General features: G+C 71.0%; 57 protein-coding genes and 1 tRNA gene (2 of these 58 cut by a window edge). 38 read left to right on the top strand and 20 right to left on the bottom strand.

The window, feature by feature from the left end:
* On the bottom strand, window positions 1-838 hold the beginning of the coding sequence (gene glyS, locus ACZ432_RS07410) for a glycine--tRNA ligase (protein WP_426964023.1). The gene continues 950 nt to the left of window position 1, outside the view; 838 of the gene's 1,788 nt are visible here — the first part of the coding sequence; its start codon is at window positions 836-838; the stop codon falls past the left edge of the window.
* 2 nt (window positions 839-840) lie between these two features.
* Window positions 841-1,689: a CBS domain-containing protein gene (locus tag ACZ432_RS07405; protein WP_426964024.1), complete on the bottom strand. Its 849-nt coding sequence runs from the start codon at window positions 1,687-1,689 to the stop codon at window positions 841-843.
* Window positions 1,690-2,005: 316 nt separating this feature from the next.
* Between ACZ432_RS07405 and ACZ432_RS07400 the strand changes: the two genes are divergently transcribed.
* Window positions 2,006-2,230 carry a DUF7556 family protein gene (locus tag ACZ432_RS07400; RefSeq protein ID WP_426964025.1) on the top strand — a complete coding sequence of 75 codons (225 nt, stop codon included), beginning with the start codon at window positions 2,006-2,008 and terminating at the stop codon, window positions 2,228-2,230.
* Window positions 2,231-2,282: 52 nt separating this feature from the next.
* Here ACZ432_RS07400 and ACZ432_RS07395 read toward each other — a convergent pair whose 3' ends face one another.
* Entirely contained in the window at window positions 2,283-3,194 is a 912-nt protein-coding gene (locus ACZ432_RS07395) for a ketopantoate reductase family protein (protein ID WP_426964026.1), read from the bottom strand.
* 416 nt (window positions 3,195-3,610) lie between these two features.
* Here ACZ432_RS07395 and ACZ432_RS07390 point away from each other — a divergent pair, with 416 nt between their 5' ends.
* From ACZ432_RS07390 to serB, 11 genes are all read left to right on the top strand, one after another.
* Window positions 3,611-4,882: an argininosuccinate synthase gene (locus ACZ432_RS07390; RefSeq protein ID WP_426964027.1), complete on the top strand. Its 1,272-nt coding sequence runs from the start codon at window positions 3,611-3,613 to the stop codon at window positions 4,880-4,882.
* Window positions 4,883-4,885: 3 nt separating this feature from the next.
* Window positions 4,886-6,361, top strand: a complete 1,476-nt coding sequence (gene argH / locus ACZ432_RS07385) for an argininosuccinate lyase (protein ID WP_426964028.1) — start codon at window positions 4,886-4,888, stop codon at window positions 6,359-6,361.
* Window positions 6,362-6,590: 229 nt separating this feature from the next.
* Window positions 6,591-6,761 carry a lysine biosynthesis protein LysW gene (gene lysW, locus ACZ432_RS07380; protein WP_058367552.1) on the top strand — a complete coding sequence of 57 codons (171 nt, stop codon included), beginning with the start codon at window positions 6,591-6,593 and terminating at the stop codon, window positions 6,759-6,761.
* A 1-nt stretch (window position 6,762) separates the two neighbouring features.
* Entirely contained in the window at window positions 6,763-7,665 is a 903-nt protein-coding gene (lysX, locus tag ACZ432_RS07375) for a lysine biosynthesis protein LysX (protein WP_426964029.1), read from the top strand.
* The gene (gene argC / locus ACZ432_RS07370) at window positions 7,662-8,717 is read left to right on the top strand and encodes an N-acetyl-gamma-glutamyl-phosphate reductase (RefSeq protein WP_426964030.1); all 1,056 of its coding nucleotides are present in this window, start codon (window positions 7,662-7,664) and stop codon (window positions 8,715-8,717) included. Before lysX ends, argC begins: the two co-directional genes overlap by 4 nt.
* Window positions 8,714-9,766, top strand: coding sequence for an acetylglutamate/acetylaminoadipate kinase (locus ACZ432_RS07365; RefSeq protein ID WP_426964031.1), 1,053 nt, complete (start codon window positions 8,714-8,716; stop codon window positions 9,764-9,766). Before argC ends, ACZ432_RS07365 begins: the two co-directional genes overlap by 4 nt.
* On the top strand, window positions 9,766-10,902 hold the full coding sequence (locus tag ACZ432_RS07360) for an aspartate aminotransferase family protein (RefSeq protein WP_426964032.1): 1,137 nt from the start codon (window positions 9,766-9,768) through the stop codon (window positions 10,900-10,902). Before ACZ432_RS07365 ends, ACZ432_RS07360 begins: the two co-directional genes overlap by 1 nt.
* Window positions 10,902-12,104 (top strand): [LysW]-lysine hydrolase, encoded by a 1,203-nt coding sequence (locus ACZ432_RS07355; protein WP_426964033.1) that lies wholly within the window; start codon window positions 10,902-10,904, stop codon window positions 12,102-12,104. The genes ACZ432_RS07360 and ACZ432_RS07355 overlap by 1 nt, the downstream gene beginning before the upstream one ends.
* Before the next feature lie 81 nt (window positions 12,105-12,185).
* Window positions 12,186-13,085 carry an ornithine carbamoyltransferase gene (gene argF, locus ACZ432_RS07350; RefSeq protein WP_426964034.1) on the top strand — a complete coding sequence of 300 codons (900 nt, stop codon included), beginning with the start codon at window positions 12,186-12,188 and terminating at the stop codon, window positions 13,083-13,085.
* Window positions 13,086-13,635: 550 nt separating this feature from the next.
* Complete coding sequence (locus ACZ432_RS07345) at window positions 13,636-15,825, top strand: ATP-dependent DNA helicase (RefSeq protein WP_426964036.1); 2,190 nt, start codon at window positions 13,636-13,638, stop codon at window positions 15,823-15,825.
* 110 nt (window positions 15,826-15,935) lie between these two features.
* Complete coding sequence (gene serB, locus ACZ432_RS07340; RefSeq protein ID WP_426964037.1) at window positions 15,936-16,586, top strand: phosphoserine phosphatase SerB; 651 nt, start codon at window positions 15,936-15,938, stop codon at window positions 16,584-16,586.
* 840 nt (window positions 16,587-17,426) lie between these two features.
* Here the strand turns inward: serB and uvrA are convergent.
* A complete protein-coding gene (gene uvrA, locus ACZ432_RS07335) occupies window positions 17,427-20,429 on the bottom strand; it encodes an excinuclease ABC subunit UvrA (RefSeq protein ID WP_426964038.1) in 3,003 nt (1,000 codons plus the stop codon).
* A 473-nt stretch (window positions 20,430-20,902) separates the two neighbouring features.
* On the opposite strand from uvrA, the gene dpsA (ACZ432_RS07330) reads away from it, so the two are divergent.
* From dpsA (ACZ432_RS07330) to dpsA (ACZ432_RS07320), 3 genes are read left to right on the top strand one after another with little or no spacing between them, the layout of a single operon-like run.
* Window positions 20,903-21,448 carry a DNA starvation/stationary phase protection protein DpsA gene (gene dpsA, locus ACZ432_RS07330; protein WP_426964040.1) on the top strand — a complete coding sequence of 182 codons (546 nt, stop codon included), beginning with the start codon at window positions 20,903-20,905 and terminating at the stop codon, window positions 21,446-21,448.
* Between the two features lie 10 nt (window positions 21,449-21,458).
* Window positions 21,459-22,034: a DNA starvation/stationary phase protection protein DpsA gene (gene dpsA / locus ACZ432_RS07325; RefSeq protein WP_426964041.1), complete on the top strand. Its 576-nt coding sequence runs from the start codon at window positions 21,459-21,461 to the stop codon at window positions 22,032-22,034.
* Window positions 22,035-22,036: 2 nt separating this feature from the next.
* On the top strand, window positions 22,037-22,606 hold the full coding sequence (gene dpsA, locus ACZ432_RS07320; protein ID WP_426964042.1) for a DNA starvation/stationary phase protection protein DpsA: 570 nt from the start codon (window positions 22,037-22,039) through the stop codon (window positions 22,604-22,606).
* Between the two features lie 3 nt (window positions 22,607-22,609).
* Here dpsA (ACZ432_RS07320) and ACZ432_RS07315 read toward each other — a convergent pair whose 3' ends face one another.
* On the bottom strand, window positions 22,610-22,795 hold the full coding sequence (locus ACZ432_RS07315; RefSeq protein WP_426964043.1) for a hypothetical protein: 186 nt from the start codon (window positions 22,793-22,795) through the stop codon (window positions 22,610-22,612).
* A 341-nt stretch (window positions 22,796-23,136) separates the two neighbouring features.
* Here ACZ432_RS07315 and ACZ432_RS07310 point away from each other — a divergent pair, with 341 nt between their 5' ends.
* The gene (locus ACZ432_RS07310; RefSeq protein ID WP_426964044.1) at window positions 23,137-24,447 is read left to right on the top strand and encodes a DUF7093 family protein; all 1,311 of its coding nucleotides are present in this window, start codon (window positions 23,137-23,139) and stop codon (window positions 24,445-24,447) included.
* 82 nt (window positions 24,448-24,529) lie between these two features.
* Window positions 24,530-24,913, top strand: coding sequence for a DUF5611 family protein (locus ACZ432_RS07305; RefSeq protein WP_058367562.1), 384 nt, complete (start codon window positions 24,530-24,532; stop codon window positions 24,911-24,913).
* A gap of 372 nt (window positions 24,914-25,285) precedes the next feature.
* Here the strand turns inward: ACZ432_RS07305 and ACZ432_RS07300 are convergent, their stop codons facing one another.
* On the bottom strand, window positions 25,286-26,722 hold the full coding sequence (locus ACZ432_RS07300) for a ribonuclease FAU-1 family protein (RefSeq protein WP_426964107.1): 1,437 nt from the start codon (window positions 26,720-26,722) through the stop codon (window positions 25,286-25,288).
* Between the two features lie 94 nt (window positions 26,723-26,816).
* Window positions 26,817-27,191 carry a DUF7532 family protein gene (locus ACZ432_RS07295; RefSeq protein ID WP_426964046.1) on the bottom strand — a complete coding sequence of 125 codons (375 nt, stop codon included), beginning with the start codon at window positions 27,189-27,191 and terminating at the stop codon, window positions 26,817-26,819.
* A gap of 132 nt (window positions 27,192-27,323) precedes the next feature.
* Between ACZ432_RS07295 and ACZ432_RS07290 the strand changes: the two genes are divergently transcribed.
* A complete protein-coding gene (locus ACZ432_RS07290; protein WP_426964047.1) occupies window positions 27,324-28,331 on the top strand; it encodes a PrsW family intramembrane metalloprotease in 1,008 nt (335 codons plus the stop codon).
* Between the two features lie 146 nt (window positions 28,332-28,477).
* On the opposite strand, the gene thsA is transcribed toward ACZ432_RS07290, so the two are convergent.
* Together thsA and ACZ432_RS07280 are read right to left on the bottom strand one after the other, a co-directional pair.
* Window positions 28,478-30,127, bottom strand: coding sequence for a thermosome subunit alpha (gene thsA / locus ACZ432_RS07285; RefSeq protein ID WP_426964108.1), 1,650 nt, complete (start codon window positions 30,125-30,127; stop codon window positions 28,478-28,480).
* A gap of 258 nt (window positions 30,128-30,385) precedes the next feature.
* Entirely contained in the window at window positions 30,386-30,925 is a 540-nt protein-coding gene (locus tag ACZ432_RS07280) for a KH domain-containing protein (protein ID WP_426964048.1), read from the bottom strand.
* A 253-nt stretch (window positions 30,926-31,178) separates the two neighbouring features.
* On the opposite strand from ACZ432_RS07280, the gene ACZ432_RS07275 reads away from it, so the two are divergent.
* Together ACZ432_RS07275 and ACZ432_RS07270 are read left to right on the top strand one after the other, a co-directional pair.
* Complete coding sequence (locus ACZ432_RS07275) at window positions 31,179-32,201, top strand: hypothetical protein (protein ID WP_426964049.1); 1,023 nt, start codon at window positions 31,179-31,181, stop codon at window positions 32,199-32,201.
* A gap of 364 nt (window positions 32,202-32,565) precedes the next feature.
* Window positions 32,566-33,852, top strand: a complete 1,287-nt coding sequence (locus ACZ432_RS07270) for an adenosylhomocysteinase (RefSeq protein WP_426964050.1) — start codon at window positions 32,566-32,568, stop codon at window positions 33,850-33,852.
* A gap of 76 nt (window positions 33,853-33,928) precedes the next feature.
* Here the strand turns inward: ACZ432_RS07270 and ACZ432_RS07265 are convergent, their stop codons facing one another.
* A complete protein-coding gene (locus tag ACZ432_RS07265) occupies window positions 33,929-35,176 on the bottom strand; it encodes an RNA-guided endonuclease InsQ/TnpB family protein (protein WP_426964051.1) in 1,248 nt (415 codons plus the stop codon).
* Between the two features lie 312 nt (window positions 35,177-35,488).
* Here ACZ432_RS07265 and ACZ432_RS07260 point away from each other — a divergent pair, with 312 nt between their 5' ends.
* Window positions 35,489-35,677: a hypothetical protein gene (locus ACZ432_RS07260; RefSeq protein ID WP_426964053.1), complete on the top strand. Its 189-nt coding sequence runs from the start codon at window positions 35,489-35,491 to the stop codon at window positions 35,675-35,677.
* Between the two features lie 103 nt (window positions 35,678-35,780).
* Window positions 35,781-36,203 (top strand): Holliday junction resolvase Hjc, encoded by a 423-nt coding sequence (gene hjc, locus ACZ432_RS07255; RefSeq protein ID WP_426964054.1) that lies wholly within the window; start codon window positions 35,781-35,783, stop codon window positions 36,201-36,203.
* Between the two features lie 7 nt (window positions 36,204-36,210).
* On the opposite strand, the gene ACZ432_RS07250 is transcribed toward hjc, so the two are convergent.
* On the bottom strand, window positions 36,211-36,741 hold the full coding sequence (locus ACZ432_RS07250) for an SWIM zinc finger family protein (RefSeq protein ID WP_426964055.1): 531 nt from the start codon (window positions 36,739-36,741) through the stop codon (window positions 36,211-36,213).
* Window positions 36,742-37,046: 305 nt separating this feature from the next.
* On the opposite strand from ACZ432_RS07250, the gene ACZ432_RS07245 reads away from it, so the two are divergent.
* Together ACZ432_RS07245 and ACZ432_RS07240 are read left to right on the top strand one after the other, a co-directional pair.
* On the top strand, window positions 37,047-37,268 hold the full coding sequence (locus ACZ432_RS07245; RefSeq protein ID WP_426964056.1) for a DUF7472 family protein: 222 nt from the start codon (window positions 37,047-37,049) through the stop codon (window positions 37,266-37,268).
* Between the two features lie 192 nt (window positions 37,269-37,460).
* On the top strand, window positions 37,461-38,255 hold the full coding sequence (locus ACZ432_RS07240) for an endonuclease/exonuclease/phosphatase family protein (RefSeq protein ID WP_426964057.1): 795 nt from the start codon (window positions 37,461-37,463) through the stop codon (window positions 38,253-38,255).
* 603 nt (window positions 38,256-38,858) lie between these two features.
* On the opposite strand, the gene ACZ432_RS07235 is transcribed toward ACZ432_RS07240, so the two are convergent.
* Window positions 38,859-39,611 (bottom strand): DUF1028 domain-containing protein, encoded by a 753-nt coding sequence (locus ACZ432_RS07235; protein ID WP_426964058.1) that lies wholly within the window; start codon window positions 39,609-39,611, stop codon window positions 38,859-38,861.
* A gap of 175 nt (window positions 39,612-39,786) precedes the next feature.
* Here ACZ432_RS07235 and ACZ432_RS07230 point away from each other — a divergent pair, with 175 nt between their 5' ends.
* Genes ACZ432_RS07230 through ACZ432_RS07220 form a run of 3 tightly spaced genes read left to right on the top strand, consistent with a single transcriptional unit; the run spans window position 39,787 to window position 40,826 of the window.
* Complete coding sequence (locus tag ACZ432_RS07230; RefSeq protein ID WP_058367576.1) at window positions 39,787-40,140, top strand: cell division protein SepF; 354 nt, start codon at window positions 39,787-39,789, stop codon at window positions 40,138-40,140.
* Between the two features lie 35 nt (window positions 40,141-40,175).
* Window positions 40,176-40,421 (top strand): hypothetical protein, encoded by a 246-nt coding sequence (locus tag ACZ432_RS07225; protein WP_426964060.1) that lies wholly within the window; start codon window positions 40,176-40,178, stop codon window positions 40,419-40,421.
* Window positions 40,422-40,451: 30 nt separating this feature from the next.
* Window positions 40,452-40,826: a helix-turn-helix domain-containing protein gene (locus ACZ432_RS07220; RefSeq protein WP_426964061.1), complete on the top strand. Its 375-nt coding sequence runs from the start codon at window positions 40,452-40,454 to the stop codon at window positions 40,824-40,826.
* A 16-nt stretch (window positions 40,827-40,842) separates the two neighbouring features.
* Here ACZ432_RS07220 and ACZ432_RS07215 read toward each other — a convergent pair whose 3' ends face one another.
* Window positions 40,843-42,048 (bottom strand): outer membrane protein assembly factor BamB family protein, encoded by a 1,206-nt coding sequence (locus ACZ432_RS07215; RefSeq protein WP_426964062.1) that lies wholly within the window; start codon window positions 42,046-42,048, stop codon window positions 40,843-40,845.
* A 146-nt stretch (window positions 42,049-42,194) separates the two neighbouring features.
* On the opposite strand from ACZ432_RS07215, the gene thrC reads away from it, so the two are divergent.
* From thrC to ACZ432_RS07200, 3 genes are all read left to right on the top strand, one after another.
* Window positions 42,195-43,481 carry a threonine synthase gene (gene thrC / locus ACZ432_RS07210; RefSeq protein WP_426964063.1) on the top strand — a complete coding sequence of 429 codons (1,287 nt, stop codon included), beginning with the start codon at window positions 42,195-42,197 and terminating at the stop codon, window positions 43,479-43,481.
* 90 nt (window positions 43,482-43,571) lie between these two features.
* Window positions 43,572-44,255, top strand: coding sequence for a M48 family metalloprotease (locus ACZ432_RS07205; protein ID WP_426964064.1), 684 nt, complete (start codon window positions 43,572-43,574; stop codon window positions 44,253-44,255).
* A gap of 80 nt (window positions 44,256-44,335) precedes the next feature.
* Window positions 44,336-45,634, top strand: a complete 1,299-nt coding sequence (locus tag ACZ432_RS07200; RefSeq protein ID WP_426964065.1) for an amidohydrolase — start codon at window positions 44,336-44,338, stop codon at window positions 45,632-45,634.
* Between the two features lie 84 nt (window positions 45,635-45,718).
* Here ACZ432_RS07200 and ACZ432_RS07195 read toward each other — a convergent pair whose 3' ends face one another.
* From ACZ432_RS07195 to ACZ432_RS07185, 3 genes are all read right to left on the bottom strand, one after another.
* A complete protein-coding gene (locus ACZ432_RS07195; protein WP_426964066.1) occupies window positions 45,719-45,934 on the bottom strand; it encodes a DUF7569 family protein in 216 nt (71 codons plus the stop codon).
* Window positions 45,935-46,001: 67 nt separating this feature from the next.
* Window positions 46,002-46,679 carry a uracil phosphoribosyltransferase gene (gene upp / locus ACZ432_RS07190; RefSeq protein ID WP_426964067.1) on the bottom strand — a complete coding sequence of 226 codons (678 nt, stop codon included), beginning with the start codon at window positions 46,677-46,679 and terminating at the stop codon, window positions 46,002-46,004.
* Window positions 46,680-46,785: 106 nt separating this feature from the next.
* A complete protein-coding gene (locus ACZ432_RS07185) occupies window positions 46,786-47,061 on the bottom strand; it encodes a hypothetical protein (protein WP_426964068.1) in 276 nt (91 codons plus the stop codon).
* Between the two features lie 98 nt (window positions 47,062-47,159).
* On the opposite strand from ACZ432_RS07185, the gene ACZ432_RS07180 reads away from it, so the two are divergent.
* The 6 genes from ACZ432_RS07180 to ACZ432_RS07155 all read left to right on the top strand — a co-directional run bounded on the left by ACZ432_RS07180 (window position 47,160) and on the right by ACZ432_RS07155 (window position 51,951).
* Window positions 47,160-47,483, top strand: a complete 324-nt coding sequence (locus tag ACZ432_RS07180; RefSeq protein WP_426964069.1) for a hypothetical protein — start codon at window positions 47,160-47,162, stop codon at window positions 47,481-47,483.
* A gap of 64 nt (window positions 47,484-47,547) precedes the next feature.
* Window positions 47,548-47,787, top strand: coding sequence for a hypothetical protein (locus ACZ432_RS07175; protein ID WP_426964070.1), 240 nt, complete (start codon window positions 47,548-47,550; stop codon window positions 47,785-47,787).
* Between the two features lie 117 nt (window positions 47,788-47,904).
* A tRNA-Arg gene (locus ACZ432_RS07170) sits at window positions 47,905-47,977 on the top strand.
* Between the two features lie 147 nt (window positions 47,978-48,124).
* Entirely contained in the window at window positions 48,125-50,308 is a 2,184-nt protein-coding gene (locus ACZ432_RS07165) for a hypothetical protein (protein ID WP_426964072.1), read from the top strand.
* Complete coding sequence (locus ACZ432_RS07160) at window positions 50,305-51,129, top strand: NUDIX hydrolase (RefSeq protein WP_426964073.1); 825 nt, start codon at window positions 50,305-50,307, stop codon at window positions 51,127-51,129. The genes ACZ432_RS07165 and ACZ432_RS07160 overlap by 4 nt, the downstream gene beginning before the upstream one ends.
* Window positions 51,130-51,252: 123 nt before the next feature.
* The gene (locus tag ACZ432_RS07155; protein WP_426964074.1) at window positions 51,253-51,951 is read left to right on the top strand and encodes a DUF309 domain-containing protein; all 699 of its coding nucleotides are present in this window, start codon (window positions 51,253-51,255) and stop codon (window positions 51,949-51,951) included.
* Window positions 51,952-51,969: 18 nt separating this feature from the next.
* On the opposite strand, the gene ACZ432_RS07150 is transcribed toward ACZ432_RS07155, so the two are convergent.
* The 3 genes from ACZ432_RS07150 to ACZ432_RS07140 all read right to left on the bottom strand — a co-directional run bounded on the left by ACZ432_RS07150 (window position 51,970) and on the right by ACZ432_RS07140 (window position 53,094).
* The gene (locus ACZ432_RS07150; RefSeq protein WP_426964075.1) at window positions 51,970-52,476 is read right to left on the bottom strand and encodes a hypothetical protein; all 507 of its coding nucleotides are present in this window, start codon (window positions 52,474-52,476) and stop codon (window positions 51,970-51,972) included.
* Complete coding sequence (locus ACZ432_RS07145; protein ID WP_426964076.1) at window positions 52,473-52,760, bottom strand: UPF0175 family protein; 288 nt, start codon at window positions 52,758-52,760, stop codon at window positions 52,473-52,475. The genes ACZ432_RS07150 and ACZ432_RS07145 overlap by 4 nt, the downstream gene beginning before the upstream one ends.
* An 85-nt stretch (window positions 52,761-52,845) precedes the next feature.
* Complete coding sequence (locus ACZ432_RS07140) at window positions 52,846-53,094, bottom strand: hypothetical protein (RefSeq protein ID WP_426964077.1); 249 nt, start codon at window positions 53,092-53,094, stop codon at window positions 52,846-52,848.
* 187 nt (window positions 53,095-53,281) lie between these two features.
* Here ACZ432_RS07140 and ACZ432_RS07135 point away from each other — a divergent pair, with 187 nt between their 5' ends.
* Entirely contained in the window at window positions 53,282-53,662 is a 381-nt protein-coding gene (locus ACZ432_RS07135; protein ID WP_426964079.1) for a cupin domain-containing protein, read from the top strand.
* A 4-nt stretch (window positions 53,663-53,666) separates the two neighbouring features.
* A complete protein-coding gene (locus ACZ432_RS07130; protein WP_426964080.1) occupies window positions 53,667-54,344 on the top strand; it encodes a hypothetical protein in 678 nt (225 codons plus the stop codon).
* A 79-nt stretch (window positions 54,345-54,423) separates the two neighbouring features.
* On the opposite strand, the gene ACZ432_RS07125 is transcribed toward ACZ432_RS07130, so the two are convergent.
* Window positions 54,424-54,464, bottom strand: the 3' end of a protein-coding gene (locus ACZ432_RS07125; RefSeq protein ID WP_426964082.1) for a carbon starvation CstA family protein. Its footprint extends 1,834 nt past the window's final position; only the last 41 of its 1,875 coding nucleotides appear in the window; its start codon lies off the right edge, out of view; the stop codon is at window positions 54,424-54,426.

Genomic DNA, 54,464 nt, shown 5'->3' with positions numbered 1-54,464 from the left:
CCTGGGCGACGCCGAGGTAGTAGCCGACCCACGCGGAGCCGACGATCCCCTCCTCGACCGCCTCGCCGACCGTCGTCTCGACGTAGTCGCCGTCCTCGGCCTCCTGCTCGTCGGCGGGGTACAGCAGGACCTCCACGTCAGCGACCTTCCACAGCGGCGGCTCGTCGTCCTCGGGGTGGATGAACTGCTCCAGTTCGGCCTGCGTGAACTCGCGCAGTCGCAGGAGGCCGCCGCGCGGGGAGATCTCGTTGCGGTAGGCGGCGCCGATCTGCGTGACGCCGAAGGGGAGCCGACCGCGGGCGTACTCCTTGAGCCGCGGGAACTCCACGAAGATGCCCTGCGCGGTCTCCGGGCGGAGGTAGCCGGGCTGGGAGTCGCCGGGGCCGATGTCGGTGGCGAACATGAGGTTGAAGTCCTCCACGTCCTGGCCCGCGAGCGGCGTGCCACAGGAGGGGCAGGCGATGTCGTGGTCGCGGATCAGAAGCTCCACCTCGGAGCCGGGCAGCGCCTCCGCGTCCTCGATGGAGGTCGCGTCCTCGACGAGGTGGTCCGCGCGGTGGGACTCGCCGCACTCGGCGCACTCGACCAGCATGTCGTCGAAGCCGTCGAGGTGGCCCGACGCCTCGAAGACGGGCTCGGGCATGACGGTCGGGGCCTCGATCTCCTGGTTGCCCTCGGCGACGGTGAAGCGGTCGCGCCACGCCTCCTCGACGTTGCGCTTGAGCGCCGCGCCCTGCGGGCCGAACGTGTAGAAGCCCGCGGTGCCGCCGTAGGCGCCGTTGGAGCCGAAGAAGAACCCCCGGCGCTTGGCCAGTTCCACGATCTCCGTGCCGGCCATGCTCAGATGCCCTCCAGCAGGTTCACGTCGCGGACGACGCCGACGAGCTCGCCGCCGCTGACCAGCGGGATCTGCTCGATGTCGGTGGAGATCATCTCCTGAGCGGTCTCCTTCGCCGTCCGGCGCTTCGAGACGGTGACCACGTCGGCGGTCATGAACTCGCCGACGGGACCGGCCGGGATCTCCACGTTGCGGGTCGGGAGGTAGCGGTTGCCGGTCGCCTTGATCCCCTCCCAGGCCCAGTCGTCGTCCTGGTTGGCGACGCTCTCGCCGGTGCCCTCCTCGCCCTCCACGACGCGGGCCACCTCGAGCACGTCGACCTCGGTGAGGATGCCCGCCATGTCCGCGTCGTCGTCGAGCGCGACCGCGTAGGGGACCGCCGAGAGGGAGATCTCCCGCTCCGCGACCGGCAGCGGCGCGTCGACGTAGGTGGCGTTGACGGCCGTCGTCGCCAGGTCGCCGACCGGGGTCTCGCCGTCGACCTCGCCGCGGGCGATGGCCCGGACCACGTCGGTGACGGTGAGGATGCCGACCAGTTCGTCGCCGTCGACCACGGGGACGCGGCGGGCGTCCTCCGTCACCATCAGGTCGGCCGCCTCGCGGATGTCGGCGTCGGCGCCGACCGTGGGCACGTCCCGCATGAGGATCGCGAGCTGGTCCTCGTTCGGCTGCTCGATGAGGTCGTCCCGCGAGACGAGCCCGCGGTACACCTCGCCCTCGCCGGTTCCCTTCACGACGGGAACCGAGGAGAAGCCGTACTCCTGGATGTACTCGAGCACGTCGTCGCGCGTCCCGGGAAGCTCGACGACCACGAGGTCGTCTCGGGGGGTCATCGCGTCGGCTACCTTCATGACCCGTCCTTCACCGGCGGTCCTCTTGTATACTGCGAAGGTGTGCGGGCGCGTTCGCGGTCGCTCGTCCCGTCTCGCGCCGGGCTGTGGCGCGTCTCGCGGCTCCGAGCGCGGCCGCCGACGCCCGCGGCACCGCGCGTGGCGCCACGCCGCGTCGACGGTCGCCTGACAGTTCGCGAAAACGTCGTTCGCGGCCGACGGATCCGCGGCGATCCCCGCGCCGTGCCGCCGATTTATAAGCACGTTCGTGTACAGGTCGAGGATCCATCGGTGTCTCTCCGACATGTTTATATTCGTCTGGTAGGTTCTAACAACCATGTCACGGAGTTCCACTCCCTGGGACGAGCCGGACACGAACCCCAACCCCCCGGCGCTGCCGGACGCGAGCGACGCGCTCGCGTTTCCGGAGTCCCCGGACGTGATGGCGTCCGTCGACGCCACACACGAGCGACCGGAGTTCGTCATCGCGGACGTGTCCCGGGAGGACGCGTGGGTGTCGGTCGAGGAGGTCGACGCCGCGGTCCTCGAGGAGTGGTGCTGAGCGGTCGCGTCGCGCCGTTTCTGTCGACCGCGCCGTTTATGCCGGCTGCGAGTTAGTTCTCGTCGCCCGGTCGGAGCCCGCGGTCCGCCTCCCACGCCCGGATCAGCGCCGCCAGCGTGCGACAGGTCGGTACCGGGAGGGCGGCGGCGTCGGCGCGCTCCTCGACCGCGCCGTAGATGGCGTCGACCTCGGTGCGTCGCTCGGCGGTCAGGTCCTGCCGCATCGAGGAGTGGTTGGCGGCGGTGGCGTCGGCGACGTCGCTCAGCGCCGCGACCGCGTCCGCCTCGGAGAGAGCGACGCCCTCGGCGCGGGCGACGCGGGCGACCTCGCGTGCGGCCTCCGCGGCGACGCTCCGCCCGGGCCCGTCGACGAGCGCGCCGTTGTCGAGGTCCGCCAGCGCGGTCGGTGCGTTGATCCCCGCGTTGACCGCCAGCTTCTCGAAGCGGCGGCGCGGCATGTCCCCGACCGCGCGGGCGTCGATCGCCGCGTCGGCGAACGCCTCCGCGGTCCGGCGTGCCGTCCGGTCCGCCCCGTCCGAAAGCGACCCGATCAGCACCTCGCCGACGCCGGTGCACTCCACGCGGCCCGGTTCGCGGAGGCGCGCGCCGTAGGTGGCGGTGCCCGCGAGGACGAACGCGTCGAGGCCGGCGACGAGTCGCTCCTCGGTCAGGCCGTTCTGGAGCGAGAGCACCGCGTCGTACTCGCCGGTCGCGAGCGCCCGCGCGGCCGCGTCCGTGTCGTACGCCTTCGTCGTGACCACGGCGAGGTCCGCCGCCCGGTCCGTCCCGTCGGTGAGCGCCCGGGGATGGGTGTGGGCCTCGACCGCGCCCTCGACCCGGAGGCCGTCCTCCCGGACGCGGCGCATGTGCGGGTCCCGCCCGACGAGCGTCACGTCGTGAGCGCGCGCGAGCAGCCCGCCGACGAGGCTGCCGAGCGAGCCGGCGCCGAAGACGAGGATCTCCATGGGCACCGTTGCGCGGCCGATTCAAAAAGGCGTAGCGGTCGATCAGGCGTCGTGATCGGTCGTGGGTCCGGTCGTGGGAACCAGTGACACCGGTTATCTGCCGGCGCGGAAGGCTTTAGTAGGGTGGGGTCGCTACGGACTGTCAATGAGCGCGGACGCTCGTCACGACTCCGGTCTCGCCCGAGTCCGACGAGCGCCGCGACCGCGACGAGCGCCGCGTCCGGCGGGCCGACGACCGGCCCCGGACGCGACGCGACCGGCCCTCCGTGGCCAGTAATTCCTCACTCCCCTCGTCGCGTCGCACCGTTTCACCCCGTAGTTACCACGCTATTCGTCGTGGCGAGTGACGACGCTGCCCTTTCCTTCCAAAATTAAAACCGCGGAATTTAAGGGGGTGAAGCGGTTCTACTCCGGTAATGACACGCGTGGCACTCGCGTTCAGCGGTGGACTTGACACGACCGTTTGCGTCCCGATCCTGGAAGAGGAGTACGGCTACGACGAGGTCGTCGGCGTCACGGTCGACGTCGGCCAGCCGGAGTCGGAGTTCGAGGAGGCCGAGGAGACCGCCGAGGCGCTCGGCCTCGAACACTACGTCGTCGACGCGAAGGCGGAGTTCGCGGAGCTCTGCTTCACCGGCGTGAAGGCGAACGCGACCTACCAGGGCTACCCGCTCGGCACGGCGCTCGCGCGCCCGGTCATCGCCGAGGCCATTCTGGAGGTCGCCGAGGAGCAGAACTGCGACGCGATCGCGCACGGCTGCACCGGGAAGGGGAACGACCAGCTCCGCTTCGAGACCGTGTGGCGCGGCTCGGACCTGGAGGTCATCGCGCCCGTCCGCGAACTCGGGCTCACCCGCGAGTGGGAGATCGAGTACGCGGCCGAGAAGGACCTGCCCGTCGAGGCGGGCGACGGCGGCGTCTGGTCCATCGACACGAACATCTGGTCGCGCGCGGTCGAGGGCGGCGAGCTGGAGAACCCCGACTACGTCCCCCCGGAGGACATCTACGAGTGGACCGCCGAGCCCGAGGGCGAGACGACCATCGAGGTCGCCTTCGAGGCGGGCGTGCCCGTCGCCGTCGACGGCGAGGAGATGGCGCCCGTCGAGCTGATCCAGTACCTCAACGAGTACGCGGGCCAGTACGGCGTCGGCCGTACCGACGTGATGGAGGACCGCATGCTCGGGCTGAAGGTGCGCGAGAACTACGAGCACCCGGCCGCGACCGTCCTGCTGACCGCCCACGGGGCGCTCGAGGACCTCGTGCTCACGAAGGGCGAGCGCTCCTCGAAGAAGAGCATCGAGCAGGAGTGGTCGGAAAAGGCGTACCAGGGGCTCGTGTTCGCGCCGGTCGTCGACGCGCTGGAGGCGTTCATCGACGAGACGCAGACCGCGGTCACCGGCACCGCGACGGTGAAGGTCTCCGGCGGGAGCTGCCGCGTCGTCGCCCGCGACTCGGAGTACGCGGTCTACTCCGAGGAGATGGCCTCGTTCAACACGGAGGACGTGGCCGGCATCGCGCAGGAGGACGCCACGGGCGTCGCGAAGTACCACGGCCTCCAGGAGCGCCTGGCCAACGAGATCCACGCGGGCGTCGAGAAGCCGGAGCTCGCGGCGGACGGCGGCGCGGACGCGACGGACTCGGACGACACCGTCGCGGAGACCGCCGACGACTACCTGCACGAGAACTGACCGATGACGAACGGCGACGCCCCCGAGACGGCAGTCCGACGCGACCGCTTCAGCGGCGGCCCCGCGCGGGAGTTCCTTTCGAGCCTCGCGGCCGACGAGCGCATCTTCGCGGCCGACCTCGCGGTCGACCGCGCGCACGTGGTCATGCTCGCGGAGCAGGGGATCGTCGAGGACGGCGTCGCCGGCGAGATCCTCGCGGCGCTCGCGGAGGTGGAGGCGGCGGGCCACGGCGCGTTGCCCGACGGCGAGGACGTCCACGAGGCCATCGAGACCGCGGTGATCGACCGCGTCGGCCCGGACGGCGGGAAGATGCACACCGCGCGCTCGCGCAACGACGAGGTGGCGACCTGCATCCGTCACCGCCTGCGCGCGGACCTGCTGGACGCCGCCGCGGCGACTATCACGCTGCGCGAGGCGCTCGTCGAGACCGCCCGCGAGCACGTCGAGACGGTCATGCCCGGCTACACGCACCTCCAGCCCGCCCAGCCGATCACGGTCGCCCACTGGCTCCTCTCGTACGAGTCGGCGGTCGCGCGCGACACCGCGCGTCTGCTGGACGCCTACGACCGCACCAACCGGTCGCCGCTCGGCGCGGCCGCGTTCGCGGGGACGCCCTTCGACGTGGACCGCGACCGCACGGCCGCCCTGCTCGGGTTCGACGGCACCGTCCGCAACTCGATGGACGCCGCCGCCTCGCGGGACTTCCTCGCGGAGGCAGCGAGCGCGCTGGCGACGGGCGCGACGACGCTGTCGGGGCTCGCGGAGGACGTGATCATCTACGCGAACAAGGGGCTCGTCGAGTTGGACGACGACTACTCGTCGACCTCCTCGATCATGCCCCAGAAGAAGAACCCCGACACGCTGGAGCTGGTCCGCGGCGTCGCGGGCGACGCGGTCGGGGAGGCGTCGGGCACGCTGACGGCGCTGAAGGGGCTCCCGCGCGCGTACAACCGCGACCTGCAGCGCGTCCACCCCGGCGTCTTCGAGGCGGCGGACGCCGTGACGGAGGCGACCCGCGTCGCGGCCGGCGCGGTCGCGACCGCCGACTGGAACGACGGGGCGCTCGCGGCCGCCGCGGGCGAGGGGTTCTCGACGGCGACCGGCGTCGCGGACCTGCTGGCGATGGCCGGCCTCCCCTTCCGGACGGCTCACGAGATCGTCGCCGCGGCCGCCGAGGCGATCGAGGACGGGATGGACCCGGCAACCGCCGCCGCAAAAGTTGACGAGGCCGCCGCCGAGGTACTGGAGGAGTCCGTGTTCGCGTACGTGAGCCGCGAGGACGTGGAGCACGCGCTCGACCCCGCCCACAGCGTCGCCAGCCGCGACTCCGCCGGCGGCCCGGCTCCCGCGGCGGTCAGTGAGGAGATCGCGGCCGCCGGCGACGGAGTCGAGGCCGACGCCGCGGCGGTCGAGACGCACCGCGACGCGCTTGCGGACGCGGCCGACGACCTCGACGCGGAGGTGGCCGGCTATGTCTGAGCCGATCCGACCGCTCGCGGTCGGCGGTGCGGACGCGACCCGCCCGCCGCGACCGCGACCGCTCCCGCCGTCCCCGCGAGGGGACAGATAACAACAGAAATCTGATATCGGATTTCACTGGGCGGTTCTGACGCCATTTTCTGTCCAATAGCGGTGCGTGCAGTAACATAATCAATCCGACAGGTTCGATGCCTTTATGTCCCTCAACGCGGTAGGTGAGCGTACGACAATGACCCAAGCCGAATGCGTCGAGTGTGGAGGGGACGTGTCCCTCTACGACGACCTGGAGGTCGGAGAGATCATCGACTGCGGAACCTGCGGCGCAGAGCTCGAAGTGATCGACGTCTCCCCGCCGGTCCTCGACCGAGCCCCGGAGCTCGAAGAGGACTGGGGGGAGTGAGATGAAGGTCGGACTCCTCTACTCCCGGATCCGGAAGGACGAGAAGCTGCTCCTCGCGGAGCTGCGCGACCGCGGCCACGAGGTCGAGAAGATCGACGTGCGCAAGGAGCGGTTCGGACTCGAGTCGACGACCGCGAACGTCGAGGAGCTCGACATCGTCGTCGACCGCTGTCTGTCGACCAGCCGCTCGCTGTACGCGAGCCGGTTCCTCGACAGCTACGGCGTCCCGGTCGTGAACGGGCCGGAGACCGCCGACGTCTGCGCGGACAAGGCGAAGAACTCGCTCGCGCTCGCGGAGGCGGGCGTGCCCACGCCCGCGACCGAGGTGGCGTTCACCACCGACGCGGCGCTGGAGGCCATCGAGGAGTTCGGCTACCCCTGCGTCCTCAAGCCGGTCGTCGGCTCGTGGGGGCGCCTGATGGCGAAGATCGAGTCCCGCAGCGCCGCGGAGGCCATCCTCGAACACAAGGCCACGCTCGGCCACTACGAGCACAAGGTGTTCTACGTCCAGGAGTTCGTGGACAAGCCGGGCCGCGACATCCGCGTGGTCGCCGTCGACGGCGAGCCGGTCGCCGCGATGACGCGCACCTCGGACCACTGGCTCACCAACGCCGCGAAGGGCGGCGAGGTGACCGCCTTCGAGGTGGACGAGACGGTCGCGGACCTGGTCAAGACGGCCTCCGACGCGGTCGGGGGCGGCCTGCTCGGCGTCGACCTGATGGAGGTCGGCGGCGAGGGCTCCGGCGAGTACACCGTCCACGAGGTGAACCACACGGTGGAGTTCAAGGCGCTGAACTCCGCGGTCGAGACGGACGTGCCCGCGGCGGTCGTCGACTGGCTGGAGACGAAGGCGGAGGCGGCCGCGGGAAACGATGACGACGCGGTCGAGGTGACCGCACCGTGACCGCGGGCGGCGAGACGCTCACCGCGGGCGTGATCGGCGGCACCGGCTTCGCGGGCGGCGAACTGCTTCGCCTGCTGGCCGGCCACCCGAACTTCGACATCGAGCAGGCCACCTCGCGGTCGGCGGGCGGCAAGACCGTCGGCTCGGTCCACCCGAACCTGCGCGGGCTCGACCTGCGCTTCTCGGACCCCGAGGACCTCGCGTCGGTCGACGTGCTGTTCACCGCCACGCCCCACGGCGTCTCGATGGGGCAGATCGACCGCTACTTCGAGTCGGCCGACACCGTCGTCGACCTCTCGGCGGACTTCCGGCTACCGGAGGCCGCGCTCTACGACGAGTGGTACGAGGGCCACGACGCGCCCGAGTACCTCGAAAAGGCGGAGTACGCGCTCCCGGAGCTGAACCGCGAGAACCTCCCCGGTGCGGAGCTGATCGCCGGCGGGGGCTGTAACGCCACCGCGACGATGCTCGGGCTGAAGCCGCTCGTGGACGCGGGCGTGCTCGGTCCCGACACCGGCGAGGTCGTCGTCGACGTGAAGGTGGGCTCCTCGGAGGGCGGCGCCGGCGGCGGCGCGGCCTCCTCGCACCCCGAGCGCTCGGGCGTCGTGCGCCCGTACGCGCCGATCAGCCACCGCCACGAGGCGGAGATCGGCGCCTACCTCGGGCTGGACGTCTCCTTCACGGTCCACGCGGTCGAGATGGTCCGCGGGGCGTCCGCGACCTGCCACGTCTTCCCGGACGGTCCCGTCTCGAAGGGCGACCTCTGGGGCGCCTACCGGGGCGCCTACGAGGAGGAGCCGTTCATGCGGATGGTCTCGGGCGGGGGCGGCGTCTACCGCTACCCCGAGCCGAAGGCGGTCGCCGGCACGAACTACGGCGAGGTCGGCTTCGAACTCGACGCGAGCAACGAGCGCGTCGTCGTCTTCTCGGCCATCGACAACATGATGAAGGGGTCGGCCGGGCAGGCGGTCCACGCCGCCAACGTCGCGCTCGGCTTCGAGGAGACCGCCGGCCTGGAGTTCCAGGGGCTTCACCCCGTGGGGTCCCCATGACGCCGGCGCCGACCGGCGCGTCCGGCGCGTCCGACGGGTCCGATACGCCCGACGCAGACGGGCTCCCGGGGACCGACCTCACGGTCGCCGACCTGTCGAGCGGCGACCCCGCCGACGGCGTCGCGTTCCCCGCGGAGACCGACGGGATCGAACTGACCGACGGCGGCGACGTGGTCGCGCTCGACGGCGGCGACGCGGAGCCCCCGGTGGTCGTGAAGGTCGGCGGCGCGAAGGCGGTCGATCCGGCCGGCGCGGTCGGGGACGTGGCCCACCTCGTCGCCAACGGCCGCGACGTGGTCGTGGTCCACGGCGGGTCGACCGCGGTCGACGACCTGCTGGACCGACTCGGCGTCGAACCGGAGTACGTGGAGTCGGCCTCCGGCGTCACCGGCCGCTTCACCGACGCGGAGACGATGGAGGCGTTCACGATGGCGATGGCCGGCAAGGTCAACACCGACCTCGTGGCGACGCTGCGCGAGGCGGGCGTCGACGCGGTCGGCCTCTCGGGCGTCGACGGCGGCGTCCTCTCGGGCCCCCGCAAGTCGGCGGTCCGCGTCGTCGAGGACGGGAAGAAGAAGATCCGCCGCGGCGACCACTCCGGCAAGCCGGAGTCGGTCAACGCGGACCTGCTCTCGACGCTGCTCGGGGACGGCTACGTCCCGGTCGTCTCGCCGCCGATGGCGGGCGAGGAGTCCGACGGCGGCGTCACGCCGGTCAACACGGACGCGGACCGCGCGGCCGCGGCGGTCGCGGGCGCGCTCGGCGCCGAACTCGTCCTGCTGACGGACGTGGCCGGCGTCTACGCCGACCCGGACGACCCCGAGACCCTGATCGACGCCGCCACGACGCCCGCCGACCTCGCGGACGTGGAGGCGGCCGCGGAGGGGTTCATGGGCAAAAAGGTCATGGCGGCCAAGGAGGCGCTCTCCGGGGGATCCCCGGAGGTCGTCGTCGCGGACGCGAACGTGCGCGACCCGGTGGTCAACGCGCTCGGTGACGGCGGGACCCACATCACGGCCGCCGCGCTGGCCGAGGAGGGGGAGGCCTGATGTCGGGGTTCGTCTTCTCGGAGAAGCCGATCACGATCGAGTCCGGCGAGGGCGTCCACCTCACCGGCGCGGACGGCACCGAGTACCTCGACTTCGGCGCGAGCTACGCCTGCACGCCGCTCGGTCACTCGCACCCGGCCGTCACCGAGGCGGTCCAGGAGCAGGCCGCGGCGCTGACCTACGTACAGGCCTCCTACCCCGTCGACGTGCGGACGGAGACCTACGAGAAGCTCGCGACGCTGGCGCCCGGCGACCTCGACAACGTCTGGCTCTGTAACTCCGGCACGGAGGCCAACGAGGCGGCGATGAAGTTCGCGCGCGCCGCGACCGGCGACTCGAAGATTGTCGCGACCAAGCGCGCGTTCCACGGCCGGACGATGGGCGCGCTCGCGCTGACGTGGAAGGGGAAGTACAAGGCGCCGTTCGAGCCGCTGGCGGGCGGCGTGGAGTTCATCGAGTACGGCGACGCCGACGCGCTGGAGGCGGCCGTCGACGACGACACCGCCGCCCTCTTCCTCGAACCCGTCCAGGGCGAGGGGGGGATCCACCCCGCGACCGTCGACTACCTGCAGGCGGCCCGCGAGGCGACCGCCGACGCCGATGCCGCTCTGGTCTTCGACGAGATACAGACCGGCGTCGGTCGGACCGGGACGCTGTGGGCCTGCGAGCAGGCGGGCGTCACGCCCGACATCCTCACGACGGCGAAGGGGATCGCCAACGGCCTGCCGATGGGCGCGACGCTCGTCGCGGACTGGGTCGCGGAGTCGCCCGGCGACCACGGCTCGACCTTCTCGGGCGGGCCGGTGGTCTGTGCGGCCGCGAACGCGACGCTGGACGCGGTCGTCGAGGACGACCTGCCCGCTCACGCGAAGGAGCTCGGCGACTACCTCGTCTCGGAGATCGAGGCGGCCACGGAGGAGCACGACCTGCCGGTGCGGAGCGTCCGCGGGTCGGGCCTGATGGTCGGCATCGAGGTGAAACGAGGGGCGAACCGCGTCCTGCGCGACCTGGCCGTGAACCACGGTGTGCTCGCGCTCCCCGCGGGTCGCAGCGTGGTGCGTCTGCTTCCGCCGCTCGTCGCTGAAGCGGACCACGCCGACGCGTTCGTCGAGGCGTTCACCGAGGTGCTGTCGTGATGGCGAGCGACGGCGAGTCGGAGTCGACCGCGCCCGACGGCGAGGAGCCGACCGCGTCCGACGCGACCGGGACCGGCGAGGCGGGGGCCGCCGCCGACGGCGGCGTCCCCGAGGCGGAGATCGTCGCGGGCGGCGACGGGGACCACCCCGACGCCTGCGACACGCCGGCCCGAAAGCTGCTGTACGACGTGGTGTCGATCCCCTCGCCCTCCGGCGAGGAGGCGGCTGCGGCCGAGCGGCTCCGTGACTTCTTCGCGGCGAACGGCCGCGAGGCGTGGATCGACGAGGTCGGGAACGTCCGCGCGCCCGCCGACGACTCGGTGCTTTTGACCTCCCACGTCGACACCGTGCCGGGCGACATCCCGGTCGCGGTGAAGCCGGCCGAAGCGTACGACGAGACGGGCCCCGCGCTGTGGGGCCGTGGGACGGTCGACGCGACCGGCCCCCTCGTGGCGATGGCGGTCGCGGCGGTCGCAACCGGCGTCTCGTTCGTCGGCGTCGTCGGCGAGGAGACGGACTCCCGCGGCGCGCGCCACCTCGTCGCGGAGCGCGACGCGGCGCCCGGCGCCGTCGTGAACGGCGAGCCCTCGGGCTGGAACGGGATCACGCTCGGCTACCGCGGCTTCCTCGCGGGGACGTACGTGAACACCAGCGAGTCGGGCCACTCCTCGCGGCCGGAGCCGAACGCGATCCAGCACGCCATCGACTGGTGGCACGGCGTCGAGGAGACGTTCACGCCGGAAGACCCCGAGACGCCCGTCTTCGAGCAGGTGACGACCAAGCCGGTCGACGTCGAGGGCGGGCTGACCGACGACGGGCTGGCGGTCGAGGCGACGATGGACGTCCAGCTCAGGGTCCCGCCGAGCCGCACCGTCGACGAGGTGCACGAACTGGCGGAGAGCGAGCTCACGACGGGGTCGGTCCACTGGAAGGAGCCCATCCCCCCGGTGATGGAGAGCCCCCGGAACCCCCTCGCGCGGGCGTTCCGCGTGGCGATCAGGGAGACGGGCGGCGACGTGCGCCTCCTCCGGAAGACCGGAACGAGCGACATGAACCTGTTCGCGGCCGCGTGGGACTGCCCGATGGTCACCTACGGCCCGGGTAACTCGGACCTGGACCACGCGCCGAACGAACACCTCCCGCTCGCGGAGCTGGACCGGTCGGTGACGGTGCTCTCGCGGGCCTGTCGAGACCGACTGTAGGCGCCGCGGCGCGCGCCGCGGCGCCGGTCTCCTCGCGCGACCGTCTCGACTTCCGACCACGACGACACCACACGGAGCACGATGGCACTCGACACCGACGACTTCCTCGACATCGACGACCTGACGCCGGCCGAACTCGACGCGGTGCTGGACCGCGCGAGCGCGCTCAAGGCCGGCGCGGACGACGCACAGCTGCCGGACCAGACCCTCGGCATGATCTTCGAGAAGCCCTCGACGCGCACCCGCGTCTCCTTCGAGACCGGGATGACCGACCTCAGCGGCCACGCCATGTTCCTCGGGCCGGACGACATCCAGTTGGGCCACGGGGAGCCGCTGCGCGACACCGCGCGCGTGCTCGGGCGGTACGTCGACGCCGTGATGGCACGGCTGTTCGACCACGCGGACGTGGAGACGCTAGCGGAGCACGCCGACTGCCCCGTGATCAACGGGCTCACCGACGAGGCGCACCCCTGCCAGACACTTGCGGACCTGCTGACGATCCGCGAGGCGTTCGGCGACGCCGAGGACGTGACGGTGGCGTGGGTCGGCGACGGCAACAACGTCGGTCAGTCGTTCGTCGTCGGCGCGGCGATGGCGGGCGTCGACGTGACGGTCGCGACGCCGGCCGGCTACGCGATGGACGAGGCGGTGTTCGACCGCGCGGCCGACTTCGGCGCCGACCCCGCCGTCACCACCGACCCCGAGGCGGCCGTCGCGGACGCGGACGTCGTCTACACCGACGTGTGGATCTCGATGGGACAGGAGGACGAGCGCGCCGAGAAGCTGGCCGCCTTCGAGGGGTTCCAGGTGAACGAGGCGCTGCTGGCGGGGACCGACGCGCAGGTGATGCACTGCCTGCCCGCCCACCGCGGCGAGGAGATAACGAACGACGTGCTGGAGTCCGACCGCGCGCTCGCGTGGGACCAGGCCGAGAACCGGCTGCACGCACAGAAGGCGCTGCTGGTGGAACTGCTGGCGTAGCAGGTCGACGCGAGCGGAGCGAGCGCTTTTTGGTCCAGCTTTTTCGAGGAGCGGTGCGCGACGCGCGGCGGTCGCGCGAGCGCACCCGACGACGAAAAAGGTGGGGCTGAAAACCGGCTGCACGCACAGAAGGCGCTGCTGGTGGAACTGCTGGCGTAGCAGGTCGACGCGAGCGGAGCGAGCGCTTTTTGGTCCAGCTTTTTCGAGGAGCGGTGCGCGACGCGCGGCGGTCGCGCGAGCGCACCCGACGACGAAAAAGGTGGGGCTGAAAACCGGCTGCACGCACAGAAGGCGCTGCTGGTGGAACTGCTGGCGTAGCAGGTCGACGCGAGCGTCGTCGCCGGCGAGATTCACAATTTCCTGAAACAAAATTTATAACCCACAACCGAAGTGTGCCCATGCGGGCGACGGCATCCACCGCACGCTCCCCACGTTCGCCCGCTTCCCCGCGCGACCGGCCGATGCTGGTCGGCTCGGCCGGTCGCGCGGGGCGTTCCACTTCCGCCGAGCCACCCGACCCCTTTTAGGCGATGGGGGAGTATCCACGCCCGTGTCAGAGTCGGCGCACCTGCGGTTCTTCCCGTACGAGGAGCCCTACCCGAACCAGCGCGAGGCGATGGACAGGGTCGCCAACGCGCTGGACCGGGGACAGGACGTGCTGTTCGAGGGCGCGCCCGGGACGGGGAAGACGCTCTCGGCGCTCGTGCCCGCCTTAGAGCACGCCCGCGAGCACGACCGGACGGTCGTCATCACGACGAACGTCCACCAGCAGATGCGCCAGTTCGTCGAGGACGCCCGCGCGATCACCCGCACGGAGCCGATCCAGGCGGTCGTGTTCAAGGGGAAGTCGTCGATGTGCCACATCGGGGTCGACTATCAGGAGTGTCAGACCCTCCGCGACGCGACGCGGTCGGTCGTGGAGACGGAGGGCGACAGGCGGGAGCTGGAACAGCGCCAGCGCGAACTGCTCGCGGAGAGCCGCGAGGGCGACGCCTCGGCGGCGGAGGCCCGCGAGGCGGTGATGGAGGAACTCGACGAGATCGAGGACGAACTCGACGAGATGGAGGACGCGACCGTCTGTGAACGTTACTACAACAACCTCACGCGGGACACCGACGCGTTCTTCGAGTGGCTCTTCGACGACGTGCGGACGCCCGACGACGTCTACGACTACGCCGAGGAGCGGGACCTCTGCGGCTACGAGCTACTGAAGGAGGGGATGGAGGGCGTGGATCTCGTGGTCTGTAACTACCACCACCTGCTGGACCCGAACATCCGCGAGCAGTTCTTCCGCTGGATCGACCGCGACCCCTCGGAGATAATCACCGTCTTCGACGAGGCGCACAACGTCGAGGACGCCGCGCGCGACCACGCGAGCCGCGAACTCACGGAGCGGACGCTCGACGCCGCGTTAGAGGAGCTCGCGGAGGCGGACGACTCGCGGGCGGACGCCGCCGAGAACGTGATCCGCGCATTCCGGGACGCGCTGGTCGAGACGTACGACGAGAGCCTCGGCTTCGGCGCCCGGGAGGCGGTCGGCGACGACTGGGAGGACGTGACGGTCGCCAACGAGGACCGCCGCGACGACCTCACGCTGGCGTTCCTCGAGCGGTACGAGGGACGCGGTATCGACACCGAGACCGAGCTCGCGGTCCAGCTCGGCGGCGCGCTCGACGAGGAGTACGAGCGGCGGTACCGGGACGGCGAGACAGAGAGCCGCAAGGAGTGTCAGGTGCTGCAGGCGGCGCGCTTCGTCGAGGCGTGGATGGACGAGGGCGCGGAGCTGGGACAGTACCCGATCGTCTCGGTTCGGCGCGACGCCGGCACCGACGAGGTGTACGGCCGCGTGGAGCTGTACACCTGCATCCCGCGGGCGGTCACAAGCGAGCTGTTCGACGAGGTGGCGGCGTCGGTGCTGATGAGCGCGACGCTGCGCCCGTTCGACGTGACCCGAGAGGTGCTCGGCGTCGAGAACGCGGCGGAGCTGGCCTACGAGATGGCCTATCCCGAGGAGAACCGCCGGACGTTCGCGGTGGACACGCCGCCGCTTTTCGCCTCCGAGCGCGACGACGAGGAGACCCAGGCGACGGTCGCGGACACGCTCCGCGACGCGATCCGGTTCACGCCGGGGAACACGCTGGTCTTCTTCCCCTCCTACGCCGAGGCGGAGCGGTACGACGACATCCTCGGCGGCACCGGGAGCCTCGCGGACCCGGACCTCGGAACGCGCTACCTCGACGGGCCGGATGTCGACACGGAGGAGATCCGGCGGACGTTCGTGGACGCCGAGGACGCGACGCTTTTCACCTCGCTGTGGGGCACGCTCGCGGAGGGGGTGAGCTTCGACGGCGACGACGCCCGGACGGTGGTCGTGGTCGGCGTCCCCTACCCACACCTCTCCGACCGCATGGAGGCGGTTCAGGACGCGTACGGCCGCGCGTTCTCGGACACCGGCCGCGCTCGCGACCCGGGGTGGACCTACGCCGTCGAGGTGCCCACGATCCGCAAGACGCGACAGGCCATCGGCCGCGTCATCCGCGGGCCGGACGACTACGGCGTGCGGATCCTCGCCGATCGGCGATACACCTCGGCGGACATGGGGAAATACTCCGTGCGGGGCGCGTTCCCGCCGGAAGAGCGGGAGGAGCTTCTGGACCTCCCGCCCGAGAAACTGAAGTTCGCGATGCTGAACTTCTACACCGACCACGACGCCTACCACGGGCCGCCGCCGGAGCCGTGAGGGGGTGCGTGGGACTCGGCCGGTCCGCCGCGGCCGGTCCACCGACCGGACGACCGGCCCGATTCGCCCGAACCACCGCGGTTTAACCGGCCGACCGCGAACGGTCGCGTATGAAGCTGATCGCCTTCGACTTCGACGGGACCCTCTCGGACTCGGAGATGACGGTCCTGCTCGCGGAGCGGGCCGGCGTGGCCGACGAGGTGGCCGACATCACCGAGCGGGCGATGAACGACGAGTTGAGCTACGCGGAGAGCCTCTACCGGCGCGCGGAACTGCTGCAGGGGCTCTCCGCCGCGGACGTGGAGGCGGCGTTCGACGAGGTGCGGATCCGCCCCGGCGCGGCCGCCCTCATCGAGCGCCTGCAGGCGGAGGGCCACCACGTCGCGGTGCTCACCGGCGGCTTCGAGCGCGGGGTCGCCGCGGCGCTCGAAAAGGAGGGAGTCGAAGTCGACACCATCGTCGCGAACCGGCTCCCGACGGACGCCGCGGGCGCGCTGACCGGCGAGGCGGACGGACCGCTCATCGAGGGGACGAAGGACGACGCGCTCGCGGACCTGTCCGACGAGGTGGGCGTGCCGCTGGCGTCGACGGTCGCGGTCGGCGACGGCGCCAACGACCTCCCGATGCTGGAGGTCGCCGGGCTGTCCGTCGGGTTCGCGCCGAAGCGGGCGGTCCGACCAGTGTGTGACGCGGTCGTCGCCTCCATGTTCCGGCTCGGCAAGGTGTTCGAGGGGTACCGAGTGCTTCCGAAAGAGGACTGATCGTACTCATGCGCCGACTTCTCGGTCGGGGCGTCTCGAACGAGAAACCCTGGAGTCGTGACCTTCCGAACAGCAGCGTTTAGAAATCTTCAGTTGGCTCTCCATGCTACGGATCTGGATCTACTGCTGATCCTGCTGCTCGGGACAGCAATACCCAGAAAGCCCCAGCCGGCTCGGCCGGCCGCGTACCGGCAGACGGTCCGGGCTGCCCGCAGTCGCGGGCTGCCGGGCTGCGACTGCCGTCGTCCCGCTCGGCGAACTCGCGGGACCCTCACTGCGCGCTCGCGCTTCTCCGCAACGCCCAGCGCGAGTGCTTGCGTCGTCCGGGCGGGACCGAGCCGGCTGCCCCTTTCAGACCCACCCACAGCACCGCTCCGCCACCCACCGCACCGCTCCGCCCCCCACCGCACCGCTCCGCCCCGCCCCGCACCGCCCCGCCCCGCACCGCTCCGCCCCGCACCGCTCCGCCCCGCTCCGCCCCCCACCGCACCGCTCCGCCCCGCCCCGCACCGCTCCGCCCCGCACCGCTCCGCCCCGCTCCGCCCCGCCCCGCCCCGCACCGCAACTGCACAGCAGCCTCTCACCTCCCCAGCCTCGGCCGCGGGCCGGCCGCGAAACCGCAACGCAGGCGGCCGCCCCGCGACCTCCCTCGCGCGCGTTTCTCACGCGCGCCGACAGCACCGCACCGCAGTCGTCCGGACGTTTTTCAGCGATCGGGCACGACTCCCGCCGTGAGTGCAGTTCGATTGCGCCGAATCCGCGTGCGTCGCCTCGCCGGCTGTCGAGATGCGGGTTCTGCGGGCTGGCTCGCGTTGGACTGACTCTCGGCGTGGAGCCCGATCAGTCGTCGTCGGTCGCCTTTGCGGGCTTGCGTCGGTCACTTCGCGGCCCCTCCGCGTCGACGTCCGGGAGCATGTCCCGGAGGTAGCGCCCGGTGTGTGACGCCTCGGTGCGCGCGACCGTCTCGGGGGTCCCGTGGGCGACCAGCTCGCCGCCGCCCTCACCGCCCTCCGGGCCGAGGTCGATCACGCGGTCGGCGTTCTTCACGAGGTCTAGCTCGTGCTCGATGACGACGACGGTGTTGCCGTTGTCGGTGAGCCGGTGGAGCACCTCGATGAGCTTGCGCTCGTCCTCCTTGTGGAGCCCGGTGGTCGGCTCGTCGAGGAGGTAGAGCGTGTTTCCGGCGTCCTTCTTGCCCAATTCCTCCGCGAGCTTGACGCGCTGGGCCTCGCCGCCCGAGAGGGTCGTCGAGGGCTGGCCGAGCCGCATGTAGTCGAGGCCAACGTCTTTCAGGAGCTTCAGCCGGCGACGGAGCCCGTCGTGGCTCTCGAAGAAGTCGTACGCCTCCGCGACACTCATGTCGAGCACGTCCGCGATGGTCGCGCCCTTGTAGGTCACGTCGAGCGTCTCGTCGTTGTAGCGCGCGCCGCCGCACTCCTCGCAGGGGACCTGCACGTCCGAGAGGAAGTTCATCTCGATGGTGACGGTGCCCTGCCCGCCGCACTCCTCGCAGCGCCCGCCCTTCACGTTGAACGAGAAGCGGCCCTTCTCGTAGCCGCGCTGCTTGGCGAGCTTCGTCTCCGCGAACAGCTCGCGGATGTGGTCGAAGACGTCGGTGTACGTCGCCGGGTTCGAGCGCGGCGTGCGGCCGATGGGCGACTGGTCGATGAGCCGAACGGTCTCGATCCCCTCCATCCCCTCGACCGCGTCGTGCTCGCCGGGGTCGACGGAGGTGTTGTCGTTCATCTCGCGGACCAGCGCCTTGTAGAGCACGTCGTGCATCAGCGTCGACTTGCCGGAGCCCGAGACGCCCGTGATGGCGGTGAAGACGCCGAGCGGGATCGGCACGTCGAGGTCGTCGAGGTTGTGCTGGCGCGCGCCGCGCACGACGAGCTCGCCCGTCGGCTCGCGACGCTCGTCGGGGACGGGGACCGCCTCGCGACCGGCGAGGTAGTCGCCGGTGACGGAGTCGTCGGCCTCGCAGATGTCCGCGAACTCGCCCTGCGCGACCACCTCGCCGCCGCGCTTGCCTGGCCCGGGCCCCATGTCGACGATGTGGTCGGCGCGGCGCATCGTCTCCTCGTCGTGCTCGACGACGATCAGGGTGTTGCCGAGGTCGCGGAGGCCGGCGAGGGTGTTCAGCAGGCGGTCGTTGTCGCGCTGGTGGAGGCCGATGGAGGGCTCGTCGAGGACGTAGAGCACGCCCACGAGGCCGGACCCGACCTGCGTAGCGAGCCGGATGCGCTGGCTCTCGCCGCCCGAGAGCGTCGCCGCCTCGCGGTCGAGCGTGAGGTACTCCAGCCCGACCTCCTCCATGAAGCCGAGGCGGGCGCGGATCTCCTTGAGGATCTCCTCGGCGATGGTGCGGTCGCGCTCGGAGAGCCGCGCCTCCATCCCCTCGAAGTGCTCGCGGGCGTCGCCGATGGAGAGCCGGTTCACCTCGGTGATCGGCGTGCCGTCGACGAGCACCGACCGCGACTGCGGCTTCAGGCGGGTGCCGTCGCAGGCCGGGCAGGTGGTGACCGCCATGTAGTCCTCGATGTGCTCGCGGGTGGACTGCGACTCCGTCTCGACGTGGCGGCGCTGGAGGTTCGGGATGACCCCCTCGAAGCGCTTCTCCTTGCGCCGGACGCCGTTCTTCGTCTGCCGCTCGAAGACGACCTGCTCGTCGGTGCCGTAGAGGAACTGCTCGCGGACGTCGGGGTCGAGGTCCGCGAAGGGCGTGTCGACGCTCACGCCGAAGTGCTTCGCCACGGAGTCGATCCGGGTGCGGTAGTACGACCGGTTGTACGACCACGCCTCGAACACGTCCTTTATCGGCTTCGAGGGGTCCTGGACCACGAGGTCCTCGTCGACCTCCTTCGTGGAGCCGATCCCCTCGCACTCGGGACAGGCGCCGTGCGGGGAGTTGAACGAGAACGACCGCGTCTCGATCTCGGAGAAGTCGATGCCGCAGTGGGTACAGGCGAGCTCCTCCGAGAACTCCACGACGAGGCGGTCGGCGGAGACGCCGTCCGCGTCGCCGTCGTCGTCTTCCGGCTCCTCGGAAGCGCCGCCCGCGAGGTCGCCGGTCGACCGCGCCGCGGAGCCGCCGAGCTCCTCGGCCGCGCCCTCGGGCGGGTCCGGGACGATCAGCTTGAGGACGCCGTCGGCCTCCGCCAGCGCGGTCTCCACGGAGTCGGTGATCCGCGACCGCTCGTCCTCCGAGATCCGGATCCGGTCGACGATCACGTCGATCGTGTGGTCGTAGTTCTCGTCGAGCTCGGGGTCGTCGAACGAGAGGTCGTACGGCTCGCCGTCGACCTCCACGCGGGCGTACCCCTCGGACTGGAGGTCGTCGAACAGGTCCTCGAAGGCGCCCTTCTGGTCGCGGACGACCGGCGCGGCGACCATCGCCTTCGTCCCCTCCGGCAGCGACATGATCCGGCGGACCATCTGCTGGGCGGACTGCTCGCCCACCTCGCGGCCGCACTCGGGACAGTGTGGCGTCCCGACCCGGGCGTACAGCAGTCGGAGGTAGTCGTGGAGCTCCGTGACGGTGCCGACCGTCGAGCGGGGGTTGTTCGCGGCGTTCTTCTGGTCGATGGAGATGGCCGGCGAGAGCCCCTCGACCGCCTCCACCTGCGGTTTGTCCATCTGGCCGAGGAAGTTGCGGGCGTACGCCGACAGCGACTCGATGTAGCGGCGCTGCCCCTCGGCGTAGATGGTCTCGAACGCGAGCGAGGATTTGCCCGAGCCGGACAGCCCTGTCACCACGGTGAACTCCTCGCGGGGGATGCGGACGTCGAGGTCCTTGAGGTTGTGCTCCTCGGCCCCGCGGACCTCGATGTAGTCCTTGCTCATGTGTCGTGTGCCACCGGCCTCACGGTGTTCGGTGTCGTTGATAGCCGAGTCATTCGATACGAAATTCTGGGTCCGAGGACACTTATCCTCCCGGTTGTGCGGGCAGCCGGTGGAGCGAGCGGGACCGGCAACCGACTCGCGTGCCGCACGGATCCCCGGGTGAGCGACGGGCACGACGACCCGACCGTTCGATCCGCCATTCGTCCGCGGATGGCGGGCTCCCGGAACGGCGGAGTGAGAGGGGGTGCGCTCGATCCAAACACGCGCGGTCATGTCAGGAATGTTCTATTCGTGTTTCCGGTGTGTTTCGACCGGACCGTCGTGTCTCGGCGCTCATGTGACGGGCATGAATGTACTGAGGCGCACGTTCGGGGACGCCGAGAACGTCCCGGACGAACACCCGGATTTTCGGCCACCCTAAAATATCTGAGTGCTGACAACATTTATTGCCCTGCTGGACGAACGTACACGGTATGAGTACCGAGAAACAGGTCCGGCACAGAGCGGGCACCGTCGAGGAGAACTCGCTGAAGATCGACCGGGGGAAGGCCGAACAGATAGTCGAAGCGCTGAACACCGACCTCGCAGCGACGTACGTGCTCTACCACCAGCTACGAAAGCACCACTGGAACGTCGAGGGAGCGGAGTTCGAGCAGCTTCACGACTGGTTCGGCGACGCCGCCGAGGACGCTGAGGACAACGCCGACGACCTCGCCGAGCGCGTCCAGGCGCTCGGCGGCGTCCCGGTCAGCGGCCTTCGCTCGCTCGCGGACCACGCTCCCGTCGAGTCCGAGAGCGACGACGTCTACGACGTCCGGACGTCGATGGCGAACGACCTCCAACTGTACCAGGACGTCATCGAGAGCGTCCGCGAACACGTCGCGCTGGCGGAGGACCTCGGTGATTACGCGACGAGCGAACTGCTTCGAGACGTCCTCGAGGACCTCGAGGACGACGCACACGAGGCCCATCACTTCCTCGAAGACGACACGCTCGTTCTCGAAGACGCCACTCACTGAGGTTGAGAGGATGACGAAGCGACAGATCGGCCTGGTCCGAGAGCCCGAGACCGGCGATCGTCGACAGGACTGGGACACCGTCGAGGCGAACTCGCTCCGGATCGACCGCGACGACGCAGTCGAGATCGTCGACCTCCTACGGGTCGACCACGCGGGCACGTTCAACCTGTTTTACCTCCTCCGGAAGCACTACTGGACGGCCGAAGGAGCCGAGTTCCACGAGGTCGCCGACTTCTTGGCGGACGCGTACAGGCGCGTTCGCGAGATCAACGACGACATCGCGGTCCGAATCGTCGAACTCGGCGGCGTGCCGCCCAACACGCCGCCGACGATCCAGGAACACGCCGAGGTCCACCTCGAGGCGGAGGACCTCTACGACCTGCGAGCGTCGCTCGAGGGCGACCTCGAGGGCTACGCCACCCTCGTCGCGACCATGCGCGACCACGTGAGGGCCGTCGAAGCCCTGGGTGATACGGGTACCGGAGAGCGACTCCGTGACCACCTCGAGGCGCTCGAGGACGACGCCCACGAGATCGAACAGCTGCTCGCGGACGATACGCTCGTGCTGGAGGAGGCGCGCAACTGACCATGGCGAAGACCCCACACCTCCGAAAACCGGCCGACGGCCGCGTTCGGCGGAACTGGGACGAGGTCGTCGAGAACGACCTCCGCCTCCACCGGGAGGCGGCCGAACGGATCGTGGAGGCGCTGAACAGCGAGCTCTCGGGCCTGTACATCCTGTTCAACCAGGTCCGGAAACACTACTGGCTCGTCGAGGGAGCCAACTCGAGGGAGGTCGGTGAGTTCCTCGCGGGCGCGACCGACCGCCTCTCGGAGATGACCGACGACCTCGCGATCCGGGTCCACGCGCTGGGGGGCGTCCCGGTCTGTGGTCCGATGGGCATCCGGCAGCACGCCCCGATACACATCGAAGCGCCACACCACTACGACGTGCGGTCCTCGCTCGGTCGCGACCTCGAGGGCTACGCCGAACTCGCGGTACAGTTCCGCGAACACATCGGACTCGCCGAAGAGCTGAACGACCCGACGACCGGCGAGCTCCTGCGCGAGCACAGCAAGACGATCGAGAAGGACGCCCACACGATCGAGCGATATCTCGCCGACGACACGCTCGTTCGAAGAGACGCGCTTCAGTAACCCCTACTCCGGCGGCGACACGGTCGTATCGGTCGCGATCCAGCCGTCGGTGTTGCCCGGTTCAGTGAGGACCGTTCGCCCCACGTTGAGTTCGTAGGCGTTCAGTTCGGGGGATTCGTCGACTGGGCCGCCTCCGACGGGCTCGCTCCCGGCGCCGGCGTCCGACGGCCGGCTGCGTGACGTGGTCATCGAATGTGTTTAGGTATGCCTAAAAACAAAAGCGTTCGCATCGGAGCCAGGTTGTCCTGAACGCGTCGTCGGTGTGGGACACGAACGGGTCGCACAGGAGTGCTCGAAAGGGGCGTCGGAACCGATACGGCGTCCACCCCACGGGATTTGGGTACCGTCCACGGAACGAGTGGTCGCCGCGGCCTGGAGCTACGTGGACGACGCCGAGGGGATCCCGGGTGGCTCTCCTTCCCGATGAACGCGAGGCGCGGATTCACGGAAGCCTCACGCCTGCTCGCGTCCGCCGAGCGTCAGACGCCGACGGGGACGTTTTTTACGTTCGGACCGCGCACACCCTACAAATGGGACTCAGGTGTCTGCTCGGGCACGACTTCGGTGAACCCGAACTCGAGCGCGAGCGCGAGGAGGAGGGCGACGAGGTCGTCATCACGGTCCGCGAGGTGAAGACCTGCGACCGCTGCGGTGAGCAGCAGGTCGTCAGCGAGAACAAGGAGGTCACCTCGATCGAACAGCTCGCCGACGCCGCCGACACGGCGGCCGACGCGCCCGCGGACGCGACCGACGCCGAACCGGCCGAGCCGGCCGTGTCGAGCGGCGACGCCGAGCCCGCCGAGCCGGAGGCCGCCGTCGCCGAGGCCGAGGAGCCCGTCCAGCCGGACGAGCCGGGCGCCGAGCCCTCGGTGGAGCCGTCCCCCGCGGATGCGGAAGTCGAGGACGAGGACGACGCCGTCTTCATCGACGAGGGGCCCGACGGGGCCGATGAGCCGGAGACCGTGGACGGACCCGCACCGGACCTGAGCGGCATCGAGAACGAGCCCGCGGACGCCGACGCGCCCGCCGCCGGGGCGGACGCCGGCGGAGCAAGCCGCGCGTCCGATCCCGAGACCGACTCGGCGCCCCGGAACGCGGACGAAGAAGACGCGGAGATCCTCGACGATAGTCCCGGTGGGCAGCGACAGGACCCCCACGTCGACGCCGAGCCGGACGCGGCTGGCGCGACCGGCCACGGCGACTGGCCCGATGCCGGCCCGGGCGGGGACGCCGAGAGCGGCGACGAGGTCGACGCCGAGAGCGACGACGGCGTCATCCTCGACGAGGAGCCCGACACCGACCCCGAGCGCGAGTACGGCGAATGGCCGGAGCCGGACGAGGAGGCCGAGGCGGCCGCCGACGAGCCCACCCCGTGGCCCGAACACCGCGGCGACGACGAGGGGTACGACGCGACCGTCGACGAGGGCGAAAGCGAGGAGGCCGGCGTCAGCTTCGGTGGCGGGCTCACCCCCGAGGTGGACGACGACGCGGTCGACAGCGAGGCGGTCGACGACGACGCGGAGTTCATCGAGAACGAGCCGACGGAGCCGACGCCGGAGCCTGCGGCGGACCGAGAGCCGACCGACGGAGCGGGGGCGACCGACGCGGACGCAACGGGCGACGCCGCCGCAACCGGCCCCGCGGACGGCGCGACGCCCTCGACCGGTCGGGACTTCACCGATACGGAAGGCGCCGAACTCACGACGACGATGAACGAGGCGGACACCGAGTACTACTGTCCGGAGTGCGGCATGAGCCGGCCGGCCGACGGGAACTCGATCCGCGCGGGCGACAGCTGTCCGGAGTGCAAGGTCGGCTACATCTCCGAGCGCCAGCTGTGACGCCGCCGATGTGGCCCGGCGCTCCCCTCCGGCCGCCCCGCTGACGAAACAGGTTTACCGTCCCCTGCCGAACGCGTTGCCAATGAAGGAGTACAAGATGCGACGCGGCGAGCATCTGGACGACCGGATGCCCGACCTGAAAGCCTCCATCGAGGAGTACTTCGGCGAAGTGACCGGCACCGAGGAGACGAACGGCCAGGAGCTGTACGTCGTCGAGGACCCCGACAACCCCGTCTTCGAGCGCATCCTCGCGGGCGCCGCCGAGTACAGCGGCAAGAAGGACAAGCTGATGGTCCACTTCGAGGAGCGCGACGCCGAAGACGTCATCGCCGAGGGCAACGCCGACGCCGCCGCCGACGCGGTCGACGCCAAGAACGACTTCCTGCTCGAAGCGACCGGCCGCGACGCCAAGTCCCGCCGCGACTCCATGAAGCGCGCCGTCGAGGACGAAGCGCCGGATTACTAACGACCTTTTTCTGCGTCGGGTTCGCGCGGCGCAGGCGCCGCGCTCACCCATCCTTGAAAAATGTCGATCAAAAAGGGGCCGCGGTCGGCGCTGCGGGCGCTGCGCGCCCTCGCGCCGCCGCGGTACCTCGCGCTTGACCGCATCAGCACTGCATCAGCACCGCCACCGCACCAGCACCGCCACCGCACCAGCACCGCCACCGCACCAGCACCGCTACCGCACCAGCGCCGCCACCGCGACAGCGGTTACAGAAAACGCCACAGCGCCGCGGCCGCTGACAGAAAACCCTTCACAGCGCCTCGACCTGCGACAGAAATTTCGGTGACACCGCCGCCGTGGAGCGGAAAACGTGTCTGGGTCGCCGCGGTGTGCTCAGAGCGCGTTTTCGAGGGCGCTCGCGACCGCCCGCGCTTTTTCGGCCAGTTCGGTCGGGACGTCGCCGGCCGCGACCGCGGCGTCGAGCTCGTCGTCGTCCACGCGCCGGACGGTGCCGTCGGCCTCCTTCACCACGTCGACGTGGAGGTCGACGTACCGGATCGCGTCCGGAAACGCCTCGACCGGCGTACAGACGTTGACGTAGGTCCCCTTCGTGGCCCCCTCCGCGTCGCGGTAGACCGTCGGGTACCACCACCGGCCCTCCTTGAACGAGGTGTGCGCCGTGTCGCCCGCCTCCCGGCGCGCGTCGAGTTCGTCGTAGCTCCCGCCGGGCGTCATCTCCCGGCGCACCGACACCGACCCGCCCGGCTCGACCTCCGTGACGGTGCCCTCTCCGAGAACGATCCGGTGGCCCGCGGGCTTGCCGTGCTCGATGCGGACGGCGTCGCCCTCGTGGGGACCGAACTGCTCGGTCACCACGTCGAAGGGGAACGCCGCCTCCGGGTCCTCGCCCGGCGTGGGCTCCGTCAGCGCCTCCGCGAAGTCGACGCCCGCGCGAGCGCTCGCGGACCCGGCCTTGATCCGGTGGTGGCCGGGCATCGTGGGCGCGACCGCGCCGCGCTCGCGGTCGAGCGCGAACCGCGACTCGCGGCCGAACCAGACCCACGCGCCGGCCCGCGGCGCGACGAGGCGACCCGGCTCGCCAACGGGGTCGTCGGTCGCGTCCCGCACCGCCTCCGCGCGGTCGACGGCGCTATCGAGCGCCTCTCGAAGCGCGTCCATCCCGGCGTCGACCGCGGGAGCGTGCCAGACGATCCCCCAGTCGTCGGGCGGATGGAGGTCCAGCAGGTCGGCCATGCCGGCGAGTTCGCGGCCCGCGGCCTCGTCGTACGACTCCACGCGCGTCCCGCCGCCGGGGACCAGCGAGGCGAGCTCGCCGACGACCCTGATCTCGGCGTCGAGCTCCGGCCGGTCGTCGTCCCACGGCGCCGTCGCCTCGCGGACCTGCACCCGCACCGCGTCCCCGACCTCGACGCGGTCGTCGACGTTGCCGTAGGGGAGGTACCCCTCGACGGTCGCTCCCCGACCCTCTGCCCCGACCGCCGCCCCGAGGTCGACGAGAGCGCCGCCGCCGAGAGCCTCGGTTACCTCGCCGTCGAAGACCGCGCCCTCGGGCGCGGGGTCCGTCCACGCCAGCGCGTCGCGAGCGACCCCCCCAAGCCGGCCGGTGACCGCCTCGACCGCCGCGGGATCGCCGGCGACGCCGACGCCCTGCCGGTCGTCCGTGGTGGCGACCTCGACCGCCGGCGCGCCGCCTTCCTGAACCCGGTCGGCCAGCGGGGTCCCCGCGAACCGCCGCCGGATGGGCGGCGAGGCGTCGACCGCGTCGTGGCCGGCGTCGGCCAGCAGCCGCGTGAGCGCCGTGGCGTAGATGCCGCGGACGCGGACCGGCGGCGTCGCGAGGGCTGTCTCCCCGTCACCCCCGTCGTCGGTCGAAGCGTCCGCGGCGGCGTCCTCACCCGGCACGCTACAGGTCCTCCGGGTCGCGCGCGAAGCGAACGCGGTCGTGGACCGTCGGTCCGAGCGTCAGTTCGACGACGTCATCAGAGAGCGTGCGACCGTCCTCGACGTACGCGCCCCACGAGCCGAACGAGACGTACCCCCGCAGGTCGCCGCCGTGGGTGTACAAGTCGACGGCGCAGTCGGGGTGTTCCTGCGGACCGTCCGGGCCGTGGGCCGTCTCGAGGTCCGAGTGGAGCGTCTCCGCGTCGGCGACGAACGACTCGATGGCCGCCGCGTCCTCAGCCACGAGCTCGGCCGCGCGGTCGCTCGCCGCCCGGATCTCCTCGGTGTCGAGGCCGGCCTCCCGGAGCGCCTGCTGCGTGCGCGGGTCGAAGTGCATACCCCGCCTACGGGCGAGGGGCCCTCAAGGCTCACGGTCCGGCGCCGTTCGCCCGCCCCGGCGCCGTTCCCCCGGTCCGCCGATCCGGCCGCCGCCACCAGAGCTTAATCTGTGGCGGGCGACCGGTGACCCATGACGGACAGGAAGGATCCGATAGAGACCGCCTCCGACGGCTCCCGCGACCTCTACGACGTGGCGACGTGGGAGCCGCGGACGGCGCTCGACCGCGTCGCCGTCTCGGGGTACTGGCTGTTGACGCGGGGCGCGAAGGTCGCGGTGGTGCTCCTCGCGTTCCTGATCTTGCTCTCGCTCGGGATCCTCGGGGCGCTGTCGGAACCCGAAATCGGCCTGCTGACCGCGCTCTCCGCGCTGCCCGCGCTCGGACTGGCGGCGTACGTCCGGTACTCGGATGTGACCGAGGCGGAACCGCTCTCGCTGCTGGTCGCGACGTTCCTGCTCGCGGTCCTGACCGCCACCTTCGCCGCAGTGGTCAACAGCCTCGTGCAGGGAGTGTTCGGCCCCTTCGAGGGGCTCAGCATGGTGGTCTTCTTCTTCCTCGTGGTCGGACCGGGCGAGGAGGCGGTGAAGCTGCTCGCGGTCCGGCTGTACGCGTACACCGACGACCGCTTCGACGCGGTGATAGACGGCGCGGTGTACGGCGCGGTCGCGGGGCTCGGCTTCGCCACCATCGAGAACGCGCTCTACATCGCGCGCAACGTCGACGCCGCGGAGCTCGGCGCCGGGGTCGGGCTGGCGATCCTCGGCGCCGGCGACGGCATCGCGGCGCTCCGTGCGCTCGCGGGGCCGGGCCACGTCATCTACTCCGCGTTCGCCGGCTACTACCTCGGGCTCGCGAAGTTCAACCCCGAACACCGCGGCCCCATCGTCGTGAAGGGCGTCGTGATCGCGGCGTTGATCCACGCCACCTACAACTCGACGGTCGGCCTCGGCTCGGGGATCATCGGCGCCGTCACGGGGCTGTCGTCGCTCCCGGCGTTCCTCGTGTACGTCCTGATCTTCGACGGCGTGTTCGGCTTCGTCCTGCTCCGGAAGATCTGGCGCTACCGCGAGACGCACCTCGAGGTCCACGACGAGATCGAGGAGGACGCCGCTCCGGAGATGACCGAGTTCGAGGAGTGACTACCGGGCGTCGGGCGTGCGATATCGATTCGACGGCCCTGCCGCTACCGGGGTATCGTGTCCGAAAAAGTGGAAAGCCGTCGGTTCGCAGGCGGTGCAGCGACGGGTGCGGTCGGCGGTGAGTGTGGTGTCCTATCGGGGGACGCTCACATCGCGCCGCCCATACCGCCCATGCCGCCCATGCCGCCCATGCCGCCGGCGCCGCCGGGCGCGCCGCCCTCGTCGCCGCCGTCGTCGGTGCTTCCGCCCTTGAGGTCACCGGCCGCGATGACGTCGTCGATGCGGAGGATCATCGTGGCCGCCTCGGTCGCGGACTCGATGGCCTGCGTCTTGACGCGGAGCGGCTCGACGACGCCCTCGGCCTCCATGTCGATCACGTCGCCCGTGTAGGCGTCGAGACCGGCGCCGAACTCGCCGCCGTCGTGGCGGGCGCGGAGGTCGACCAGGGAGTCGATGGGGTCGAGGCCCGCGTTCTCGGCGAGCGTGCGCGGGATGACTTCCAGCGCGTCGGCGAACGCCTCGACGGCCAGCTGCTCGCGGCCGCCGACGGAGTCGGCGAAGTCGCGGAGCTGCAGCGCGAGCTCCGTCTCGGGGGCGCCGCCGCCGGGCAGCACCTTCCCGTCGAGCAGCGTCGTGCGGACGACGCCGAGCGAGTCCTCGATGGCGCGCTCGATCTCGTCGACGACGTGCTCGGTGCCGCCGCGCAGGATGAGCGTGACGGACTTGGCCTCTTCGACGTCCTCGACGAAGATGCGCTCGTCGCCGCCGACGTCCTTCTGGGCGACGGAGCCGGCGAAGCCGAGGTCGTCGCTCTCGATGTCGTCGAGGTTGGAGACGACGCGGCCGCCCGTCGCACGGGCGAGGCGCTTGAGGTCGTCGGACTTGGCGCGGCGCACCGCGAGGATGCCCTCGCTGGCGAGGTAGTGCTGCGCCATGTCGTCGATGCCGTCACCGACGAAGACGACGTCGGCGCCGACCTCGGTGAGGTGGTCGACCATCTCGCGGAGCTGCTCCTCTTCCTGGTCGAGGAACTGCTGGAGCTGGTCGGGGTCGGTGACGTTGACCTCGGCGTCGATCTCCGTCTCCTTCACCTCGAGGGCGCCGTCGAACAGCGCGACGTTCGCGTCCTCGACCGCGTAGGGCATGTTCTCGTCGACGCGCTCCTTGTCGACGATGACGCCCTCGACGAGCTCGGACTCGTCGACGGAGCCGCCGACGACCTTCTCGACGGAGACGTTGTCGGTGTCGATGCTGTCCTCGTCGGCGACCGCGGTGACCGCGTCGACGACGAGTTCGGAGAGGAGGTCCTTCGAGGACTCCGCGCCCTTGCCGGTCATCGCGGTCGCGGCGATCTGCGTGAGGGTCTCGCGGTCCTCCTCGGAGACGTCGATCGCCTCGTTCTCGAGGATCTCCTTGGCCTTCGCGGCGGCCTGGCGGTACCCCTGCGCGAGAGTGGTCGCGTGGATGTCCTGGTCGATGAGCTCCTCGGCCTGGTCGAGGAGTTCACCGGCCACGACGACCGCGGAGGTGGTGCCGTCGCCCACTTCCTCCTCCTGGGTCTCGGACACCTCCACGATCATGTTGGCCGCGGGATGGTCGATGTCCATCTCCTTCAGGATGGTCACGCCGTCGTTCGTGACGACGACGCCGCCCGTCGAGTCGACGAGCATCTTGTCCATCCCTTTCGGGCCGAGCGTGGTGCGGACGGACTCCGCGACCGCCTTCCCGGCCGTGATGTTCATCGTCTGCGCGTCCTTTCCGGAGGTGCGCTGCGAGTCCTCGGAAAGTACGATCATGGGCTGATTGCCCATCCGCTGTCGCTGTGCCATAGTACACCCACTGATTGTCTGTGGTTCTATAAAAAACCTTCGTCGACATCGTGCGAAAACGGCACACGGAACGCCGTAGCAACCGCATGCGTACTCTTCACATGGTGGGTTTATACGTCAGTCAGCCGCAAACGCCGACCGCGTAACGGCAGTTCGGAACGCGACGGCGCGGAAAGCGGGCCGAAGGCGGCTCGCGGACCGAAGGCGGCTCGCGGACCGACCGTCTCAGGGGCTCGAAAAGGAGAGGTCGTCGCCGAGCTCGTTGGACTTCCGCTCGAGGAAGGAGTACACCGCGCCGTGGGGAGCGCCGTCGACGAGCATCCCGACCGCGCGCCGGACGACCTCGACCTCCTCGGGGTCGCCGATGGCGCCGACCGTGGAGCCGTAGACGACCACGTCCGCGCCGGTCAGCTCCTCCAGCAGTTCGCGCGTGCGGCCGTTCTCCCCGATGACGCGGCCCTTCTTGCGCTGGAGGTCGTTGTCGTTGCGGGTGTGTTCGGACAGGTCGATCAGCTCGAACGTCCGGAGGTCGTCGTCCAAAAGCGACAGGGCGGCCTCGGGGGTGAACCCGCGGCCGATGGCGCGGACGATGTCCGGCGCGACGAGCCCCGCGACCGGGTCGCCGACGCTCTCGATGGCGACCGAGCCGCTCTCGGAGTCCACGTCCAGCCGCACCTCCGCGCGCTTCTCGACCTCCCGCATCGTCTCGCCGCCGGCGCCGATGAGGACGCCGATCCGGTCCTGCGGAACCGTCACGTGATTCATACGCTCCGGTAGCCGACGGACGGTTTTAAACGTGTTCCAGCGCCGCTCCGCCGGGAACCGCGGGGTCGCGCCCGAGCGGTCGACCCGTCGCCCGCCCGAAGCGCGGCGAGAGGACGCCCGCGCCGGGCGTCGATTCTCACGATCGAGAACGACGGCCGGTCGCGTGCGCCCGAATCGTTCGCGTCGTTTTCGGCCGTGAACGGTACGGACGGTCGACCCGGTTTATACCGGATCCGCGCGTCGAGCGCCGTGTATGCAACGCAAAACTGCACTCGTGGCGCTCGTCGCGCTGCTCGTCGGCGCGACGGCCGCGGTCGGCGCGGCGTCGCTCGCGGTCGACGTGAGCCAGTCGCCCGGCGAGACGGCGACGGTCACGGTCACCGACAACGGAACGGCCGTCGAGAACGCGACCGTGACGGTCGAACCGACCGACGAGAACGCGAGCTACGCGGGTAACGGCACGTACACGACCGACGCGAACGGGACGGTCGAGCTGCCCGCCCCCGACGAGGACGTCGAGGTCTCGGTGACGGCGGAGTACAACGGCACCACCGCCACACAGACCACGGTCCTCGAGGCCGCCGACGAGTCGTCGCTCTCGGTTGGCGTGAGCCAGACCGCGGGCGAGTCGGCGACGGTGAGCGTGAGCGAGAACGGCACGGGCGTCGCGAACGCCTCGGTCGACGTCGCGCTCGCCGACTCCGAGGACGCGGAGAACGTCACGTACGCGGGCACGGGAGCGTACACGACCGACGCCAACGGGACGGTCGATCTCCCCGCCCCCGAGGAGAACGTCACCGTCGACGTGACGGCGACCGCGGACAACGAAACCGCGTCGACGACCGCGACGCTGCTGGCCGCGACCGGCAACGGCAGCGAGGAGGCGTCGAACTTCGGCCAGCGGCTCCAGCAGTTCAAGCTCGAACTCGGCGCGAACGCCACCGGGCAGGACATCGCCTCGTGGGTCGTCGCGAACAACCCCGGCAACGCGCCCGACCACGCCGGGCCCGGCGCCGCGGACGACAGCCCGGCCGCGAACGCCTCGGCGAACGGCAACGGGAACGGCAACGGCGCCGGTGGCCCGCCGGAGCACGCGGGCGGTGACGACGAGGACGCCGGCAACGGAAACGGGGGCGGCCCGCCCGCCCACGCCGGCGGTGACGACGGCGACAAGGGGAACGGTAACGGAAACGGGGGCGGCCCGCCCGCCCACGCCGGCGGTGACGACGGGAACGACGAGGAGACCGACGAGGAGACGACCGAGACCGAATCGTAGCTCGCCCCGGTCATCCCCGCTAAATCCGCCGTCATAAACTGTCTAAACGATTTCTTCGGGTCGAAACGGCAGACGGTGTTTAAGTTACCCGACGCACACGAGCCGATGCGGGCAACGTGAGATCGGAGGCACACGGCGAACCGCGCAGCGTGGAACCGCTTCACTCTCCACCACCCACACCACCCACGCGGTTTCCACGGGCGAGGTTCGCGCGGGGCCGAAGCGGTCCGATCTCGGCCCGACACTTCTGACCGGTCCCGAACCGACCAGCGGCGGCACCGGCGCCGACACCGTCACCGCCTTCGGGCGCGTCCTCCCGGCCAGTGTCGGTAGCGTTTTGGGTGCGGTCGGCCAAGCCAGCCCCATGAGCGAACACTACGCGCCGGTGTCCGAGCACCTCTCGGACCCGGCGACGGCCCGCCGCGAGGGGCGACGGAAGATGGACTGGGCGCTGCAGCACATGCCCATCCTGCAGGAGCTTCGGGAGTCGTTCACGGCCGAGCAGCCGTTCGAGGGCGAGGTCATCGCGATGGCGATGCACGTCGAGGCGAAGACGGCGAACCTCGTGGAGCTGCTCGCGGACGGCGGCGCCGAGGTGGCGATCACCGGCTGTAACCCCCTCTCGACGCACGACGACGTGTCGGCGGCGCTCGACGGCCACGACCGGATCACCTCCTACGCGGTCCGCGGCGTCGACGACGAGGGCTACTACGAGGCCCTGCGCTCGGTCGTCTCCCACGACCCGACCATCACCGTCGACGACGGGATGGACATGGTGAAGATCGTCCACGAGGAGTACCCGGAGCTGATCGACACCATCGTCGGCGGCGCGGAGGAGACGACCACGGGCGTCCACCGCCTGCGCGCGATGGACGAGGAGGGGGCGCTGGAGTACCCCGTCTTCGCCGTGAACGACACGCCGATGAAGCGGCTGTTCGACAACGTCCACGGCACCGGCGAGTCCTCGCTGGCCACCATCGCGATGACGACGAACCTCTCCTTTGCCGGCAAGAACGTCGTCGTCGGCGGCTACGGCTACTGCGGGAAGGGCGTCGCCAAGAAGGCGGCGGGCCAGAACGCGAACGTCATCGTCACCGAGGTCGAGCCCCGGCGCGCGCTGGAGGCGCACATGGAGGGCTACGACGTACTGCCGATGCAGGAGGCCGCCGAGAAAGGCGACGTGTTCGTCACGACGACGGGCAACCGCGACGTGATCACCGAGGAGCACTTCGAGGTCATGAAGGACGGCGTCCTGCTCGCGAACGCCGGCCACTTCGACGTGGAGATCAACCTCGACCAGCTCGAGGACCTGGCGGTCGACACCTACGAGGCCCGCGACGGCGTCGAGGCCTACGAGATGCCCGACGGCCGCCGGCTCAACGTGCTCGCGGAGGGGCGGCTCGTCAACCTCGCCGCGCCCATCGCGCTCGGCCACCCCGTCGAGGTGATGGACCAGAGCTTCGGCATTCAGGCCGTCTGCGTCCGCGAACTCGTCGAGCGCGGCGACGAGTACGAGGCCGGCGTCCACGACGTCCCCGACGAGCTCGACCGCGAGGTCGCGGAGATCAAGCTCGCCGCCGAAGGGGTCGAGTACGACGACCTCTCGGCCGAACAGCGCGAGTACATGGGCAGCTGGGAACACGGGACGTAAACTACCCCTCCCTACTCCCTCGGCGCATACGCGCCTCGGTCCTTGAGGGTGGGGCTTTGATGTGGACTCGCGGCAATCAATCACCAGCAATAGGCCGGTGACTCTCGCCGTTCAACGTCCCACCATTCACACGCAGGTCTACTTCTGCGTCTCCGCTCCCCGACTTGGGCGAGGAACGGAGTCTGTGTGTCCGTTTTCGGGCGTACCGTAACCCGATATTTTTCGCACCGTTGTAGTCCGCGTTGACCTCGTACCCGCACTTCTGGCACTCAAAGTGTTCTCCGTGGCGGTTGTCCTCGTGCGTGAATCCACAATCCATCCGAGAACAGCGGTGGGACGTGTGGTTCGGTTCGACTTGTTCCACGGAGATGCCCTGTTCAGAGGCCTTGTAGGAGACGTACTCATAGAGGCGTCGGAACGCCCATACATGATGCCACTCCGCCTGCAATAGTCGATCTCGGATGTCGGTCAAGTCCTCGAACACAATAACGTCGCAGTCGTGTTCGACGGCTTCCGAGACGAGTTCGTTGGCGATCGTATGGATGTACTGTTTGCGCCAGGCCTCTTCACGCTTCCCGAGGCGAAGCAGGGCCTTGTGTGCGGCCTGCGTGCCGCGCCGTTGCATCTCTCCACGTCGCTTCTCGAACTCACGACACCAGTGGTCGTAGTCGCCCCCCTGCCAAAACGTGCCGGTTGAGGACACAGCGAGGCTGTTGACGCCGAGGTCGATGCCGAGGACCGTTTGGTCGGAGTGCCCGGTATCTGCCGAAACCTCTGCGTCACCGTCTACCCGCTGCGTTGAGATGTTGAGGTAGAACTCGTCGGTTGCCGCGTCGTACCGAAGCGTACTCTCGCGGAACTCGTAGTCCTCGGAGAGTACGTACCGCTCGTAGGGCGTCGGGCTGTCCGCCGGGAGAACGAACGATGGTTCGATCCGCCCCTCGACAGTTGCCAGAGACACCTTGTTGCGATAGAAGGTGGCGCTCCGCGTGTCGTAGTCCATCGTTTCGGCGGTGAACGTCGGACAAGAGACACGCTGTCCTTTCTTCCACCGTTCGATACACGCTTTGACGGCTTCGACAGCGCGTTTGATGGCGGCTTGGACGAGTTGTGCCTGTAGGTCCGTCTCCTCTCGAAGTTCGGAGTAGAGCGCGTCACGAACCTCTCGCTTGTTGGTGTTGCACTCGGTGTAGGAGGTGTCGGACCAACAGTAGTCGGCGGTTCGGTTCGCGCAGTACAGGTATTGCTCGGCGGTTCGGTGGAGTGCGTCGCGTTGCTCGTCGGAAACGGCGAGTTTCACGACGGCGGTTCGACGCACCACCATGACTTCAGAGAGTACCCGATGGTACTTATATGTCTGGGAGTCGGCCGGTCGCAGTATGCTGGTTATGTCGTCCCATGTCGGGTTACTCTCCGGCCTACTCGCTACCTTCGCTACGCTTCGGTCGCTCCTTGAGGCCGGAGGCTCCACCTCGAAAACGCTGATCGGGGCGACCGGGGCAACCTCGGCCGGTCGGTCGGGTGTTCCGACTCCTCCGCGGGCGATTCTCCGTCCTTCGCGACCGCCGACCCCGAGACAGACATTCGCACGCGCGGCAAGAGTTACACCTAAAAGTCCGGCCGTCAAGGCCCGACCATGGAGAACGTCATCTACCTCGCGCTGGCGTCGGCGGCCTGTCTCGGCTTCGCGGCGATGAACTTCGTGCTCAACGACGGCGGCATCCTCCCCGGCTGGATCCTTCTGGGCGTGCTGTTCGCGGTCGTCGGTGCCGCCACGGTCGTCTTCGGGGACGACGAGGGCGCGAACGGCGGCGTCGAAGCGTAGGCGAGCTGCCGCGGCGTGGGTCGACGGACGACGCCGCGGAGCCGAGGGCTTTTACCCTCGTCCGAGCAATCTCCGCCGATGACGGAACCGACGGAGGGCGAGCATGTCCGCGAACCGTAAGGGCGACCGCCGCGAGCGCGAACTGGTGAACGCACTCGACGAGGCGGGCTTCGCGGTCATGCGCGCGCCCGCCAGCGGCAGCGCGACGGAGCGCGAACTCCCCGACGTGCTCGCGGGCGACGGCGATCGCTTCTACGCCATCGAGGCGAAGTCCTCCGCGGGCGACCCCATCTACCTCTCCGGCGAGGAGGTGGAGGCGCTGCTGTTCTTCTCGCGAAACTTCGGCGCGAAGGCGCGCATCGCGGTCCGGTTCGACCGCGAGGACTGGTACTTCTTCCATCCCGGCGACCTCTACACGACCGACGGCGGCAACTACCGGGTCAAAAAGGAGACGGCGCTGGCCGACGGGACGGACTTCGCGGAGTTCGTCGGCGACTCCGAGCGGACGACGCTGGACGATTTATGAGTCCGCCTCACGCTCCGCGGTCGAGCGCGACGAGCCGCGAGGCGGGGAAGCCGTACCGCTTCGCGTCGCGGACCCCCGCGGTCGGCGAGAGCGCGTCGACGTAGACGGCCTCCACCACCGGCTCGTGGGCGCCGTAGCCGGCGTTAGTCGGATAGTCCGCGATGGGCCGTCCCTCGTCGGTCTCGTGGGCGTCGGCGCGCTCGTCGGTGACGCGGGTGACGATCAGGAGCTTGCCTGTCTCCCGGTCGCGGACCGCCGCGCCCGGTTCGGGCCGGTGGTCGGCACAGAGCTGCGGCCCGGTCGCCTCGAAGGGGACGAACGTCTCGGCGCCGCAGACCGCACAGACGCCGACGCGCTCGTCGGGGCCGGGGACGGTCCCGGCGTCGACCTCGCGTTCGACGCGCCGGAGGTGCTTGCAGCGCGCGCCGCGGATGGCGTGGTCGGGGCAGGTGCAGGTGCCGGCGTCGAGCGCGACGACGTAGGTGCCGCCATCCGTCTCGACGACGTATCGGCGGTCCCGCAGCGGGCGGACGGTCATCGGCTCGGTGCGGGCGCGGTCCTCGCGCGTCTCCGGCTCCGAGGTTCGAGGCGAAACGGACGGGATGCGTGTCGGGCCGGCGGATGACGCGGCTGTGTTGCTGGTTTGCGTCATGAGTGGGGCGAGGGTGAGACACCCTCGCTTCGTGTGGAGAGAGGGCCCGAACGCGTATAAACGTCCGGTCGGGCGGAGCGGATGAAGTGCCGAAACGGCGGGTTTCGACCCGTCTTTCGCGTGTTCTCGACAGTCGGCCGGGCGTCCGCGGTTTCGAAGTCCTTTTGAGCGGGCCGGGGGTACCCGCAGGCATGGATATCGACGCGGAACTCCGCCGGCAGGTCGCGGTCTCGCTGTTGGCGGCCGCGGTCTTCGTCGCGGGGCTGGTCGCGCTCGGCACCACGTTCGGCAACGGCTCCGAGGCGGGGCTCTCCGCGAGCGGGTCGCTCGCGCTGGTGGGACTGCTCGCCGGCTTCGTCCTCCTGATGGCGGGCGTCGGGGCGTACCTGATCCGAGTGAGCGACGAGGGGTAGTCCGACAGCCGGCCCCGTTCTGCGAGTACCCGACCGGAGAGCGTCGCGACCACCGGCCGCGCTCGCTCCGCCGCCCGGTTCGTCGTTCCGCCGCCCCGTTCGTCGCCCCGCCGCCCGGTTCGTCGTTCCGCCGCCCGGTTCATCGCTCCGCCGCCGCGCCTTTTAACGCCCCGCCGCGCGTTGCACAGGTCGATGACCGAGCTTCGGGTCTGTTCGTACAACGTGCGCTACGCGAACCCGGACGAGGGCCACGACGTGTGGGAGTTCCGCCGCGCGGGCGTGACGGACCTCGTCCGGTTCCACGCGCCCGACCTCGTCGGGTTCCAGGAACCGCTCCCGGAGCAGGTGGCGGACCTCGAGGAGGGACTCCCGGCGCACCGCCTCGTCGGTCGCGGACGGCGGGCCGACGGGGACGGCGAGGCGTGTCCCGTCGGCGCGCGGACCGACCGCTGGACGATAACCGATCGCGACACCTTCTGGCTCTCCGAGACGCCCGAGGAGCCCGGCGCCGCGTGGGGGGCGAACCATCCCCGGATCGTCACCTGGGCGCGCGTGGCGCGCGCCGGTGATGAGGGGGCCGAAGGCGGCGGCCGCGGCCCCGCGTGCTACCTGTTCAACACCCACTTCGACCACGAGAGCGCGCGGGCCCGCCGCGAGAGCGCTCGGCTGCTCCGGGAGCGCGTGGCGGCGATAGCGACCGACGCGCCCGCGGTCGTGGTCGGCGACCTCAACTGCCGGCCGGGGAGCGAGCCGCACCGGATCCTCACCGACGGCGGCCTCCGACCGGCCGCCGAGGCGGCCGACGTGACCCACGGCCCGGACACCAGCATTACCGACTTCCGGGGACCGATCCACGGCCGGCGCATCGACCACGTCCTCGTCGGCCCCGAGGTGACGGTCGAGGCCTTCGCGACGCTCGCGGATCTGGACGACCGCGGGCGCCACCCCTCCGACCACCTGCCCGTACTGGCGCGGCTTCGGATCTGACGGTGTTCCACGGAGGTTCTCGGAGGATTGAGAAGGAGTGGTGACTGGTGCGGGCGGATCGTGAAGGTCGCGTCCGGTTCGAACGTCGCATTTGGCTCTCTGAGACACCCATTCCGGTACTGTTGCAGTTCCTGCTGATCTGGACAGCAACACCCAGAAAGCCCCAGCCGGCTCTCCCTGCGACGTTTTTTCTGAGTCTGCTGTCGATCCTGCTGATCTGGACAGCAACACCCAGAAAGCCCCAGCCGGCTCGACCGGCCGCGGCACGCTCTGCGCGCTCGCGCCTCTCAGCAACGCCCGGCGCGAGTGCTTGAGGCGCCGGGGCCGGATCGAGCCGGCTGCCCCTTTCAGTCCCACCCACAGCCCCGCCCCGTACCGCAACCGCCCAGCTCCGCAACCGCACAGCTCCGCAACCGCACAGCAGCCTCACGCCTCCCCAGCCTCGCCGCAGCCGCGGTCGCGCGACCGCACCGTACCGCTGCGCGACCGCGGCTGCGGGCTCCCTCGCGCGCGTTTCTCGCGCGCGCCGACCGCACCGCCACGACCACTGACTGAACGGACGGCCGTTGCCGAACGCTCGAAATTCGTGGCTTGCGATGGCCACTACTCGGCGTCGTCGCGTTCGTCGTTCTCCTCTGGGTCTTCGGCGTCTTTGCCGTCTTCGGCATCTTCCGCTTCCCTCTCGTACTTCGCCAACGCGTCCTCCCAGCCGCGCGCGGCCGTCTCGTGGGTCTCGCGCAGGTCCGCGATGGGGGTCTCGGTCGCGTCGACGCGCAGGTCGGTGTAGTAGGGGTCCCCGCCCTCGCGGTCCTCGGTGGTCTCGACGATCAGCGCGGCCGACTGAACGGGGAGGTCCTCGCGCTTGTCCCCGCCCTCTGCGTGGCCGGCTTCGAGCGCGTCGATCAGCCGTTCGGACAGCGGCGCGTCGCCGAAGGCGTCGGACTCGTAGGCGGCCGCGGTCGCCTCGATCACCGCCTCGCCGGTCAGCAGGTTGCCCGCGACGGTGTAGTTCTCGCCGACGGTGTGGCCGAACCAGCCCTTGCACTCCTCGCCGGAGAACGCGAACGTCCCGTCGGCGTCGACGCCGTGGAGCTGACGGCTCTCCTTCCCGTCGTCGGCGTTCAGCAGGGCGGGCAGGGCGTCCTCGACCGCGAGCCCGTCGTCGAGGTACGCGAGCCCCTTCCGCCCGAGCTCGACGTTGACGAGCGACTGGGTGGCGACCGCCCCGTTCTCGGAGGCGAACGGACAGAGCGTCCCCACGCCGGGCAGTCGGGTGGTGACGGCGACGCCGAACCGGGTCTGTCTCTCGCCCTCGTCGTCGGTGTACTCCTCGCGGACGCAGATGCTGAAGGTCATGGCCGAGCCTCGCCCGCGAGCGGACAAAAATCCGGGTTTCGCGGAAGGGCGGACGGGGTCACGCGGGTCCCGGCAGGCCCGGACCGGCCCCGCGCCCGTTCCGCGTCGCTACACCCCCGCGGCCGCGAGCGCGTCTGACGTAAGACCTAATGCGGTCTCCCCGGCATTGGGGTGTATGGGCATCATGAGCAAGATCCTCGGCGGCGGGGGTAACCGGTCGGTCGACGACTACGTCGAACTCGACCTCGACGACTTCGCCGAGGCGGCCGGCGGCGCAGGGATCACGGTCCACATCGCGGAGATCGGCGACAAAAGCGACATCATCCCGATAAAGGACGCCGTCTACGACGGCGACTTCGTCATCGCGGACATCACGCGCCACTCCACCTCCGACCGCACGGTCGAGTACATCATCGACGAGCTGCGGCAGGTCGCACAGGAGGTCGACGGCGACATCGTCCAGAAGGGCGACGACCAGATCATCCTCGCGCCGACCGGCGTCTCCATCTCGCGACAGAAACTGGAGTAGCGGATACGCTTGTCCTCCCGCGCACTCCGTGGAACATGAGCAGGACGCCGCTGCGCGTCTCCGCCGGTGAACTCTCCGCGGACGAGATCATCGACCAGCTCCGCGACGGCCGGCGCGTGCTCGTCACCGTCGAGGCGTACGGGAGCGAGTCGGAGGTCGCGCTCCGCCACGACGGCGAGACGTTCTACTGCGACACGCCGACGCGACTCCACCGCCACGACGACGAGGCGGGCATGCGCGAGTGCATCGCTCACATGGGATACGCCCGGCCGGAGAACTGACTTTTAAGCGCACGGTCACGTACTACGCCCATGAGCGAACCCGAGATCGAGGACCTCGTCGGTGACTCCTCGCCGAGCTTCGAGCACGTCCTCTCGTGTGTGTTCGGCGTCCGCGACCACGAGAGCCGGACGTACGTCGTCCTGTTGAACAACCCCGGCAGCACCATCGCGGAGCTGGCCGAGGAGCTCGACCGCGACCGGTCGAACGTCAACCGCTCGCTGTCGACGCTTCTGGAGAAGGGGCTCGTCGAGCGCCAGCGCCGCCTGCTCGACTCGGGCGGCTACGTCTACCAGTACACGGCCGTCCCGCTGTCGGAGGCGAAAGAGCGGCTCCACGCCGCGCTCGACGAGTGGGTCGCCGACGTTCACGACGCCATCGACGGGTTCGAGCCGGAGGAGCTGTGACCGGCACCCGCCCCCGTCACGGCGCCGGCTCGTAGGCCACCACCGCGCCCGCGATGCCGTCGACCGCGAGCAGCCGCCCGCCGCCGACCGCCAGCCCGCCGTGGGCGGCGAGGTGGCCGCCCTCCTCGCGGATCGTCAGCAGCTCCCGGTCGGCGAACCGACCGGGGTCGCCGCGCCGGTTGACGACCACCTCCCCGCCGGCGGCCGCGACCGTGTCGCCGACGACCGCGGGCTGGGACACCTGGATCCCGGTCCCGCCGTCCGCCGTCCAGCGCCGCGAGCCGTCGCTCGCGTCGTGGGCCGTCAGGCTGCTGTCGGCGACGTAGACCGTCTCCTCCGCGGCCGCCACGCTCGTCCAGCTCCCACGGTCGATCCGCCAGCGGCGCTCGCCGTCGGGCTCGAGCGCGACCGTGCCCCCGATCCCGGTCGCCACGACGCCACCCTCGTCCGCGACCGGGCTCGCCATTGCCGCCTCCAACGGTTCCCGCCAGCGAGGCTCGCCCGAGGCCCGGTCGAGCGCGAGCAGGGTGCCGTCGTCGGGGAGGTAGACGCGGTCCCTGTCGACCGCGGGGGCGATCAGCGTCGTCATGTCGTCGCCGACGGCGTTGTACTCGTCGTAGCGGAGGGGTTCGAGCGGCCGGCGCCAGCGGACCCGCTCGGGGCCGTCCGCGTCGCCGTCGAGGTCGACCGCGAGCGCGGCGGCGTCCGTGCGCAGGTACGCGGCGCCGTCGGCGACGCTCGGCGCGAACCCCCGCGCCTCGAGTTCGACGCGCCACAGCTCGGTCCCGGTCGCGCGGTCGAGGGCGACGAGCGCGGGCGGGTCCTCGGTCCTGGTCGGCGGGTCGTGGGGGACGAGCACCGCGCCGTCGGTGAGCGCGAGACCGCCGGAGGGTAGCAGGTCGACCGGCTCCGGCCACCGCGGCGCGCCGTCGGCGGCGGCGAGCGCGAAGACGCCGTGGTCGCCGGCGGCGTAGACGGTCCCCTCCGCGATGACCGGTTGGACGTACGGCCAGCCGCCGATGCGGTGACGCCACGCGACGCCGACCGCCGCGGGAAGGGTCGCGTGGGGGGCGTGGTTGGCGTTCGCGGCGTCGCGTCCGACCTGCGGCCAGTCGCCCGAGAGGTCGGGCTCGCGGTCCTCGTCGAGGGCGGCACAGCCAGCGAGCCCGGTCGCGCCGAGGGCGGCGGCGCCGGACAGGAGGTCGCGTCTGGTGGAGGGCATCGTGCGGGCGTTCCGGCGGCGCGGATAAAGGCTTTCAGGACTCCGGGGGCGGTCGGCGCCGGGCGGCGCGGGTCGGTCCTGGTCTCGGCCGGCACCATCCGCCCCCACCGCCCGCCTTTTACGGGCCGGGCGCGGAGGGTTGGCCAATGAGTCTCGACCTCGACGCTCCGGCCTCCGAGGCCCCCGACTGCGCGGCCGACGGCGCGTGGCTCGCCTGCATCGAGTGCGGCGCGACGTTCGCCCCCTTCGACGACGTGCGCTACACGTGCGACGACTGCGACGGTCTGCTGGAGGTGCGGTACGCCGACCCGCCGACGTTCGACGACTTCGGCGCGGGCGCACCCAGCGAGGGCCCCGAGCGCGGCGTCTGGCGCTACCGCGCGGCGCTCCCGTTCGACCTCGGCGTCACGCTCCCCGAGGGAGACACGCCGCTCCACGAGGTCCCCCGCCTCGAGGCGGACGTGGGCGTCGACGCGCTCCGGATCAAACACGAGGGGATGAACCCCACCGGCTCGTTCAAGGACCGCGGGATGACCGTCGGCGTCCGCGTCGCGGAGGAGCTCGGCGTCGGCGCGCTCGCGTGCGCCTCGACCGGCAACACCTCCGCGGCGCTCGCCGCCTACGGCGGCCGCGCGGGCCTCGAGACGCTCGTCCTGCTCCCGGAGGGGAAGGTCGCGGCCGGCAAGATCGCACAGGCGAGCCTCCACGGCGCCCGCATCCTGGAGGTGGCCGGCAACTTCGACAGCTGTCTCGACATCGTGCAGGATCTCGCCGCGCGCGGCGAGGCGTATCTGCTCAACTCGCTGAACCCCTTCCGGCTGGAGGGACAGAAGACCATCGGCTTCGAGATCCTGGAGGCGTTCCACGCCGACTACGGCGCCTACCCGGACCGGATCGTGCTCCCGGTCGGCAACGCCGGCAACACGTCGGCCATTTATAAAGCGTTCCGCGAGCTGGTGCAGGCCGGCGCGCTCGACCCCGCCGAGGTCCCGAAGATCACCGGCGTGCAGGCCGAGGGCGCCGCGCCGATGGTCGAGGCGGTCGAGAACGGGGCCGACGAGGTCCGGCGCTGGGAGGACGTCGAGACGCGCGCGACCGCGATCCGCATCGGCAACCCCGTCAACGCGCCGAAGGCGCTCCCGGGGATCAGGAACACCGGCGGCACCGCGGTCGCCGTCTCGGACGACGAGATAACTACGGCCCAGCGCGACCTCGCCCACGAGGGCGTCGGCGTCGAGCCGGCCTCCGCCGCCAGCGTCGCCGGGCTCAGAAAGCTCCGCCGCGAGGGCGTCGTGGACGACGACGAGCAGGTGGTCTGTCTCACCACGGGTCACCTGCTGAAGGACCCCGACGCGGCCTACGCCGCCGGCGGCGACCCCGAGCCGGTCCCGAACGACACCGACGCGGTGCTCGCGCACCTGAACGACGCCTGACGCGTCGTCGCCCGACGCGTCGACGTCTGACGCGGTGCCGACTCGCCCCGGACCGCACCCTTTTCCCGCCGGGCGCCCGCACGACGGGCCATGAGTACGGTCGCGCTCGCGCTCGTCGCCGTCGTTCCCGTCGTCGCGTTCCTCGCGGCGACGGTCGGCCCGCTGTACGCCGCCGACCGGTTCCGCGAGACGCGGCCGCCGACCGACGCCGAGCGCCGGCGCCTCGACGCGCTCCGGGAGACGGCGTGCCTCGACGTGGGGCGCGTCGCGGTGTTCTCGCCGGCCGGCGGTGAGGATCCGGCCGACGCCGAGGAAGGCGGCGACCCCGCACCGGCCGAGATCTCCGTTCGCGGCCCGCCCGGCCGGCGCGTCCTGTTTCTGACGCCGGGCGTGTTCGACCTGGACGACGAGACGGCGACCGCCCTGCTGGCCGCGGAGGCGGGACGGCTGGCAACCCACTACAACGAGTTCCGGGCGGTCGCGACTGCCGCGGTGCTGACGCTGCTGGCGGCGGTGGTGACGACGCTCGTCCCCTTCGAGGCCGGCTTCACCGCGCTGGCCGCGGTCGGCTTCGTCGCCTTCTGGGCCGGCCGCCGGGTCCAGTACGCGGCGGACGCGCGGGCGGCCGACCGCGTGGGTGCGGAGACGCTCGCGGACGCCTTCGAGCGCGCGGCCGCGCTCCGCGGGGTCGAACCCGAGACCGGAACGTGGCGGACGTGGTTCGAGGTGCAGCCGCCGCTGGGGGACCGGATCGCGCGCCTGCGCGAGCGGTAGGCGTCGTCGCGCGGCGTCGGTCATCGCCGCCCCCGTCGCGGAGCGACGGAGTTAGGGGCCGGGACGGCGGAGTCGCCGGCATGGAGACGCTCGTCATCGCGGGCGGCCGGGTCCTCCGCCCGGACGGCCGCGTCACCGAGGACGACGTACTGGTCGACGCCGACGCGGGCACGATAGAGGCGGTCGGGCCGGACCTGGAGGGCGACCGTCGGCTTGACGCCGAGGGCGGCGTGGTGATGCCGGGACTCGTCAACGCCCACACCCACGTCGCGATGACCCTGCTGCGCGGCTACGCCGACGACAAGGCGCTCGACGCGTGGCTGCGGGAGGACATCTGGCCGGCCGAGGCCGAGCTGACTCCCGCGGACGTGGAGATCGGCGCGGAGCTCGGGCTGCTCGAGATGATCCGCTCGGGGACGACCGCCTTCGCGGACATGTACTTCGAGATGGACCGCGTGGCCGCGGCCGTCGAGCGCGCGGGCCTCCGGGCCAGGCTCGGCCACGGCGTCGTCACGGTCGGGAAGGAGGACGCGGCCGCGACCGCGGACGTGGAGGAGTCCATCGCGGTGGCGACGGAGCTCGACGGCGCCGCCGACGGCCGGATCCGGACGATGTTCGCGCCCCACTCGCTGACCACGGTGGGGGAAGCGTACCTGCGCGAGGGGCTGGAACTCGCGGCCGCCCACGACCTGCCGGTCCACCTCCACGCCAACGAGACGACCGACGAGGTCGACCCCATCGTCGAGGAGCGCGGCGAGCGCCCGGTCGAGTACGCCGAGGACGCCGGCGCGCTCGGTCCCGAGAACTTCTTCGCGCACGGTGTTCACGTCGACGAGACGGAGATCGCGCGGCTCGCCGCGACCGACACCGCGGTCGTTCACTGCCCGGCGTCGAACATGAAACTCGCCAGCGGGCTGGCGCCGGTCCAGCGGCTCCGCGACGCGGGCGTGACGGTCGGGCTCGGGACGGACGGCGCCGCCTCGAACAACGACCTCGACCTGTTCGACGAGATGCGCGACGCGGCGATGGTCGGCAAGGTCGCCGCGGACGACGCGGCCGCGGTCCCCGCGGAGGCGGTCGTGGAGATGGCGACCGCGGGCGGGGCCGCCGCCACCGGCCTCCCCGGCGGACGGGTCGAGGCCGGCGCGGCCGCGGACCTGATCGTCGTCGACTTCGACGCGCCGCACCTCACGCCGACCCACGACGTCGTCTCGCACCTCGCGTACGCCGCCCGCGGCGGGGACGTGCGCCACACGGTCTGCGACGGGACGGTACTGATGGAGGACCGCGAGGTGCTGACGCTGGACGCGGAGGCGGTACAGGACCGGGCCGCCGAACACGCCGCCGACCTCGTCGCGCGGGTCGACGCCGCGGAGTAGGCACGCGGGCCGACGCCGCGGAGTAGGCGTGCGCCGACGCCGCGGTTTCGGGCTCGACGCCCGTCCGCGGCGTCGGTCGCCGCCTCAGTCGACGATGATGTCGTCGCCGTCGACGGTCGGCTCCGGGTCGGACTGCATGTGCTCCTGATAGCGGTCGATCCAGCCGGCGAAGCAGTCGGGGCAGAGCCGCTGCGTGTCGATGTTGGCCCGGTCGACGCTGAGCCGCACCGTGCGTGCGAGCGCGTCCGGGGTCGCGTCGCCGCAGGCGTCGCAGGGGTCGTCCGGCGGGGCGTCGCTCATACCTCGTCGTCGGAGGGAACTGCCATAGTCGTTACGCGCCCGATACGCCGCGTTCGAGCGCTCGGCGCTACGTCGTCCGGAACGCGCGGTCGCCGGCGTCGCCGAGGCCCGGGATGATGAACCCGTCCTCGTTGAGGTGGTCGTCGATGGCGACGGTCAGCAGGTCGGCGTCCGGGAACCCCTCGCTCACGCGGACCAGTCCGTCCGGCGCGGAGACCGCCGAGAGCACGAACAGGTTCTCGTAGGCGTCCGCCTCCGCGAGGATGTGGTCGAGGACGGCACACATCGTCGACCCGGTCGCGAGCATCGGGTCGGCGACGATGATCGTGTCGTCGGAGCTGATCTCGGGGAGCTTCACGTAGTCGATGGTGATGGGGAACTCGCCCGCCTCGTTCATCCCGGCCTCCTCGTCGCGGCCCGCGGAGATGACGCCCTGCTTGGCCCGCGGGAACGCCTTCAACAGCCCCTCGACGAACGGCGTCGCCGCGCGGAGGACGTTGATGATCACCACGTCGTCGAGTCCCTTCACGCGCTCGCCGGTGGTCTCCTCGAGCGGCGTCTCGACGGGGACGTACTCCGTCTCCATCGCGCCGTCGATGATCTCGTAGCCGCAGATCCGACCGAGCTTCACCAGCCCCTTCCGGAACGCGACCTGCTCCGTCTCCACGTCGCGGAGCCGCGAGAGCGTGTCCTTCGCCAGCGCGTGCGTGATGAGGTGCGCGTCGTCTCGGTCCTCGATGGTCATTACCCGTGAGCGGGGTCGGCTGACCCTTAAAACACCTGTATCGCCCGTGTGGCTCGTCAGCGCGGGACACCCTGGCGTTCCTCGCGCTATCGACGTGCTCCGGCCCCTACTGCAACACGAGCACGTACGTCAGCGCGAACAACACGATCGCCGCGGTCGCGACGTTGACAGCGGTGTACGCCACGAGTCCGAGCAGTCCCAGGCCCCAGACGGCGATCCACGCGAACGTCGCCGACAGCACCGCGTTCATCCCCAGGAGAACGAGCGGGTCGCCCGACGAGGACTCGACCGCGTCCTCGAACCCCGCCGGGTCCTCCCGGTCCCCACTCCCGGCGCCTTCCCCCGCCGCGTCCTCGCGGTCGCCCCCGTCCGATTCGCTCATGCCACAGTCCGGGAGGAGCGACCACTTAATCGTTCGCCGCGCCGAGGCGTGCTGGTGATCCACACACTCATTGCGTCGCGGCCCGAACCCCATCCGTCATGCGCCGTCCCGCGCTCCGCAACGCGGAGGGAACGCCGGTCGACCCGGTGCCCGTGCTGGTGGTGGTCGCACTCGCGTTCATGGTCGCGGTCTCCATCGGCCCGATATACGGGCAGGCGTACGGGCTCTCGCTGGCGGCGTCGCTCGCCGTCTCCGGGGGCGCGTTCCTGCTGACCGCGGTCGGGGCGTACCGCTGGCTGGTCCGGGACGCGCGCCCCGCGGTGGCCGGCGAGGTCGACCCCGCCGACCGCTTCGCCACGCTGGTGTACCTCGCGCTGGTGCTGCTGGCGCTCTTCGTCGGACTGACGCTCCCCCTGTTGTGACTGCCGTGCGACTCGTTCGCACGAACGGGATGGTGTTTAGGCTCGCGCCGCCGAAGCGTTCGGTATGGGAATCGTCGACACGATCACCGAGACGCTGAAGTCGTCCCGGCCGCGCGCGCCCGAGGAGGGGGGCGACGACGGCTCCAGCGGCGCGTACTGGTGTGACGACTGCGGCGTCCGCGTCCGAGACGTCGAGGTGGAGCTCGAGGGGTTGGCCCTCGCCGACGACGGCACGCCGCTGTGTCCCGAGTGCGGCGAGTCGCTCCGGTTCGAGCGCGCGTCCGGCACCGGCTGCGCCTGCTGACGCGCCGACCGCGCCCGTCTACGGGGACGCGACGGCCGACCGCGTGCAGTGCGGGCGTGGCCCATCCCGCCGCCGTACCGTAACCGTCTTAAGTATAACCGCGGTACGTGTAGGTGAGTCCTGATAGGGTAGTGGACTATCCTCTTGGCTTGCGGAGCCAGGGACCGGAGTTCAAATCTCCGTCAGGACGTTTCCGCTTTCTCGGAGGACCAATCCCGGCGAGCGACCGCGCTGTCTGCCGCAGCCGTCTCGGCCTCTCGCCGGACCGCTCCCGTCTCTCGCTTGAGACCCCGCCGACTCCCTCATCTACTTGTATCGTCGTGGTGTGTCCCCGCACGTGTCTCGCACGGGAACCGACGGAGGCGACGACGAACCGGCAGCGCCCGGCGAGCGCGACGCCGACTCCGGGGCGGGCGACGAGCGCGTGGTCCTCGCGAACGGGCTGGCGCTGGACAAACGCGACGAGTTCGCGGCCCGCAAACACGCCGCCTCCGACTCGGACCTCCGGCGGATCGCGCTTCTCGGCCCCGCCTTCTGGACGGCGACCTCGCTGGCGAGCCTCCTCGCCGTCGTCGTCGGGATCGTCTTCCTCGTCAGCGACGCCGCCACGGGCGCGGACGTCGCGTTGGTCCTCCGCGCGGCGCTCGGCGGTGACCTCGTCGGACTGCTGTCGACGTATCCCATCGCCGTCGTCGCGGGAGCCCTCATCGTCGCTCACCTCTGGCACTACCTCGTGTCCCCGGTTCGCGGGGCAGTCGCCGAGCTCGGGTCACGCGTCCGGCGCGCGCTCGACCACCTGCGGCAGTTGCTGCTCATCGCACGCTGGGACACGCTGAAGGTCGGCAACTACTGGTTCCCGTTCACCACGCACCTCTCCGACCGCGACCCCCTGCTGGTGCTGGGTCGCGACGACGTCGCCGTTACGGGGACGTACGGCGACCGGCCGCACTACCGCAACGTCTTCGTCGACGCGATATACGTCCGCTTCCGCGGCGGTCCGCGCCGACTCGACCTCGAGCACGCGCTGTTCGACGACCGAGTCCGTCGGTTCCGGGCGATGCTGTTGGTCGGTCTCGCGATCCCCGTGGCCGTCGAGTCGATCGCGGCCGTGCTCGGTCGAACGGCCCCCCCGACGACGACCGCCGGAGTCGCCGGCGTGCTCGCCCTCGCAGCGGCGGTCGCCCCGTGGCGCGTGCCGTGGCGCGAAGCGGCTCCCGCCGCCGCCGTCGTCGGGGCGCTGTGGCTGGCCTCGAACGCGGGCCCGCTCCCGGAATTTCCGGTCCTGTGTGCGGCGGCATTCCTCGCGGTGCTCGCGCCGCTCGCGGCGACGCGAACGCTCGGGTTCCGGTCGCGCTTCTACGGGGAGTCCGCCGCGTTCTCCCGGTCCGACGTGGTGTTGAACGAGCCCGACACCGGGGAGGGACGCACGCGGCTCGGTAACTCGCTTCTCGGATACGGCGTCTTCTACGTGAGCGAGTACTTCCGCGAACTGCTGGGCTCCGACCGTCGGACGCGGGTGACGGCGGGAGCGGAACTGGCCGACGCGCTCGCGGCCGATCCCGACGACCACGCGGCGGTCGCCGCGGCGGCCGGGCTGGAGACGGCGTGGGCCGGCGGCTCGCTCAGCGGGGAGGAGACCGTGGACGTGGAGGTGGTCGGCGTGGACACCCTCGTCACGACGACGGATCCCCATCGGGGACCAGTCGGACGGGTGGTGGCGGCACTGCGTCGCCTCGCCGGCGAAGGTGACGACGACGTGACGACGGACCTGGACCGAACCGGGACCAGCCGCGGGATCCGGCTCCCGGTCAAGGCGTTCGCGAGCGTCGCTCACTCTCCCGGCCGGCTCGACGGGTCCCTCCCCGAGACGCCGATCTTCGCCGGCGTCGAGTGGCCGGAGGAGCGGGTTCACCACCTGTTCCTCGGCGGAGCCGAACACAACGTGGGGCTCCGAAAGCTCGTCCTCGCGCTGAAGGCGGCGGGCTACGAAAACGTCGACCTCGCCGAGAACGCCTTCGTGGACCCCGACGGGATCCAGTTCCCCGCGGAGTATTTCGTCTCCGCTGTGGTCGATAAGGACCTCCTGAGTCGGGACGACCCCGCATTCCTGCTGTTTCGGCATCCGTTCGACGGCGGGAGCCGGGAAACGGACGACGAAAACGCGAACGGGGGCCAGCACGCCCACGCCGTGGTCGGCCTCTCGGCGCTCGGATCGAAGGCCGGCTTCCTGTTCTGGAACGATCAGCGGCGACGGGGCTTCCCGGACCTCGACCCGGACGTCCTCTATCGGGTGACCTACGACGACGAGGACATCGACGACCTCGGCGACCCCTTCTTCGACGAGCGCGCGGCGGAACGGCTCCGGATCGAGGTCGGAGACGCCGAAATCGTCGAAGCCCCGACCGAGACCCGCCTGGGGCGTGCGGACCTCTCGATCGCGTTTCACGAGGACGCCGCGGGCGAGTCGGAAGCCGAGAGCGCGGAGACGGGGGACGCGAGGCGGGGCGGTGAGGGGTCGTGACCGCGGAGGAGCGCGGCGGGATGGGCGATCTGCTTCCCGAGGGCCACTCGGACGCCGTCTTTCTCAAGGGGCGGACGGCGGTCCACGACCGGACGCGGAACCGCTGGCTCGTCGCCGTCGACCCCCTCGACCCCGTAGTTGCGTTTCGTGACGTGCCGGGCGCGTACACCACCGTCAGGGAGATCGCGGCGCGCGAGTCCAGAACAACCGCGGACGGCGAGACGGTCCGCATCGAGGGGCCGTTCCTGATCGGCGCCGGCGTCGCGCTGCTGGCGGGCGACGACCTGATCTGCCTCCGGCGGTCAGGGGGGGCGAGCTTCGACCCGGGGGCGTGGACGACGCCCGCCGGTCGCCTCGACCACGCGCCCCTGGAGACCGCCTACCGCGAACTGTACGAGGAACTGCTCGTCACGGTGGGGGGCGATCCGGCCTTCGTCGCTCCGGACCCGGGTGCGGGTCCGGAGGCGGCGCTTCGAGACGTGTACGCCGGAACGGTCGCGAACGCGGACCTCGACCCCGACCCGACCGCCTGGGATCGGCTGCCGACGACCGTCCCGGACGCCTACGAGCAGCACCTGGCCGCCGTCGAGACGGTTGCGGGCGACCACGTCGAGCGAGCGTCCCTGCTCGCGACGTTCGTCGAGGACGCCAACACGCTGGAGCTACGCGCGGTCGCCCGCGTCCGGGACCGGCCGGGGCTGGCGTTCGCGGACGGGGAGGGAAGCCGGCCGGTCCGCCGGTTTTCGCCGACAGCGCTGCGCGCCGCGAGTGCGGACGACCTCGTTCCGTTTCTGCAGTACCTCCGCGAGACGGTGTACTGACCGACGCGGTTCCGCTCGTCCCCCGCCGACAGCCCTTCCAGAACGATACCCGTCTGCGGGGCGGATCGCCGGTCGACGTCCCTCGCCGAACCGTTTAACGGCGCGCGACTCCGACCGTTCGACGTGACGCGAGACGAAGACGCAACGAGCGGGGGCGTCGAGTCCGGGCGTGAGCCGGAGCCAGAGCCGGACCGCGAGCCGGTCTCTGTCGAGACCGCGCTCGACGCCGGGCGCGTGCTCCTCACTCAGGGCCACCTCCGTCCGGCGCGCGAGTCGTTCGAGCGCGCGTGGCGTCCGCTGCCGGCGGGGAGCGACGACGAGCGCCTGCTCCGCGGACTGATCGGCCTCGTCGACGCCGTCCGCGGTGCGCGGCGGGGCGATGCCGACAGCGTTCGGGCGGCGGCCGCCACCGCGCGGGAGTCGCTCGCGTCGGTACCGGCCGGTCACCGCGGGATCGCGGTCGGGGACCTCGGAGAGTACCTCGCGACGCTCTCGGCCACCGCGACGGACCCGACGACCGTCGAACGGGAGCCCCCCGACCTCGCGCCCGACGCGCCCGACCCCCTCGCCGAGCCGACCCTGGACGCGGTGCTGCTCGCGGTCGAGCCGCTCGCGGACGTCCTCGACGGCGTCGACCCCTCGGTCGTCGCGGACGCCGCGCGCTACGCTCGCGAGGAGCGCGGGACGGGCCGGACGCGCTACGCGGAGCTGCTGACCGCGTTCCTCGCCGACCCCGACCAGCGCGCGCCCGTGTACGCCCGGCTCCGGGACCGGGTCGAGCGCGAGCGCGCGAAGGAGGACGACGTGGCGGGACTGTTCTGAGACCGGTCGGGACCGCCGTCACTCGGCGGCGTCGAGCGCGCGGATGAACGCCGCGTAGAGGTCCGGCCGGCCGTACCAGCCGGCGTCGAGGAGGTCGTCGAACGCGTCGAGCGCGCGGGGGGCCGGAAGGTCGCCGTTCGCGACCGCGGTCGCCAGCACTCCGGGGACCGTCGTGGTCGGAACGCCCTCCGCGGCGGCGATCCGGCCGAGGTACGGCTCCTCCGCGACGAGGGCGCCGGAGACGAGGTCCGCGAGCGCGACGGCCGCGGCGTCGTCGTCGGCCAGTCGGTCGTTCGTGCGGAGGCGCTCGTACAGCGGCGCGTCCGAGACCGTGACCGCGCGGAAGGCGTCGGCGTCGCCGAGCCGGGCCAGCGCGCTCGCGGGGGGCGCCTCCGGCGCCGCGGCGGTCAGCGTGTCGAAGACCGTCCCGGGGACGAGGACCTCGTCGTCGACGGCCGCCAGGGCGTCCAGCCGGTCGGCCCGACCCAGCGCCGCCAGCGCGGAGACGGCGACCACGAGGGTCATCCGTCCAGTTCCGCGGCGACGCGCCCGGCGTCGACCCAGGTCACCTCCCGCTCTTGCAGGAGGTCGGCGAACGCCCACGGGTCCAGTTCCGCGATCTCGGCACCGCGCGCGAACGACACCTCGCCGGCCGCGAATCGCTCCACCGCGCGGTCGCGGCGCCACTCCGCGAGCGCGTCCGACAGCAGCCGCTCGGCCGCGGCGTCCCGCGGCACGTGCTCCGTCCGTGCGTATCGTGCGAGGTCGCCCGCGAGGTCGTCGTCGAGCGCCACCTCCACCCGTTCCATGCCTCGCTCTGACACGGGGGTGCGTGTTAAAGGATGCGTCCGGGGCCGCCCGAGCGGGACGCGGACGGTGCGGGGGCCGAACCCGTCAGCGCCCGTACGCGATCCGCTGTGCCGTCTCGTCGAGCCACGCGCTCGCCTTCGAGAGCCACACGGCGGGCGACACGCGACGGAACTCGTCCTCGTCGACCTCGATGCGCTCCCCGCTGAAGGGGTCGCTCCGGAGGCCGCCCTCGCCGCCTTCGCCGCCCTCCTCGCCGTCGATGGCGTCCAGCGCGTCGACGACCGTCGTCATCGAACACCGGCCGCACGTCTCGGCCTGTTTCTTCTCTCCCATGGGTCTGTCTACCACGCCGTTGGTGCGCCGGCGTGTTAAACGCATCTCCGCGTGTGCGGCGCGCACACGACCGCTCCGCGGTCCGTCGCCGCCGACCGGGGCCGACACGACCGGTCGCCGCCCGCGACGCTCGACCGCTCCCGACCGACGCCGACGGGCTTTTATCCGGGGTGTGGTATTTCCAGCCATGGGATATCGAACCGTGGACGCGGACGCGGTGGAGCCGGAGCCGGACCGGCCGAGCGAGTGCCGGAAGCTCGGCGGGCCGGCGGGGCTGGAGGCGATGGCGATCAACCGCTTCCGCGCCGAGCCGGGCGAGGAGATCCCGCTGGCGTACCACTACCACGACGAGCAGGAGGAGGCCTTCTACGTGCTCGAGGGGACGCTGTGGGTGGAGACGCCGGAGGGGACCCACGAGGTGCCGAACGACCACCTGTTCGCGGTCGACCCGGGCAGCCCACAGCGCGCGCACGTGCCGGCCGACGCGGACGCGGCCGCGACCGTGCTCGCGGTCGGGGCGCCCGCGGTCTCGGGGGACGTACACGCCTACGACCCCGACCAGGAGTGAGGGCATGAGCGGCGACTCCGAGCGCGTCGACTCCGGCTCGGCCGACGCCGACGCCGGCGCCGACCGCGCCGACCGCGCCGACCGCGTCGACCCCGACCGCCTCCCGCCGGAGATCAGGGAGGCCGTTCCGGACTGGGACGACGAGTACCTCGACCGCGTCGGCGACCGGCTGATGTACGGCTACGACCTCGAGAAGGACTACCGGCTCGACGGGGAGCGGTGGGACCTCTACGGCGAGATGCGCGTGCGCAACGAGAAGCAGTTCCTTCACCCGGCGCTCAGCTACGCCGACCACGAGGCCGAGGAGTACCTGTTCGCGCGCCGCGAGCAGGGCGTCACGATCCGCGAACTGGAGCGGCTCGTCGAGCGGGGCCACGACGTGGCCGACGAGCGCGTCGACCCGGACGAGGAACACTACGGCACGGACGTGACGTTCGCGCTCGTGACCGACGCGATCCCGGACGACGTCCGCGAGTTCGTGGAGGGGTTCCGCGACCGGACCCTGCTGAAGTTCGGCTACTACGGCCACTACGACGTGAACCTGATCGTCGTCGCCCCCGACGCCGAGGCGATCGTCGCCAGCGAGGCCGCCGACGCCGCGGAGGCGTTCACCCTCTGGGAGGACGTGAGCGAGGAGCGCGAGGGGTTCCTCTCGCGGTTCGCGCGGAAGTTCTGGACCTGAGACGGCGCCGCGGCTGGCGGCGGGAGAACGGGAGGAGGGCTGGGCGCGCCGGTCGCGCCCTCCGAACGCTTTCGAGTCGTCAGTCGTCCGCGGGCGCCGAGCCGACCCCCTCGCGCACGT

The organism is Haloparvum alkalitolerans, from assembly GCF_055381565.1.
The sequence above is the reverse complement of the archived record's forward strand: the minus strand, read 5'-3'. Positions and strand labels throughout refer to the sequence as shown.

Coding starts and splice junctions, on each gene's coding strand:
- ACZ432_RS07405 (WP_426964024.1), bottom strand. CDS start 1,689: ATGAAGGTAGCCGACGCGATGACCCCCCGAGACGACCTCGTGGTCGTC.
- ACZ432_RS07400 (WP_426964025.1), top strand. CDS start 2,006: ATGTCACGGAGTTCCACTCCCTGGGACGAGCCGGACACGAACCCCAAC.
- ACZ432_RS07395 (WP_426964026.1), bottom strand. CDS start 3,194: ATGGAGATCCTCGTCTTCGGCGCCGGCTCGCTCGGCAGCCTCGTCGGC.
- ACZ432_RS07390 (WP_426964027.1), top strand. CDS start 3,611: ATGACACGCGTGGCACTCGCGTTCAGCGGTGGACTTGACACGACCGTT.
- argH (WP_426964028.1), top strand. CDS start 4,886: ATGACGAACGGCGACGCCCCCGAGACGGCAGTCCGACGCGACCGCTTC.
- lysW (WP_058367552.1), top strand. CDS start 6,591: ATGACCCAAGCCGAATGCGTCGAGTGTGGAGGGGACGTGTCCCTCTAC.
- lysX (WP_426964029.1), top strand. CDS start 6,763: ATGAAGGTCGGACTCCTCTACTCCCGGATCCGGAAGGACGAGAAGCTG.
- ACZ432_RS07365 (WP_426964031.1), top strand. CDS start 8,714: ATGACGCCGGCGCCGACCGGCGCGTCCGGCGCGTCCGACGGGTCCGAT.
- ACZ432_RS07360 (WP_426964032.1), top strand. CDS start 9,766: ATGTCGGGGTTCGTCTTCTCGGAGAAGCCGATCACGATCGAGTCCGGC.
- ACZ432_RS07355 (WP_426964033.1), top strand. CDS start 10,902: ATGGCGAGCGACGGCGAGTCGGAGTCGACCGCGCCCGACGGCGAGGAG.
- argF (WP_426964034.1), top strand. CDS start 12,186: ATGGCACTCGACACCGACGACTTCCTCGACATCGACGACCTGACGCCG.
- serB (WP_426964037.1), top strand. CDS start 15,936: ATGAAGCTGATCGCCTTCGACTTCGACGGGACCCTCTCGGACTCGGAG.
- uvrA (WP_426964038.1), bottom strand. CDS start 20,429: ATGAGCAAGGACTACATCGAGGTCCGCGGGGCCGAGGAGCACAACCTC.
- dpsA (WP_426964040.1), top strand. CDS start 20,903: ATGAGTACCGAGAAACAGGTCCGGCACAGAGCGGGCACCGTCGAGGAG.
- dpsA (WP_426964041.1), top strand. CDS start 21,459: ATGACGAAGCGACAGATCGGCCTGGTCCGAGAGCCCGAGACCGGCGAT.
- dpsA (WP_426964042.1), top strand. CDS start 22,037: ATGGCGAAGACCCCACACCTCCGAAAACCGGCCGACGGCCGCGTTCGG.
- ACZ432_RS07315 (WP_426964043.1), bottom strand. CDS start 22,795: ATGACCACGTCACGCAGCCGGCCGTCGGACGCCGGCGCCGGGAGCGAG.
- ACZ432_RS07310 (WP_426964044.1), top strand. CDS start 23,137: ATGGGACTCAGGTGTCTGCTCGGGCACGACTTCGGTGAACCCGAACTC.
- ACZ432_RS07305 (WP_058367562.1), top strand. CDS start 24,530: ATGAAGGAGTACAAGATGCGACGCGGCGAGCATCTGGACGACCGGATG.
- ACZ432_RS07295 (WP_426964046.1), bottom strand. CDS start 27,191: ATGCACTTCGACCCGCGCACGCAGCAGGCGCTCCGGGAGGCCGGCCTC.
- ACZ432_RS07290 (WP_426964047.1), top strand. CDS start 27,324: ATGACGGACAGGAAGGATCCGATAGAGACCGCCTCCGACGGCTCCCGC.
- thsA (WP_426964108.1), bottom strand. CDS start 30,127: ATGATCGTACTTTCCGAGGACTCGCAGCGCACCTCCGGAAAGGACGCG.
- ACZ432_RS07280 (WP_426964048.1), bottom strand. CDS start 30,925: ATGAATCACGTGACGGTTCCGCAGGACCGGATCGGCGTCCTCATCGGC.
- ACZ432_RS07275 (WP_426964049.1), top strand. CDS start 31,179: ATGCAACGCAAAACTGCACTCGTGGCGCTCGTCGCGCTGCTCGTCGGC.
- ACZ432_RS07270 (WP_426964050.1), top strand. CDS start 32,566: ATGAGCGAACACTACGCGCCGGTGTCCGAGCACCTCTCGGACCCGGCG.
- ACZ432_RS07265 (WP_426964051.1), bottom strand. CDS start 35,176: ATGGTGGTGCGTCGAACCGCCGTCGTGAAACTCGCCGTTTCCGACGAG.
- ACZ432_RS07260 (WP_426964053.1), top strand. CDS start 35,489: ATGGAGAACGTCATCTACCTCGCGCTGGCGTCGGCGGCCTGTCTCGGC.
- hjc (WP_426964054.1), top strand. CDS start 35,781: ATGTCCGCGAACCGTAAGGGCGACCGCCGCGAGCGCGAACTGGTGAAC.
- ACZ432_RS07250 (WP_426964055.1), bottom strand. CDS start 36,741: ATGACCGTCCGCCCGCTGCGGGACCGCCGATACGTCGTCGAGACGGAT.
- ACZ432_RS07245 (WP_426964056.1), top strand. CDS start 37,047: ATGGATATCGACGCGGAACTCCGCCGGCAGGTCGCGGTCTCGCTGTTG.
- ACZ432_RS07240 (WP_426964057.1), top strand. CDS start 37,461: ATGACCGAGCTTCGGGTCTGTTCGTACAACGTGCGCTACGCGAACCCG.
- ACZ432_RS07235 (WP_426964058.1), bottom strand. CDS start 39,611: ATGACCTTCAGCATCTGCGTCCGCGAGGAGTACACCGACGACGAGGGC.
- ACZ432_RS07230 (WP_058367576.1), top strand. CDS start 39,787: ATGGGCATCATGAGCAAGATCCTCGGCGGCGGGGGTAACCGGTCGGTC.
- ACZ432_RS07225 (WP_426964060.1), top strand. CDS start 40,176: ATGAGCAGGACGCCGCTGCGCGTCTCCGCCGGTGAACTCTCCGCGGAC.
- ACZ432_RS07220 (WP_426964061.1), top strand. CDS start 40,452: ATGAGCGAACCCGAGATCGAGGACCTCGTCGGTGACTCCTCGCCGAGC.
- ACZ432_RS07215 (WP_426964062.1), bottom strand. CDS start 42,048: ATGCCCTCCACCAGACGCGACCTCCTGTCCGGCGCCGCCGCCCTCGGC.
- thrC (WP_426964063.1), top strand. CDS start 42,195: ATGAGTCTCGACCTCGACGCTCCGGCCTCCGAGGCCCCCGACTGCGCG.
- ACZ432_RS07205 (WP_426964064.1), top strand. CDS start 43,572: ATGAGTACGGTCGCGCTCGCGCTCGTCGCCGTCGTTCCCGTCGTCGCG.
- ACZ432_RS07200 (WP_426964065.1), top strand. CDS start 44,336: ATGGAGACGCTCGTCATCGCGGGCGGCCGGGTCCTCCGCCCGGACGGC.
- ACZ432_RS07195 (WP_426964066.1), bottom strand. CDS start 45,934: ATGAGCGACGCCCCGCCGGACGACCCCTGCGACGCCTGCGGCGACGCG.
- upp (WP_426964067.1), bottom strand. CDS start 46,679: ATGACCATCGAGGACCGAGACGACGCGCACCTCATCACGCACGCGCTG.
- ACZ432_RS07185 (WP_426964068.1), bottom strand. CDS start 47,061: ATGAGCGAATCGGACGGGGGCGACCGCGAGGACGCGGCGGGGGAAGGC.
- ACZ432_RS07180 (WP_426964069.1), top strand. CDS start 47,160: ATGCGCCGTCCCGCGCTCCGCAACGCGGAGGGAACGCCGGTCGACCCG.
- ACZ432_RS07175 (WP_426964070.1), top strand. CDS start 47,548: ATGGGAATCGTCGACACGATCACCGAGACGCTGAAGTCGTCCCGGCCG.
- ACZ432_RS07150 (WP_426964075.1), bottom strand. CDS start 52,476: ATGACCCTCGTGGTCGCCGTCTCCGCGCTGGCGGCGCTGGGTCGGGCC.
- ACZ432_RS07145 (WP_426964076.1), bottom strand. CDS start 52,760: ATGGAACGGGTGGAGGTGGCGCTCGACGACGACCTCGCGGGCGACCTC.
- ACZ432_RS07140 (WP_426964077.1), bottom strand. CDS start 53,094: ATGGGAGAGAAGAAACAGGCCGAGACGTGCGGCCGGTGTTCGATGACG.
- ACZ432_RS07135 (WP_426964079.1), top strand. CDS start 53,282: ATGGGATATCGAACCGTGGACGCGGACGCGGTGGAGCCGGAGCCGGAC.
- ACZ432_RS07130 (WP_426964080.1), top strand. CDS start 53,667: ATGAGCGGCGACTCCGAGCGCGTCGACTCCGGCTCGGCCGACGCCGAC.